Annotated in this window: 43 protein-coding genes and 1 pseudogene (1 of these 44 running past the window's edge); 21 read left to right on the top strand and 23 right to left on the bottom strand. The window is 71.6% G+C overall.

What is annotated here, in order from left to right; genetic code table 11:
* Window positions 1-473, bottom strand: the 5' portion of a protein-coding gene (locus ACH4YP_RS00220; RefSeq protein ID WP_398488639.1) for a hypothetical protein. 100 nt of this gene lie to the left of the window's left edge; 473 of the gene's 573 nt are visible here — the first part of the coding sequence; it begins with the start codon at window positions 471-473; its stop codon lies off the left edge, out of view.
* Window positions 474-780: 307 nt separating this feature from the next.
* Here ACH4YP_RS00220 and ACH4YP_RS00215 point away from each other — a divergent pair, with 307 nt between their 5' ends.
* A complete protein-coding gene (locus ACH4YP_RS00215; RefSeq protein ID WP_398488638.1) occupies window positions 781-1,212 on the top strand; it encodes a protease inhibitor in 432 nt (143 codons plus the stop codon).
* Window positions 1,213-1,405: 193 nt separating this feature from the next.
* Here ACH4YP_RS00215 and ACH4YP_RS00210 read toward each other — a convergent pair whose 3' ends face one another.
* Window positions 1,406-1,597 carry a hypothetical protein gene (locus ACH4YP_RS00210; RefSeq protein WP_200394314.1) on the bottom strand — a complete coding sequence of 64 codons (192 nt, stop codon included), beginning with the start codon at window positions 1,595-1,597 and terminating at the stop codon, window positions 1,406-1,408.
* Between the two features lie 166 nt (window positions 1,598-1,763).
* On the opposite strand from ACH4YP_RS00210, the gene ACH4YP_RS00205 reads away from it, so the two are divergent.
* The 6 genes from ACH4YP_RS00205 (at window position 1,764) to ACH4YP_RS00180 (ending at window position 9,322) form a co-directional block, all read left to right on the top strand.
* A complete protein-coding gene (locus ACH4YP_RS00205; RefSeq protein WP_398488637.1) occupies window positions 1,764-2,480 on the top strand; it encodes a MerR family transcriptional regulator in 717 nt (238 codons plus the stop codon).
* A 267-nt stretch (window positions 2,481-2,747) separates the two neighbouring features.
* A complete protein-coding gene (locus tag ACH4YP_RS00200) occupies window positions 2,748-3,602 on the top strand; it encodes an ABC transporter permease subunit (RefSeq protein WP_361065948.1) in 855 nt (284 codons plus the stop codon).
* Window positions 3,599-4,486, top strand: coding sequence for a carbohydrate ABC transporter permease (locus tag ACH4YP_RS00195; protein WP_361065945.1), 888 nt, complete (start codon window positions 3,599-3,601; stop codon window positions 4,484-4,486). The genes ACH4YP_RS00200 and ACH4YP_RS00195 overlap by 4 nt, the downstream gene beginning before the upstream one ends.
* Window positions 4,487-4,519: 33 nt before the next feature.
* Window positions 4,520-6,178 (top strand): extracellular solute-binding protein, encoded by a 1,659-nt coding sequence (locus ACH4YP_RS00190; RefSeq protein WP_361065942.1) that lies wholly within the window; start codon window positions 4,520-4,522, stop codon window positions 6,176-6,178.
* A 39-nt stretch (window positions 6,179-6,217) separates the two neighbouring features.
* Window positions 6,218-7,327: a LacI family DNA-binding transcriptional regulator gene (locus ACH4YP_RS00185; protein WP_398488636.1), complete on the top strand. Its 1,110-nt coding sequence runs from the start codon at window positions 6,218-6,220 to the stop codon at window positions 7,325-7,327.
* Between the two features lie 18 nt (window positions 7,328-7,345).
* Window positions 7,346-9,322 (top strand): DUF2264 domain-containing protein, encoded by a 1,977-nt coding sequence (locus ACH4YP_RS00180; RefSeq protein ID WP_398488634.1) that lies wholly within the window; start codon window positions 7,346-7,348, stop codon window positions 9,320-9,322.
* Here the strand turns inward: ACH4YP_RS00180 and ACH4YP_RS00175 are convergent.
* Window positions 9,243-9,680 (bottom strand): STAS domain-containing protein, encoded by a 438-nt coding sequence (locus tag ACH4YP_RS00175; protein ID WP_361065935.1) that lies wholly within the window; start codon window positions 9,678-9,680, stop codon window positions 9,243-9,245. The genes ACH4YP_RS00180 and ACH4YP_RS00175 overlap by 80 nt on opposite strands.
* Before the next feature lie 302 nt (window positions 9,681-9,982).
* Here ACH4YP_RS00175 and ACH4YP_RS00170 point away from each other — a divergent pair, with 302 nt between their 5' ends.
* From ACH4YP_RS00170 to ACH4YP_RS00150, 5 genes are all read left to right on the top strand, one after another.
* Complete coding sequence (locus ACH4YP_RS00170; protein ID WP_361065932.1) at window positions 9,983-10,480, top strand: hypothetical protein; 498 nt, start codon at window positions 9,983-9,985, stop codon at window positions 10,478-10,480.
* A gap of 16 nt (window positions 10,481-10,496) precedes the next feature.
* Window positions 10,497-11,030, top strand: a complete 534-nt coding sequence (locus tag ACH4YP_RS00165; protein ID WP_398488633.1) for a GNAT family N-acetyltransferase — start codon at window positions 10,497-10,499, stop codon at window positions 11,028-11,030.
* 162 nt (window positions 11,031-11,192) lie between these two features.
* The gene (locus ACH4YP_RS00160; protein WP_398488632.1) at window positions 11,193-12,689 is read left to right on the top strand and encodes an ABC transporter substrate-binding protein; all 1,497 of its coding nucleotides are present in this window, start codon (window positions 11,193-11,195) and stop codon (window positions 12,687-12,689) included.
* Between the two features lie 30 nt (window positions 12,690-12,719).
* Entirely contained in the window at window positions 12,720-14,666 is a 1,947-nt protein-coding gene (locus ACH4YP_RS00155) for an ABC transporter permease subunit (RefSeq protein ID WP_398489419.1), read from the top strand.
* The gene (locus ACH4YP_RS00150) at window positions 14,666-15,970 is read left to right on the top strand and encodes an MFS transporter (RefSeq protein WP_361065924.1); all 1,305 of its coding nucleotides are present in this window, start codon (window positions 14,666-14,668) and stop codon (window positions 15,968-15,970) included. Before ACH4YP_RS00155 ends, ACH4YP_RS00150 begins: the two co-directional genes overlap by 1 nt.
* Window positions 15,971-16,046: 76 nt before the next feature.
* On the opposite strand, the gene ACH4YP_RS00145 is transcribed toward ACH4YP_RS00150, so the two are convergent.
* Window positions 16,047-17,555 carry an MFS transporter gene (locus ACH4YP_RS00145; RefSeq protein ID WP_361065922.1) on the bottom strand — a complete coding sequence of 503 codons (1,509 nt, stop codon included), beginning with the start codon at window positions 17,553-17,555 and terminating at the stop codon, window positions 16,047-16,049.
* Window positions 17,556-17,680: 125 nt separating this feature from the next.
* Here ACH4YP_RS00145 and ACH4YP_RS00140 point away from each other — a divergent pair, with 125 nt between their 5' ends.
* On the top strand, window positions 17,681-18,514 hold the full coding sequence (locus ACH4YP_RS00140; protein WP_398488631.1) for an alpha/beta hydrolase: 834 nt from the start codon (window positions 17,681-17,683) through the stop codon (window positions 18,512-18,514).
* A 221-nt stretch (window positions 18,515-18,735) separates the two neighbouring features.
* On the opposite strand, the gene ACH4YP_RS00135 is transcribed toward ACH4YP_RS00140, so the two are convergent.
* The 5 genes from ACH4YP_RS00135 to ACH4YP_RS00115 form a co-directional block, all read right to left on the bottom strand.
* Window positions 18,736-21,504: an NHLP bacteriocin export ABC transporter permease/ATPase subunit gene (locus tag ACH4YP_RS00135; RefSeq protein ID WP_398489418.1), complete on the bottom strand. Its 2,769-nt coding sequence runs from the start codon at window positions 21,502-21,504 to the stop codon at window positions 18,736-18,738.
* Window positions 21,505-21,625: 121 nt separating this feature from the next.
* Window positions 21,626-23,842 carry an NHLP family bacteriocin export ABC transporter peptidase/permease/ATPase subunit gene (locus tag ACH4YP_RS00130; protein ID WP_398489417.1) on the bottom strand — a complete coding sequence of 739 codons (2,217 nt, stop codon included), beginning with the start codon at window positions 23,840-23,842 and terminating at the stop codon, window positions 21,626-21,628.
* Window positions 23,843-23,886: 44 nt separating this feature from the next.
* Complete coding sequence (locus ACH4YP_RS00125) at window positions 23,887-24,693, bottom strand: HlyD family efflux transporter periplasmic adaptor subunit (protein WP_398488630.1); 807 nt, start codon at window positions 24,691-24,693, stop codon at window positions 23,887-23,889.
* A gap of 108 nt (window positions 24,694-24,801) precedes the next feature.
* Window positions 24,802-25,017: a type A2 lantipeptide gene (locus tag ACH4YP_RS00120; protein ID WP_361065913.1), complete on the bottom strand. Its 216-nt coding sequence runs from the start codon at window positions 25,015-25,017 to the stop codon at window positions 24,802-24,804.
* Between the two features lie 504 nt (window positions 25,018-25,521).
* A complete protein-coding gene (locus ACH4YP_RS00115; protein WP_361065910.1) occupies window positions 25,522-26,217 on the bottom strand; it encodes a type 1 glutamine amidotransferase domain-containing protein in 696 nt (231 codons plus the stop codon).
* A 527-nt stretch (window positions 26,218-26,744) separates the two neighbouring features.
* On the opposite strand from ACH4YP_RS00115, the gene ACH4YP_RS00110 reads away from it, so the two are divergent.
* Window positions 26,745-28,091: a S1 family peptidase gene (locus ACH4YP_RS00110; RefSeq protein ID WP_398488629.1), complete on the top strand. Its 1,347-nt coding sequence runs from the start codon at window positions 26,745-26,747 to the stop codon at window positions 28,089-28,091.
* Between the two features lie 154 nt (window positions 28,092-28,245).
* On the opposite strand, the gene ACH4YP_RS00105 is transcribed toward ACH4YP_RS00110, so the two are convergent.
* A complete protein-coding gene (locus ACH4YP_RS00105) occupies window positions 28,246-30,417 on the bottom strand; it encodes a SpoIIE family protein phosphatase (protein WP_398488628.1) in 2,172 nt (723 codons plus the stop codon).
* A 385-nt stretch (window positions 30,418-30,802) separates the two neighbouring features.
* On the opposite strand from ACH4YP_RS00105, the pseudogene ACH4YP_RS00100 reads away from it, so the two are divergent.
* A pseudogene (locus tag ACH4YP_RS00100) lies at window positions 30,803-31,141 on the top strand (LuxR C-terminal-related transcriptional regulator); the annotation flags it as partial.
* Here ACH4YP_RS00100 and ACH4YP_RS00095 read toward each other — a convergent pair.
* The 4 genes from ACH4YP_RS00095 to lanKC form a co-directional block, all read right to left on the bottom strand.
* Window positions 31,067-33,064 carry an ATP-binding cassette domain-containing protein gene (locus ACH4YP_RS00095; protein WP_398488627.1) on the bottom strand — a complete coding sequence of 666 codons (1,998 nt, stop codon included), beginning with the start codon at window positions 33,062-33,064 and terminating at the stop codon, window positions 31,067-31,069. The pseudogene ACH4YP_RS00100 and the gene ACH4YP_RS00095 overlap by 75 nt on opposite strands.
* Window positions 33,061-34,890, bottom strand: coding sequence for an ABC transporter ATP-binding protein (locus tag ACH4YP_RS00090; RefSeq protein WP_398489416.1), 1,830 nt, complete (start codon window positions 34,888-34,890; stop codon window positions 33,061-33,063). Before ACH4YP_RS00090 ends, ACH4YP_RS00095 begins: the two co-directional genes overlap by 4 nt.
* Window positions 34,887-35,003 carry a SapB/AmfS family lanthipeptide gene (locus ACH4YP_RS00085; RefSeq protein WP_055617622.1) on the bottom strand — a complete coding sequence of 39 codons (117 nt, stop codon included), beginning with the start codon at window positions 35,001-35,003 and terminating at the stop codon, window positions 34,887-34,889. Before ACH4YP_RS00085 ends, ACH4YP_RS00090 begins: the two co-directional genes overlap by 4 nt.
* An 83-nt stretch (window positions 35,004-35,086) precedes the next feature.
* Window positions 35,087-37,771 carry a class III lanthionine synthetase LanKC gene (gene lanKC / locus ACH4YP_RS00080; protein ID WP_398489415.1) on the bottom strand — a complete coding sequence of 895 codons (2,685 nt, stop codon included), beginning with the start codon at window positions 37,769-37,771 and terminating at the stop codon, window positions 35,087-35,089.
* 386 nt (window positions 37,772-38,157) lie between these two features.
* Between lanKC and ACH4YP_RS00075 the strand changes: the two genes are divergently transcribed.
* From ACH4YP_RS00075 to ACH4YP_RS00065, 3 genes are all read left to right on the top strand, one after another.
* The gene (locus tag ACH4YP_RS00075; protein ID WP_398488626.1) at window positions 38,158-40,659 is read left to right on the top strand and encodes a SpoIIE family protein phosphatase; all 2,502 of its coding nucleotides are present in this window, start codon (window positions 38,158-38,160) and stop codon (window positions 40,657-40,659) included.
* Window positions 40,660-40,663: 4 nt separating this feature from the next.
* On the top strand, window positions 40,664-41,179 hold the full coding sequence (locus ACH4YP_RS00070) for a metallophosphoesterase family protein (protein WP_398488625.1): 516 nt from the start codon (window positions 40,664-40,666) through the stop codon (window positions 41,177-41,179).
* 101 nt (window positions 41,180-41,280) lie between these two features.
* The gene (locus ACH4YP_RS00065) at window positions 41,281-42,219 is read left to right on the top strand and encodes an aminoglycoside phosphotransferase family protein (protein ID WP_398488624.1); all 939 of its coding nucleotides are present in this window, start codon (window positions 41,281-41,283) and stop codon (window positions 42,217-42,219) included.
* Window positions 42,220-42,286: 67 nt separating this feature from the next.
* Here the strand turns inward: ACH4YP_RS00065 and ACH4YP_RS00060 are convergent, their stop codons facing one another.
* The 6 genes from ACH4YP_RS00060 to ACH4YP_RS00035 all read right to left on the bottom strand — a co-directional run bounded on the left by ACH4YP_RS00060 (window position 42,287) and on the right by ACH4YP_RS00035 (window position 49,492).
* Entirely contained in the window at window positions 42,287-43,390 is a 1,104-nt protein-coding gene (locus tag ACH4YP_RS00060) for an XdhC family protein (RefSeq protein WP_361072975.1), read from the bottom strand.
* Complete coding sequence (locus ACH4YP_RS00055) at window positions 43,383-44,561, bottom strand: VWA domain-containing protein (RefSeq protein WP_398488623.1); 1,179 nt, start codon at window positions 44,559-44,561, stop codon at window positions 43,383-43,385. The genes ACH4YP_RS00060 and ACH4YP_RS00055 overlap by 8 nt, the downstream gene beginning before the upstream one ends.
* Window positions 44,562-44,603: 42 nt before the next feature.
* Window positions 44,604-45,536, bottom strand: coding sequence for an AAA family ATPase (locus tag ACH4YP_RS00050; protein WP_398488621.1), 933 nt, complete (start codon window positions 45,534-45,536; stop codon window positions 44,604-44,606).
* Window positions 45,537-45,732: 196 nt separating this feature from the next.
* The gene (locus ACH4YP_RS00045) at window positions 45,733-46,593 is read right to left on the bottom strand and encodes a xanthine dehydrogenase family protein subunit M (protein WP_361072207.1); all 861 of its coding nucleotides are present in this window, start codon (window positions 46,591-46,593) and stop codon (window positions 45,733-45,735) included.
* A complete protein-coding gene (locus tag ACH4YP_RS00040) occupies window positions 46,590-48,971 on the bottom strand; it encodes a xanthine dehydrogenase family protein molybdopterin-binding subunit (RefSeq protein WP_398488619.1) in 2,382 nt (793 codons plus the stop codon). Before ACH4YP_RS00040 ends, ACH4YP_RS00045 begins: the two co-directional genes overlap by 4 nt.
* The gene (locus ACH4YP_RS00035; protein WP_398488618.1) at window positions 48,968-49,492 is read right to left on the bottom strand and encodes a (2Fe-2S)-binding protein; all 525 of its coding nucleotides are present in this window, start codon (window positions 49,490-49,492) and stop codon (window positions 48,968-48,970) included. The genes ACH4YP_RS00040 and ACH4YP_RS00035 overlap by 4 nt, the downstream gene beginning before the upstream one ends.
* Before the next feature lie 259 nt (window positions 49,493-49,751).
* Between ACH4YP_RS00035 and ACH4YP_RS00030 the strand changes: the two genes are divergently transcribed.
* The 3 genes from ACH4YP_RS00030 to ACH4YP_RS00020 all read left to right on the top strand — a co-directional run bounded on the left by ACH4YP_RS00030 (window position 49,752) and on the right by ACH4YP_RS00020 (window position 55,338).
* Window positions 49,752-51,719, top strand: coding sequence for a GTP-binding protein (locus ACH4YP_RS00030; protein WP_398488616.1), 1,968 nt, complete (start codon window positions 49,752-49,754; stop codon window positions 51,717-51,719).
* A gap of 98 nt (window positions 51,720-51,817) precedes the next feature.
* Window positions 51,818-53,677, top strand: a complete 1,860-nt coding sequence (locus ACH4YP_RS00025; protein WP_361072218.1) for a cellulase family glycosylhydrolase — start codon at window positions 51,818-51,820, stop codon at window positions 53,675-53,677.
* 221 nt (window positions 53,678-53,898) lie between these two features.
* Window positions 53,899-55,338, top strand: a complete 1,440-nt coding sequence (locus tag ACH4YP_RS00020) for a M6 family metalloprotease domain-containing protein (RefSeq protein ID WP_398488614.1) — start codon at window positions 53,899-53,901, stop codon at window positions 55,336-55,338.
* 71 nt (window positions 55,339-55,409) lie between these two features.
* Here ACH4YP_RS00020 and ACH4YP_RS00015 read toward each other — a convergent pair whose 3' ends face one another.
* The 3 genes from ACH4YP_RS00015 to ACH4YP_RS00005 form a co-directional block, all read right to left on the bottom strand.
* On the bottom strand, window positions 55,410-56,645 hold the full coding sequence (locus tag ACH4YP_RS00015) for a glycosyltransferase (RefSeq protein ID WP_398489414.1): 1,236 nt from the start codon (window positions 56,643-56,645) through the stop codon (window positions 55,410-55,412).
* Window positions 56,646-56,883: 238 nt separating this feature from the next.
* A complete protein-coding gene (locus ACH4YP_RS00010) occupies window positions 56,884-57,231 on the bottom strand; it encodes a hypothetical protein (protein ID WP_398488612.1) in 348 nt (115 codons plus the stop codon).
* A 5-nt stretch (window positions 57,232-57,236) separates the two neighbouring features.
* On the bottom strand, window positions 57,237-57,671 hold a 435-nt coding region (locus ACH4YP_RS00005), incomplete at its 5' end, for a cbb3-type cytochrome c oxidase subunit I (RefSeq protein ID WP_398488610.1).

Below are 57,671 nucleotides of genomic sequence, written 5' to 3'. Positions count from 1 at the left end.
TCCCGCAACTCCGTGAGCCAGTCGTCCGCGTGGCGTTCGACGAGGCGGACACACCAGGCGAGCGCGTCGCTGCGGCTGCGGGCGACCCCGGCGGCGATCAGGGTGTCGAGGACCTGCCGCTGGGGCTGCCGCAGGCGGGTCATCACGGGCGCCGCGACATGCGTGAACAGGGCTCGCTCACCGCCGCACTCCACACCCCACGAGACCTTCTTGCCGAAACGGTGCTCGGCCTCGCGGGCCACGGCGACCCGGGCGTCGCGGGTGCGCTCGCGGAACTCCTGGATCCGGGAGCCGACGGCCGCCTCCCGCTCGGCGTCCGAGGCGCTCTCGGTGAGCCGGGGTTCGGGGACGCGGCCGATGACGGTGATCTCCTCGCGGTCGACCGTGACCTCGCCGAGGCTCTCGAAGAGGTCGTCGGGCAGACGGCCGGCGAACCAGCCGCGCAGTTTCTCGTGCTCTTCGGTTGTAATCATGTAATGAGAATTACCCGCTTGCTGCGCGGGCGCAAGGGTTCGGCGCTCGGCTGGAAGCGGAATGTTTCAGGCCTATTGCTGAGCAGTACATATCCGGCCAGCGTGTCCACTCGGTGACGCGGGGTCCGCTCAACTCCGGGGTCTGCGCGTTCGAATTCCGTAACTTCGCGCCACTGATTCAATACGCAAGGTTACTGAAACGCGTGGGGTCGACGTGTGTTTCCGTCGCGGACTCGGCAGACTCGCGCTCGCCGCACCGGCACTCGACCGAGCCGGCGGCAGCCAACCGAGCGGAAGGATGCACACAATGCCGAACACCGCGCGCTGGGCCGCGACGATCACGCTGACGGCCACCGCCGTATGCGGACCCCTCACCGGGACCGCGCTCGCCGCCACCCCCTCGCCGAACTCCCTCTATGCCCCCTCCTCCCTGGTGCTCACGATGGGCCACGGCGAGATCAAGGCCGACGCCGCCCCCGAACGCGCGGTCACCCTGACCTGTGCGCCGACCGCTTCGGGAACCCACCCGGCGGCGGCGTCGGCCTGCGCCGAACTCCGGGCGTCCGGAGGGGACTTCAGCACCCTGCCAGGAAGAACCGAAGCCATGTGCACCCGCGAATACGATCCCGTCGTCGTCACGGTCGACGGCGTCTGGCAGGGCAAGCGGGTGTCCTACGAACGCACCTTCTCCAACGAGTGCGTGAAGAACGCCTACGGGTCGACCGTCTTCACGTTCTGAAAGGACCGGGGTCGCGCGGTTCGCCGATGTGCGACGACGGAGGCCCGCGGATGCGGATGGGGAGCGCGGGTCCCCTCGCGGAGTGCCACGCGATCTCGCAACAGGGGCCGGCGGAGACGGAGTGGGGCCGTCTCCGCCGGCCCCGGCGTCATGCCGGGACGGCTTCGGCGTCATGCCTGAGCCGATCTCGGCGTCACGCCGAAGCGGTGATGCTCCAGGAACCCACCTCGCGGTACTCGGAGTCGGAGACGGCCGCACCGTCGCCCGGCTTCAGCTCGTAGTGCTGGAGGTTCCCTCCCCAGTAGCGCAGGATCCGCCCCAGCTCCCGCGCGGCGTTCCCCTCCCAGGCGGTGTCACCCATGTCGACTTCGAGAACGAACTTCATGGCGGGGCTCTCCTCTTCCTGATTCCCGGCCTTGTTCCGGCCTGCTCTCCTTCAATCGTTTCATTGAAGTGCTTCTTGAGACTTGATCCGAGTTGGTGCCGGTCCAGGCCCACGGCCTACTCTGTAACCCTCAAATCATGGTGAGGCGGCAGGCCGAGGAGGCGGAGTGGGCGACCGACTGCGGGCCGTCGACCTCGCGCGTGAGGCCGGCATCTCGACGCAGCAGGTCCGCAACTACGTGGAGACGGGCATCCTGCCGCCCGTCGAGCGCACGGACGGCGGTTACCGCTTGTTCACGGCCGCACACGCCGAAGCGCTGAGGGCCGGCCGCGCGCTGGCCGTCGGGCACGGCTGGCCGACGACCGGCGCGATCATGCGTGCCGTGCACGGCGGCGACCTGGAGACGGCACTCGCCGTACTCGACGAGAGCCACGCCGAGCTCCACCGGGAGCGCACCGAACTCGCCGAGGTCATCCGGGTGCTGGACACGCTGATCACCCACGAGGTCGAGCCGCCGGACCGGGACCGTGGCGGGATGCGCATCGGTGAGGTGGCCGACGCCATCGGAGTGCAGACGCCCGTACTGCGCCTGTGGGAGACGCGCGGCCTGCTGCGGCCGACGCGGGAGAGGGGCACCGGATACCGTCTCTACTCCGCGTCGGAGGCGCGACTGGCCCAGATCGTGGCGCTGCTGAGGCGCGGTCACCACCCGTTCTCCATCATCGAGTCGGTCCTGGCCGAACTCCGCACCACCGGCAGCCCCGAGCGCGTACGGGCCGAACTGGCGGGCAGGGAGCGCGAGTTGCACCAGCGGAGTCGGAGCCGGCTGAAGGGCTCGGCGGCTCTCCACGCGTACCTCCAGGAGCTCACGAAAACGTTTTAAGAGGTCTCCGCAGGTCGGTGGGCTTCCCGTACCGCGCCCAACTGCCGGTCTGTGTCAGAAGTGTTGACGCTGGATTGGAAACGTTTTAATTTCCCCTCACCCAACAGCCAGAGGCGAGGAGGCTCCGTGGCCGCGGTGGTGCGGGAGCGTGCAGGTACGGAGGCGGTGAACCCATCCCGCCGTCGTCCGACCGGTGCGTTCAGAAGGAGAAAAGGTTTTCAGAGCCGCAGGAGCGGGAGCCGGAGAAACCGGGCGCTGTTCCTGCTGATGCTCCCCGGGCTCGGCTACTTCCTGCTGTTCCACTACGGCGCCCTGGCCGGCAACGTCATCGCGTTCAAGGACTACGTGCCCTTCGACGGCATCTGGGGCAGTCCATGGGTGGGCCTCGACAACTTCCAACGGATGTTCCAGGACACCGAGTTCTGGGACGCGGTCCTCAACACCCTCTGGATCGCGGTCCTCCAGATCGTCTTCTACTTCCCCGTACCGCTCGCCCTCGCCCTGCTCCTGCACACCCTGACCTGGACCACCGTCCGCCGCTTCGTGCAGTCGGTGGCGTATCTCCCGCACTTCATCTCGTGGGTGATCGTGGTCGCCCTGTTCCAGCAGGTCCTCGGCGACACGGGGCTGGTGAACGGCTACCTCGGCGACGCGGGCCTGAGCACCGTCGACATCATCGGCAACCCCGACGCCTTCAGACCGCTCACCGTCGCTCAGGTGATCTGGAAGGACGCCGGCTGGGGCACGATCATCTTCCTCGCCGCGCTCTCCCAGGTCGACGAGCAGCAGTACGAGGCCGCCGCCATCGACGGTGCCGGACCCTGGCGGCGCTTCTGGCACGTCACCCTGCCCGCGATCCGGCCGGTGATCGTGCTGCTGCTCATCATGCGGCTCGGCGACATCCTCTCCGTCGGGTTCGAGCAGATGCTGCTCCAGCGCGACGCGGTCGGCCCGGAGGCCGCCGAGATCATCGACACCTTCGTCTACTACCAGGGCATCGTCGGCGGCGACTACGGATTCGCCGCCGCCGCGGGCCTGTTCAAGGGCGTGATCGGCGCCCTGCTCGTCTACGCGGCCAACAAGGTCGCCCATCGCCTCGGCGAACAGGGGGTCTACAAGTGAGCGCCCATGCCCGTCCCGCCTGGATGGAGAAACCCCGGCCCCTGACCCAGGCGGCGAAGGCCGTCGCGCTCGTGGCCGTCGTCCTCCTGGTCTGTGTGCCGTTCCTGGTGATCCTCTCGACGTCCCTCGCCTCGCCCGAGGAGGTCGTCGCCAACGGCGGCTGGGTGCTGTGGCCCACCGAGCCGACCCTCAAGGCGTACCGAGACATCCTCGACGGCGGCATCGTCACCCATGCCCTCGGCGTCAGCGCGGGCGTCACCGTCGTCGGCACCCTGTTCAGCCTCTTCTGCACGATCACACTCGCCTACGCCCTGTCGCGCCCCGGCGTCTTCGGCGGCCGTCCCGTGCTGCTCCTCGTGCTGTTCACGTTCCTCTTCCCGCCCGGCATGATCCCCAGCTTCCTGCTGGTCAAGGAACTGGGCCTGCTGGACTCGTACGGGTCGCTGGTCTTCCCCGTGCTGATCAACGTGTTCAACCTCGTGGTGCTGCGCGGCTTCTTCCAGTCGATACCCGACGAGCTGTACGAGGCGGCGCGGCTGGACGGGGCGGGCGACTGGCGGGTGCTGTGGTCCGTCGTGCTCCCGCTGTCCAAGGCCGCGCTCGCCGTCGTCGGGCTCTTCTACGCGGTGGCGTACTGGAACTCCTGGTTCTACGCCTCGCTGTATCTGGAGAGCGACCACTGGCCGCTTCAACAGGTACTGCGTACCTATGTGGTCGCCGGGTCGGGGCTCACGGACGCCGCGACCAGTGAGGGCACCGTCAACGCTCCGCAGACCGTGCAGATGGCCGTGCTGGTGATCGCCACGGTGCCGATTCTCCTGATCTACCCGTTCCTGCAGAAGTACTTCACCAAGGGTGTGCTCACAGGAGCCATCAAGAGTTGAGCGCCTTTCCTCCAGAGCTGGGAGAGAACACCTATGTCCAGTACACCGCTGTCCCGTCGTGCCCTGATGCGTACCGCCGCCGTGGGTGCCGTCGCGATTGCCGCTCCGGTCGGCCTGACCGGTTGTTCCACGGAGTCGGGGGGTGACGGGGTGTCCAACGCCGGTAAGAAGCTTGCCCCTTGGCCCGCCTACAAGGCCTTCGCGGGGCCGAAGCCGGATCTCGCGCCCACCGCGGAGGGGGTTCAGCCCGGTTACACCTCCTACCCGGCCGACCTGGCGCGGTCGGTCTCCCGCACACCCGGTGACGGATCCACCGTCAAGGTGATGTCGGTGTCCTTCGGTACGCCGCCGAAGCCCGCCTCGTCCAACAAGTTCTGGCAGGCCGTGGAGAAGGCACTCGGCGTGAAGATCGAGTACACGGTCATCTCGCAGACCGACTACCAGAAGAAGATGGCCACCGTGATGGCGGGCGACCCGGGTGAACTCCCGGACATCATCAACATCTTCTCCGGGTTCGCGCTGCCCCGCGAGGCCCAGTTCGTGCAGCGGCGTGCCGAGGACCTCACGCCGTTCCTCTCCGGGGACGCGGTCGAGGACTATCCGAACCTGGCGAACATCCCGACGCACGCGTGGCGCGACATGGGCCGGATCGGCGGCCGCGTCTACGGCATTCCCCTGGAGCGCCCGCTGCCCGGCTCCACCCTCTGGCTCAACCAGGAGTACTTCGAGGACGCAGGGATGAAGGAGGGCTGGACCGACCAGGAGTTCGCGGCGGCCGCCAAGAAGGGGACCGGCGGTAAGAAGTACGCCCTGGGAGCCGCGGTCGGATCCGTGTTCGGGGACGGGTTCCACTCGGCGGCGCACGGTGTGCACGCCCGGGGCTGGTCAGTGAAGGACGACGGCACGTTCCTGCCGGTCGTGGCCGACGAGCGGTACAAACAGATGCTCGACTTCCAGCTCGGACTGCGCAAGGCGGGCTCCTACCACCCGGACGCCACGTCCATCTCGCAGATCGACATGATCGCCCTCTACTACAACGGGACGGTCGGCTCACTGCAGGACGGATTCGGCGGCTACCTCCCCAAGTTCCTTGAGAAGGGCCGCGAGTACACCCCCGCGCCCGCTCTTCCGTACAGCGTGGGCGGTACGCCCGGCGGGATCGTCGGGGCACGCCGCTCGTTCGGCTACACCGTCGTCAAGAAGGCCAAGAAGGAGCGCGTGCAGTTGCTGCTGCGCATCCTCGACTACCTCGCGGCTCCGTTCGGCAGCAAGGAGTGGGAACTCGTCCACTACGGCGTGGAGGGCACCCACTTCACCCGGGCCGCGGACGGCTCGCCCGAGCCCAACGCACTCGGCCAGGTCGAGAACAACACCAACCTGCCGCTGAAGTACCTCGCCGAGGGACCGCAGGCGCTGTTCGTGCCCGGCATGCCCGACGCGGTGAAGGCGCTGCACGCCTGGCAGGTGAAGACCGTTCCGCACGCGGTCCGCAATGCCTCGTACGGGCTCCAGTCCCGGACGTACACCGCCCAGGGCACCACCCTCGAAACGCTCCTCAAGGACACCGCCACCGGGATCATCGCGGGACGCACACCGCTGTCCGAATGGGACGCCACCGTCAAGACCTGGCGGCAGCGGGGTGGCGACAGAATGGCCGAGGAGTTCGCCAAGGACCACGCCGCCAACAACTGACGCGGCAGGCCGGGCGGTTGTGAGGGGAGACACGGGGAGATGGGCAACGACATGGCAGAGGCGGAGCCGACGGCGAAGCGACGCGTCACCATTCGCGAGGTCGCCGAGCGGGCAGGCGTGTCCATGGCCACCGTCTCGCGTGTGCTCAGCGGCAACCACCCCGTGCCCGCGTCGACCCGGGCCCGTGTGCTGCGCGCCTCCCGCGACCTCGACTACGTGGCCAACGCGCACGCCCGTGCCCTGGTCGGCGGTGGCCGCAAGATGGTCGCCGTCGTCCTGCGCCAGGTCACCAGCCCCTTCTACGCGCAGGTCGCCGAGGGCGTCGAGGCCGAGGCGGCCTCCCGCGGCTGGCTGTGTCTGGTCGGCACCACCGGCGGGGACCCCCAACGCGAGCTGGAATTCGTGCAGTTGATGCGCGAGGAGGGCGCCCGGCTGGTCATCCTCGTCGGCGGGGTCGTCGAGGACGACGCCTACCGGGAGCGCGTCGCGCACTACGCGCACGCCCTCGACTCGGCCGGCGCACGCCTCGTACTGTGCGGGCGGCCCGCGCCCGACCCGGACATCCCCGCGCTCGTCGTCGAGTTCGACAACGAGGCCGGCGCCCACGCCATCACCGGCCATCTCCTCTCGGCGGGCCACCGCGGGATCGTGTTCCTCGGCGGACTGCCCGGCAACACGGCCCTCGACGCGCGCGTCGCCGGCTACCGAGCGGCGCTCGCCGAGCACGGCCTGCCGCCCGAGGCCGCCCACGTCGTCGACTGCGGCCTCGGCCGGGCGGCGGGCCACCGCGCGATGACCCAACTCCTCAAGGAGACGGCTACGGCCCAACTCCGCACGGAGACACCGGACTTCACGGCCGTCTTCGCCGGGGACGACATGGTCGCCGCCGGAGCCCTGCGGGCCATCACCGAAGCCGGGCTGCGCGTGCCCCACGACATCTCCGTCGTCGGCTACAACGACATCCCGCTCGCCGAGGACTTCAACCCACCGCTCACCACCGTGCGCACCCCCGCCGAGGAACTCGGCCGGGCCGCCGTACGCATCGCCCTGCGCGACCCCGAGCACGCGGCGGGCGCCCACCATCTGCTAGGCACCCACATCGTCGTACGAGACAGCGTCCAGCCGCCCCCACCGGGGCGCCCCCACTGACGGAGGACCCACCCCCGTATGACCGCGCCGCACGTGTCGCTCACCGACCCGACGCACCCGTCCTTCCTACCGCCCCCCGACCCCGTACGCTCACCTGTCACCGGCTGGACCCGCGCACACTGGGAGGCGATGGCCGACCAGCTCCTGGACGGCCTGCTCCCTTACGCGTCAAGGAAGTTGGCCCAGTACCGGCTGCCCGGCCGGCCCGGCCACGCCGGATCCTGGTCCGACGGCCTGGAGGGGTACGCCAGGTCGTTCCTGCTCGCCGCCTGCCGCATCGCGGGCTCCGGCGGGCGCGTACCGCAGGGGCTGATCGAGCGGTACGCGGCGGGACTGACGGCCGGTACCGACCCGGAGGGCGCCGAGCGGTGGCCGCCCATCGCCGACCGGGCCCAGCCCATGGTCGAGGCCGCCTCGATCGCGATCGCCCTGCACGAGACCAGACCGTGGATCTGGGACCGGCTCGACGACGCGGTACGCCAGCGGGTGGCCGCGTGGCTCGGCGGCTTCGTCGGCGCCCGGGCCAACGACTCCAACTGGCGGCTCTTCCAGGTCGTCACCGAGGAGTTCCTCGCCTCCGTGGGCGCTCCGCACAGCCGCGCCGAGATCGACGGCGGCCTGGCGCGGCTGGAGGACTGGTACCGGGGCGACGGCTGGTACACCGACGGCGACGGCCGCAAGTTCGACTACTACAACGGCTGGGCCCTGCACCTGTACCCGATCCTCTGGGCCCGCATCGCAGGCCCCCGTGCGGACCCCGCACTGACGGAGATCCACCGGGCCCGTCTGCGCGCGTTCCTGGGCACGCACCAGTACTTCTTCGGCTCGGACGGCGCACCCGTCCACCAGGGCCGCTCCCTCACCTACCGCTACGCGACGGCCGCCCCGCTGTGGGCCGGAGCGCTCGCCGACGCGACCCCGCTGCCGCCCGGACGCACCCGCCGTCTGGCGTCCGGCGCCCTCAAGCACTTCACCGAGCACGGGGTGCCCGACGAACGGGGACTGCTGAGCCTGGGCTGGTACCGGCCCTTCCTCCCCGTCACCCAGCGGTACTCGGGTCCCGCCTCCCCGTACTGGGCGAGCAAGGCGTTCCTCGGCCTGCTGCTCCCCGCCGAGCATCCCGTCTGGACGGCTCCCGAGGAACCGGGCCCGGTGGACACGGCGGACGCGTGTCTGGCGCTGCCCGCTCCCGGCTGGCTCCTCCACTCGACGGCCGCCGACGGGATCGTACGACTCGTCAACCACGGCAGCGACCGCCTGCCACCGCCGCCGGCCGAGGCCGAGGACAGCCCGCACTACGCGAAGTTCGCCTATTCCACCGCCACGGCGCCCGACACCCCGGCGGACGGTCCCGCGACCGGGCCCGACAGCCACATCGCCCTGCTCACGGCGGACGGGACGGCGGCCTCCAGTCGCGGCCGGATCCATCCCCTTGGCACGGAGAGCCGTCGTGCGGCGTCCTGGCACCGGGCGGTCCTGCCGGGCTCCGGCGAGGGGCACCGCATCGAGACGACCAGCGTGGTCCACGGCCCCTGGGAGGTGCGGGTCCACCGCGTCGAGGGGCCGCCGGGAGCCGTCGTACGCGAAGGGGGGTGGGCCCTGGCCGACGGCAGCGGGCCGTTGACCGGGGCCGCGGGGCCCGGCTGGGCGCTGGCACGCCGCGAGGCGGACGGTCTCACGAGCGCGGTCGTGGCGCTGTACGGGTGGGAGGGGCCAGGGGCCGACGGGTTGTCGCCGGGCGCCGTCGCACAGGTCCGTGGCGCCAACGCCTACGGCGAGTACTCCGCCACCCCCTGCCTGCGGCTGTCCGCCCACCCGGGCCGCCCGCATCTCCTGGTCACGCTGGTCGTACTGGGCGCCGACCCGGCGCGGCCCTGCGACCCCGAGGCGCTGCGGGCACGGGCCGCTACACGTGTCACCCCGGAGGGAGCGGTGGTGGTGCGCTTTCCGGACGGGACGGAGGAGGAAGTGCCGGCAGGGGCGGGAAGCGGCTGAGGAGCCCCGAGGCGCGTAACAGCCGGTGGATGCGGGGCTGGTCGGAGACGAGCCGGAGGGAACCGCCCCGCTCCTTCGCCCGGCGGTCCGCCCGGCAGAGCACGCGCAGCCCTGAGCAGTCGAAGAAGGCGACCCGGCGGAGGTCGACCAGGACCTGGGGCGCCGGGCCGGCGGTCACGGCGTCCAGATGCTCGACCAGGGCGCCGGCCGTCGCCATGTCGATCTCGCCCAGCACCTCGACGACGGTGAACCCGCCGCTCGCGTAGCTGTGGGCGTAGGGACTCGCCGTGGGGACTTCGGGCTCCGCCGGGCCGCACTCGGGCAGCCCGGGGGCCTGGTCATGGGATTCCGGCGACATGTCGGCTCCGCCTCTGCGGGGGAGGGCGTATTTGATCTCGGTAGCTACCCCGACCGCGGCGGAACCATCCATGCCGCACCGCCCGCAAGATCTAGTTCACTCGACCTGGTGAATTTCAGCCGGAACGGTTGACTTTTGGTCTTTGTGTTTACTCAACATGCCCTGTGCAAGGGGATGTCGCGGACGTAGGGTCGCCGTGCTGCCCCGGTACGGGGCCACATCTTTGCCCGTCGTCCGCGCTATCGCTCACGAGCCGTGTTCGTATGACTGACCATGAACTGTCTGACCAGGGAGGGTTGGCGGTGGGAACGCCGGTACGCACTCCGTCGGGCGGGCCGCCACTGCTGACCGAGTGCGGGCTCATGGAACCGGTGCGGGAGATGGAGTTCACCGCCCATTTCTCCCGCGCGGACGGCGAGTTCGCCGCGGAGGAGGCCGCCGTGGCGGTGACGCGGGTGATCGACGCCCCGCTGTCCTTCGTCACCCCGGTCCTCGACGCCGGCCGCTCCGCGAGCAAGTGCCTGCTGGCGCGCAGCGCCGCCGACACCTGCCGGATCGTGCTCACCGCGGACCCCGAGGGCATCACGGTCGCGGCCACGGATGACGTCAAGGTCTCGCTGGACTCCTGCGACCAGGTCGGCGCCAAGAACCTGCCGCTGCTCGCCGTCGTCGACGGACTAAAGGTGCACCACGGGCCGGACGGCCATGTCTGGGTCGTGTGGCGGGGCTCGTGGTGGCGAGTGGACGCCACCTCCGACGGGCATGGCGACCACACCCCGGACGGCCCCGCCCAGCCTTAATGCATATGATGTGCAGGTGCGCGACTACTGCATAAGAACGGCGACCCCCGACGACCTCGACGGCGCGCGGTCCGTGATGCTCGACACCGTCTACCGGGACTTCGGCACCGGGTACGTACCGCGCTGGCACCGCGACATCATCGAGCTGGGCTCCTTCTACCTCGCACCCGACCGGCACACCCTGCTGGTCGCGGTCGACGAGCGGGACGGCACGGTGGCCGCGACCGCCGCGATCGACTCCCGGGGCCCGGTCCATCCGCCCAACCCGCGCCATCTCGCCGAGCGCTACCCCTCCGGGGACACCGCCCAGCTGCGCCGCGTGTACACGCGCGCCGATCACCGGCGACAGGGCCTGGCCCGGCGGCTGGTCGGCGAACTCCTCGACTTCGCGGCGGCGGACGGCGGCTACCGCGCCGTCTATCTGCACACCGACCCGGCGGTACCCGGCGCCGAGGCGTTCTGGCGCTCCCTCGGCAAGGTCGTCCTCGACGAGCGCGAGGAACCCGGCGGCGGGCAACGGATCGTGCACTTCGAAGTCCCGCTGCCCTGACGGACCCGTTGCCCCGACGGACCCGTTGCCCTGACAGCCTCGCTGCTCCGACGGACCTGCTGCGCGGGGTACTGCCCGCACGGCCCGTACCGCGCGAAGAAACCATTCCCCACGCATCACGTCACCACGAGTCACGAATCTCCCCCCACCAAGAAAGAGATCATGCGCTCCCTGCCGCGCCGTCGCCGGTTCGTCGCCGGCCTGCTGCTCGCCCCTCTGCTCACCGGCTGCTTCGCCTCCGAGGGCGGGGAGGAGCCCTCCGGCGGCGGCGGCTCCCGGCTCAAGGTCGCGCTGGCCTTCCCGCCCGCCGAGAACTTCAACCCGTACGGTGCCGACGCCACGCTCCTCAGCCGGCTCGGCGTCACCGAGGGCCTGACCCGCCTCGACGCGAACGGTGCCGCCGCGCCCGCGCTCGCCGAGTCGTGGAGCCGTGAGAACGACCGCAGCTGGCTGTTCACCCTGCGGGACGCGGCCTTCCAGGACGGCAGCGAGGTCACCCCGAAGGCCGTCGCCACGGCCCTCACCCGCGCCGCGGGCGCCGAGCCCGTCACCGCCGCGCTGTCCGGCGTCGAGCTCACCGCCGAGGCCGCGGGCGAGCGACGCGTACGGGTCAGCACCGCCGAGCCCGACCCCGCGCTGCCGTTGCGCCTGTCGAGCCCCGGCCTGGTGGTCCTCTCCTCCAAGGCGTACACGGAGAAGGACGCCGTCAGCCCGGTCGGCACCGCCACAGGACCCTTCGAACTCACCAAGGTCACCGGCACCACCGCGGCCACCCTGGACCGCTTCGACGACTACTGGGGCGGGCGTGCCCAGGCATCCGGCGTCGACGCGAGGTTCATAGCCGACGGCACGGCCCGTACGAACGCGCTGCGCACCGGCGGCGCCGACATCGCCGAGGCCGTGCCGGTCTCGCAGGCGACCTCCCTCGACGAGGTGGCCCGCCGCGAGACCGCCACCACCCGCACCACGAGCCTGCTGCTCAACACCGAGAAGGGTGCCTTCAAGGACCCGAAGGCGCGGGCCGCCGCCCGCGAGGCGGTCGACACCTCCGACCTCGCGAGGGGCGTCTACGAAGGGCACGCCGACCCCGGCGCCGGCATCTACGGACCCGCCCTGACCTGGGCGGCCGACAAGCGAGTCAAGCCGACCGGGAGGGCCGAGGCGGCAGCCCCCGACGGCACGCCGGTCACCGTGGCCACGTACGACAACCGGCCCGAACTGCCGGAGGTCGCCCAGGTGCTCAAGCAGCAGCTGGAGAAGGCAGGCTTCGAGGTGAAACTGGAGGTGCGCGAGTACTCACGGCTCGAAAGCGACGCGCTGGCCGGGAAGTTCGACGCGTTCGTGTCCGCCCGCAACACCATGCTCGACACCGGCGACCCCGTCTCCATCCTCGCCAGCGACTACACCTGCAAGGGCAGTTACAACCTGGCGCTGCTGTGCGACAAGAAGGTCGACAAGGCCGTCGCCGAGGCCGAGACGGTCACCGACACCGCGAAGCGGCAGGACGCGGCGATGACCGCCGAAGCGGCCGTTCTCGGTACGGACGCCGTCGTGCCGCTGGTCCACCAGCGGATCATCACCGGCGTCGGCGCGGCGGTCAGCGGCGTGCTGCTCGACCCGTACGAGCGCGGCCTCGTCGGCGTCGGCACGCGGCGCTGACGGGCGGCGGCGTACGTGCTCAAGGCCGTCGTGCGCGGCGGGGCGCCAGTACTGCTCTGGCGAGCCGCCCTGGTCGCCACCCTGCTGTGCGGTGTGGGGCTGCTGCCCTGGCTGTCCCGCACGGACCCGGCGCTCACCGTGCTCAAGGCACGGTCCGCCGAACGCGCGCCGACGCCTGAGGTGCTGGACGCGATCCGCGCTCAACTCGGCCTGGACGCCGGGCCGTCGAGGCTGCTCGGTGACTGGTTCGGCGGGCTGCTGCACGGTGACGCGGGCCGGTCGTGGATCTCCGGCGCGGAGGTCACCCCGTCGGTGCTCCAGGCGCTCGGGGTCTCGCTCCTGCTGATGGGCGGATCGCTGGCCGTCGCGGTGCTCACGGCGGGGGTGGTGTGCGCGCGGACGCTGCGGCTCGGTGCGGGACACCGGACTCCGCGGATCGCTGTGGGGCGGGGGACGCGACGGTTCGCCGTGGGGCGGCGGCTCGACGGCCGGCGCTCGGCGGGCACCGGATCGGCGCTCCTGTCCACGCTGCCCGACTTCCTGACCGCCTCGGTGCTCGCCGCCGTCGTCGGGGTGCAACTCGGCTGGCTGCCCGCGCTCGGCTGGTACGGGCCCCAGTGGATGGTGCTGCCCGCGCTCTCGCTCGGCCTGCCCGCGGGCGCGCTGCTCGGGCGGATGCTCGACGACCTGCTGCCGGGCGCGTTCGCCGAGCAGTGGGCGCTGGCGGCCGCCGCCCGCGGAGTTCCGGGCCGGAGCATCGCCCGGCAGGCACTGCGCCGCTGCGTGCCCGGACTCCTCCCGAACTTCGGTCTGTTCGTCGTCGGTCTGACCGGCGGCGCGGTCGCCGTGGAGCAGGTCTTCGACATCCCCGGGCTCGGACGGCTGACCCTCCAGGCCGCGGTGGCCCAGGACCTGCCCGTCCTCCAGGCGGGCACCCTCGCCCTCGTCCTGCTGGCGGCGGTCGCCGGAGGCCTCACCCGGCTCACGGCACGGCTCCTGATCGGCCCGGCCCTGCGCGACGGCGCGCTCTCCTCGCTGCACCGACCGACACCGTCCCGGCCCACGACCCTGCCCCTGCTGTACGGCGGGCTGCTCCTTGCGGTCGTCGCACTGGGCCTTGCCCGGGATCCGCTGCGCCTTGACACCACCGCCCGGCTCCAATCCCCTTCCTGGGCACACCCGTTCGGCACGGACGGCCTCGGGCGCGATGTGCTGGCACGGGTCGGCCATGGCGCGCTGAGCACCCTGGCCCTGGCCCTCGCCGTCAGCGCGGCGGCGCTCGTACTCGGCGTTCTGCTGGGCCTGCTCCCACGGTTCTCCGGGCCGCTGGTCGACACGGTCAACGCCGTACCGCCGGTCCTCGCGGCCCTCCTGGTCACGGGCGTCGCGGGCAGCGGCCCCTCGACCCCGGCCCTCGCGGTGACCGCCGTCGCCTGGGCACCGCTCGCGGCCCACACCTCGGCACTGCTCCAACAGGAGCGCGCCACCACGCACTTGACGGCCACCCGGGGCCTGGGCGCGGGCCCGTTCCAACTGCTGCGGCGCGAACTCCTCCCGGCCGTCCTGCCTCCGGTCGTACGCCACGCACTGCTGCGCCTGCCGGGCGTCGCCCTCGCCCTCGCCGCCCTCGGTTTCCTCGGCCTCGGCGCACAGCCGCCGTCCCCGGAGTGGGGCCTGCTCCTCTCCGAGAACCAGCCGTACGCCGAACGGGCCCCGTGGGCGGTACTGGCACCCGCCACCGCCCTCGCCCTGCTGGGAGCGGTGGCCGTCACGGGCGGTGGCGGGGTGCGGTGGCCGGGGCTGCGGCACGTGCGACGCCGAGGCGCCGACGGGATCGAGACGGCGCCCCGACGTGGGGTGCGAGCGGAGGACCGGGAGTCGGCGGGGGTCGACCTGGTGAGTGTGGGGACACGCGAGGCGGGCCTGACCGGATCGGCCGACACCGCGGCCGAGCCGGCCCGGAAGCGTGATGCCTGATGTCTGAGTCATCGCCCCCGCAGGCCGCGCCCGGTAGCAGCACACCCACCGACCGCCCCCGCCGAAGAGTCCTTTCCTCGCTGCGGACCTTCGCCGCGCTCCCTCCGCTGCTCCGGCTCCTCATCCTCACCCAGCTCGCGTTCAACATCGGGTTCTACGCGGTGCTGCCGTTCCTCGCGGAGCACCTGGGCACGGCCATCGGCATGGCGGGCTGGATGGTCGGCCTGGTACTGGGGCTGCGGACCTTCAGCCAGCAGGGGCTGTTCGTGGTGGGCGGGGCGCTGGCGGACCGGTACGGCGTACGGCCGGTGGTGCTCGCCGGGTGTGTGCTGCGGATCGCCGGATTCGGCTGGCTCGGTTTCGCGGAGGAGAGCTGGGCCGTCGTCGGAGCCGTACTCCTGATCGGCTTCGCCGCCGCGCTGTTCTCGCCGGCCGTCGAGTCGGAGGTGGCCCGGCAGGCGGTGTGCCGGGAGGAGGCGGGGCAGGGCCCGCGCACCCACGTACTCGCCCTGTTCACCGTGGCGGGCCAGGCTGGCGCGTTCCTCGGCCCGTTCATCGGCGCGCTGCTGCTGGCCGTTGACTTCCGCGCGGTCTGTATCGCCGGTGCCGGAGTTTTCGTACTCGTCCTGGCCGGGCACGCGCGGCTGCTGCCGCAGCACATCCCCGGCCGGGCCCATGTGCGGAGCCGTGGTGGCGTCCGGCGGCTGGTGCGCAACCGCGGCTTCCTCGCGCTGTGCTGCGCGTACGGCGCCTATCTGCTGGCGTACAACCAGCTGTACCAGCTCCTGCCCGTAGAGGTGGAGCGTGTGGCGGGCTCGCAGGCGCCGCTGGCCTGGCTGTTCGCGCTCTCCTCGCTGCTGGTGGTGACGGCCCAGCTGCCTCTCACGCGCTGGGCGGGGGACCGGCTCGACCTGCGCCGGTCCATGGCCGCGGGGTTGCTGCTCATCGCGGCCGGGTTCGCGGTGGTCGCCGTGGCCAGGCCCGCCGCGTGGACGGGAACCGTGGGGCTCCTGCCCGCCGCCGGTTACGTCGTCCTGCTCACCCTCGGCCAGATGCTCGTCGCGCCCGCCGCCCGGGCCTGGGTGCCCGACCTCGCCGACGACGGCAGGCTCGGCCTCTACACCGGCGCGCTGTCCTCGGTCTCCGGCCTGATCGTCCTGGTCGGCAGCGCGGCCACCGGTTCTCTCCTGGACACGGGACTGCCCCCGGCCGTGCCCTGGCTGGTGCTTGCCGCGCTCCCGGTGGCGGCGGTCGCCCTGCTGCCCCGCCACCACCGCGCCGAGCCGACGGCACGACCGGCCTGAGCCGGTGACCCGAGGGCCGGCATGAAAGAGGGGCCGCCGTCTCCCTGCAGACGGCGGCCCCTCGGCTTTCGGTGGGTCACATGTGGACGACCGGCGCGGCTTCCGCGTCCTGCTCGGGTACCCCACGGTGGTAGAGGAGGAACGCGATCACCGCGCCCACCGCGAAGAAGCCCGCGGACCACCAGAAGGCGGTGGTGTAGCTCTCGATCGTCGACTGGGCCTGAACCAGCTTGTCGGTCGCGTTCTTGCCGGACAGGTAGCCGGTCGCGGCGCTCGCGGCGAGCGTGTTGAGCAGGGCGGTGCCGATGGAACCGCCCACCTGCTGCATCGCGTTGACCGTCGCGGAGGCGACACCGGCGTCCTCCGCCGCGATCCCGCTCGTGGCCAGCGACATCGCGGGCGGCATCACCATGCCGAGTCCCACGCCGATCAGGAGCAGCTGAGGCAGCACGTCGGTCGAGTAGCTGGAGTCGAGCCCGATACCGGTCAGCCAGGCCATGCCGACCGCGGCGATCGCGAAGCCCGCCGGCATGACGACCTTCGGCCCGATGCGCGGCACCAGCATCGTGGTGGAGACCTGGGCCATGACCATCAGGGCCGCCATCATCGGCAGGAAGGCCACACCGGTCCTGGTCGGGCTGAAGCCGAGGTTCAGCTGCAGGTAGTAGGTCAGGAAGAGGAAGACCCCGAACATGCCCGCACCGGTCACGAGCACGGCGAGGAACGAGGCTCCGCGGCTGCGGTCGAGCAGGACGCGCATCGGCAGCAGCGGGTGCGCGGCACGGGTCTGCCACCAGGCGAACACCGTCAGGAGCAGCCCGCCCGCGATCAGGAAGCCCCAGGTCTGGGGCGAACTCCAGTCGTGCGTCTCGGCGTTGGAGAAGCCGTAGACGAGGGCGAAAAGACCGGAGGAGACCAGCAGCGCGCCCGGCAGGTCCAGCTTGGAGCTCGCGGCGTCACGGTGGTTGCTCAGCAGCATCCAGCCGCCGACGAGGGCGACCACGGCGAAGATGATGTTCACGTACAGGGTCCAGCGCCAGTCCAGCGCGTCCGTCAGCACACCACCGAGCATCAGTCCGAGCGCACCGCCCGCACCGGCGATGGCGCCGTACACGCTGAACGCCTTGGCGCGCTCCTTGGCGTCGGTGAACGTCGTGTTCAGGAGCGAGAGCGCGGCGGGCGCGAGGAGTGCGGCGAAGACACCCTGGAGGGCTCGCGCGCTGACCAGCATTCCGAAGCTGTTCGCCGCGCCGCCGAGCACCGAGGCCCCGGCGAATCCCGCGACACCGATGAGGAACACGGGCTTGCGCCCGAAGAGGTCGGCCAGCCGGCCGCCGAGCAGCAGCAGTGAGGCGAAGGCCAGCGCGTACGCGGTGACGATCCACTGGCGGTTGCCGTCGGAGAAGCCGAGGTCCGCCTGGGCCGACGGCAGAGCGATGTTCACGATGGTCGCGTCCAGCACCACCATCAGCTGGGCTATCGCGATGATCGAGAGGATCCACCACCGCTTCGCCGACGACGACGCGCCCACCGTATCTGGTGTGCCCTTACGGGCACCTTCGGAAAGAGTCTCGGTCTGGGACATCGGAGCACCACTCCAGGGAAAGTTCGCTCGACATGACGCGTACGTAAACGAAACTGTTTCGTACGCATTGAGATTAGACCACTTTTATCGAAACGGCAAAGTTTCGCTAGTGAGGGAGGGCTCACATGCGCAGGGGCATGTTCGAGGTCGACAGGGCCGGGCTGTACCACGAGGTGCGCGGCGACGGGCCCGCACTGCTGCTGATCAGCGGCGCGGGGGGTGACGCCGGGTACTTCACGGGGATCGCCGACGAGTTGGCGGACGCCTTCACCGTGATCACGTACGACCGGCGGGGCAACTCCCGCAGTACGGGCCAGGGCGACGCGCCCATGGAACTGGCCCAGCAGGCCGCCGACGCCCGCGCCCTCATCGACGGCCTGGCGGGCGGTCGCGCCCTGGTGTTCGGCAACAGCGGCGGCGCGATCATCGGCCTGACGCTGGCCGCCCGCCACCCGGAAGTGGTCGTCGGGCTGATCGCGCACGAGCCGCCCGCCGTGAACGTCCTGCCCGACGGCGACCCCGCACGCGACTTCTTCGCCGAGGTGGCCGAGGCGTACGCGCGGGGCGGCGCCCCGGCGGCGGGCCGCCTCTTCGGGCGGACCGTGCGCGGCGAGGGTACGTACCTGTGGCCCGAAGACCTCTGGAAGAGGTTCCTCGGCAACGGCGACCACCTCTTCGGCCGGGAGTGGCCGGGCTTCGCCGCCTTCCTGCCGGACGAGGCCGCCCTCTCCGGCGCCCCGTTCCCGATCGTCCTCGGGGCCGGCTCGGCTGACCGCGGTACGTACTACGCGCGGCCCTCGATCGAGATCGCCCGCCGGATCGGGGTGCCGTGGGCGGAGTTCCCCGGCATCCACCTGGAGTTCCTGCCGCGCCCTGCGGGCTTCGCGGCGGCCGTACGGGTCCTGGCGACGCAGATGTGGACGCGGGGCGGTGAGGTGCCCCGGGACTGGCGCGGATGAGGTCGCGACCGCCGACGACGAACTGCGCATCGATCCGGAGGAGTTGGACGAGAAGCGCACCCGGTTCACCCTCACCGACGTCCTGGAGGCCGAGAACACGCCCGCCCGCGGGTGCCGGTGCGCCCTGGCAGGAGGTCTGCCGGGCGTACGCCGCGGCCGGCGTCCCCTCCGGAGCCGCGGTCCCGGGACAGGACGCCTGACGGCGGCCCCTGCCGCGTCCGCTACTGCATCTGCCGTCGCACCAGCTCGTGCAGCCGCCCGCCAGTGTCCGCCAACAGCTGGGCGGGCGGGCCCTGTTGGGCGACCCGGCCGTCCTCCATCACGATGACGCGGTCCGCGTCCATGACGGTGGACAGGCGGTGCGCGATCACGACACGCGTGGCGTTGAGGGCGCGGGTGCTCTCGATGACCGTGCGCTGGGTCTCGTTGTCGAGGGCGCTGGTCGCCTCGTCGAAGAAGAGGATGCGCGGGCGCCGGATCAGGGCCTGGGCGATCATCAGACGCTGGCGCTGGCCGCCGGACACGGCACCGCTGCCCGAGACGATCGTGTGCAGGCCCATCGGCATGCGCTTGATGTCCTCGGCGAGACCGGCCATCTCGGCGGCCGCCATCGCCTCCTCGGGCGTGTAGGGCTCGGTGCCGCAGATGACGTCCAGGATCGACCCGGTGAAGGGCTGCGCGTGCTGGAGCACCACCCCGCACTGACGGCGTACGGCGGACTGGTCGAGGGCCGCCAGGTCCTGGCCGTCGTACAGGACGCTGCCCGAGACCGGTTTGTCGAAGCCGATGAGCAGCCGCAGCAGGGTGGACTTGCCGCAGCCGCTGGGCCCGACGACCGCCACGAACTCGCCCGGCCGGATCGCGAAGGACACGTCGTCCAGGACGAGCGGACCGTCGTCGGTGTACCGGAAGGAGAGCTTCTTCGCCTCCAGAGCTCCGGACAGCTCGGCGGGGCGCGTACTCGCCACCCGCACCTCGGGCGTCGCGTCGAGGACCGGCCTGATCTCCTCGAACATCGGCAGCGCGGACACCATCGACACAAAGGCACCCGTCACCTGGGTGACCGAGGTCAGCAGCATGGTCATCGAGGTGTTGAACGTCAGGAAGGCCGCCGCCGACAGCGAACCGCGCGCGGGACCCGCCAGCAACATGAACATGATGAGTGAGCAGAGCGGCAGATACACCGCGCCCAGCACCGTCGTGAGGTTCTTGATCCGGCCCACGCGCTGCTGGAGCTCACGGCTGCGCGCGAACTCGCCCGCCCAGGCCGCGTACGCGTAGTTCTCCGCCGCCGCGACCCGCAGCTTGGGCAGGCCGCGCAGGGTCTGGAAGGCCTGGTTGTTGAGCTTGTTGCTGAGGACGACCAGTCGGCGCTGCCAGCGCACCTGCCACAGGCCGAGCCCCAGGAAGACCCCGGCGATGACGACGAGCATGCCGATCGCGGCGAGCGCCATCGGGACGCTGAACCAGAGGAGCAGCGCGAGGTTCATCGCACCGACCGTCACCGACTGGACCACCACCGGGCCGACGCCCGCCATCAGCCGGCGGATCGCGCTGATTCCCATGGCCGCGCTGGCCAGTTCACCGGTGGAGCGCGAGGTGAAGAACTTCGTCGGCAGCCGCAACAGCCTGTCCCACACGGCCGGTTGGAGCGTGGCCTCGATACGGCCCTCCAGCCGCAGCATGGTGAGGTTCTGCATCAGCATGAAGGCCGCCGACACCACACTGGCGATCATGATGGCCAGGCAGAACTGGACGATCAGGCTCTCCTGGGCCTTCGGCACGAACTCGCCGAGCACCTTGCCGGTCGCGATCGGCACCAGCGCACCGAGAGCCACCGTCACCAGACCGCTGAGCGCCAGGTTGCGCATGTCCCCGCCGGTGCCCCGGAGACTGAACCGCAGCAGCCGCAGCGGGCTCAGCCTGCGTTCGGGCAGCGGCCGGTAGAACATGACGGCCCGCGGCTCGAACTCCGCCGCGTTGGCCTTCTCGACCGGTGTCTCACGACCGCTCGACGGATGCACCGCCACGTAGCCGCCGCGCCGCCACAGCAGCGCGGCCGGGGCGCCGGACGCGACCCGGTGCCCGACCAGCGGCCCGATGTTGTCGCGCCACCAGCGCCCGTCGAGACGTACGGCACGCACCCGGACCCGGGAGGCGAGCGCGATCTGTTCGACGGGGTCGAGCCGGTCGCTCTCCGCGCCGCCCTGCGACGGATCGGCGAGCGTGATCCCGGCGGCGTGTGCGACGAGCTTGCAGGCGGCGTACGTGGCGTCGGCGTCCGCCGCGCCGGGACCCGAACCCGAGCGCTTGGACATGGAGGCGATGAGCGTCCGGTCGGCCTGCGCGCGGACCGCCTCGCCGGCCTTGATGCCCGCGGCCGTACGGGTCTCGTGCGTGCGCTCCAGCTGCTCGATCCAGCGGTCGAGGGTGGCCAGCAGCCGGTACTGCTGGTCGACCATGGTCTGCCACATCGCGGGGTCGACCAGGAGGTCCGCCGCGGCCTCGGCACCGTACAAGGAGCCGTACTGCACACTGCCCGGCGGCACCTGCATCCACAGCACGTCGTCGTCCGTGAGCGCCGCGTCCCGGTCGGTCGCCAGGGGCGCCTCGAAGAGGATGGCGAGGCCCCGGCCGACGCCGAGCGAGAGGGCGTACTCCAGTGGGCTGGTGGCCGGGGGGACGTACTGGGGGTTGCCGTACGCGTCGTACGTCCAGGTCTCGGTCTGCGGGGGCTGGTACAGCTCGCGCAGCGCGATCCGCCGCAGTACGCACTCGCGCAGCGGTCTGCCGACCAGGGTGTGCTGGGGTCCCGCGACCGGGCCCAGCAGCAGCGAGCCCGCTTCGAGGCGGCCGAGGTGGTGCCAGTGGCCCTGCTGTGCGGCGTCGACCGCGAACAGGTCCATGGCGCCGGACACGACCAGCCACAGCACATGCGGCCCTTCGAGGTCCAGACGGGTGAGGCCGGAGCCGTCGACCGGGGTGCCCATGCCACCGAGCGCGCCGAGCACGTAGTCGCCCTCGGTGGCGGGCTGTTGGGGCTGCTCGTCCGGTTGATACTGCTGTTGTTGTTGTGGGTTCTGTTGGTTCTGCGGGTACGCGGACGTCATCTCATCGCTCCCTGACCAGCTCGGCGTACGCGCCGCCGGCCGCCACCAGGGCGTCGTGACGCCCGCGTTCCACGATCGTGCCGTGCTGGAGGACCACGATCTCGTCGCTGTCGCGCACGGTGCTGAGCCGGTGCGCGATCACCACGCAGGCACAGCCGCGCTTGCGCAGGTTGTCCATGACGAGCTGCTCGGTCTCCGCGTCCAGGGCGCTCGTCACCTCGTCGAGCACGAGGATGCTGGGCCTGCGCACCAACGCCCGTGCGATCTCCAGGCGTTGGCGCTGGCCGCCGGAGAAGTTCCGCCCGTCCTGCTCGACCCGGCTCTGGATACCGCCCGGGCGGCGCATCACCACGTCGTACAGGGCCGCGTCCTCCAGCGCGGTGACCACGGCCTCGTCCGGGACGGAGGGGTCCCACAGAGCGATGTTGTCGCGGACCGAGCCCTCGAAGAGGAAGACGTCCTGGTCGACGAAGGAGACGGAGGCCGCGAGCGCGCCGCGCGGGATGTCCTCCAGACGCTGGTCGTCGATACGGATCACGCCCTCCCAGGGCGCGTACAGCCCCGAAATGAGCCTGGACACCGTCGACTTGCCGCTGCCCGAGCCACCGACCAGGGCGACCTGCTGGCCCGGGCCGACCGTGAGCGAGAAGCCGGACAGCAGGGGCTTGTCGAGCGGGCTGTAGCCGAAGGTGATGTTCTCCAGCTCCACATGGCCGTGCAGCCTGCGCGTGCTGTCGCCCCCACCGCGGCGCGAGTAGAGCGGGTCGGCCGCGAAGTTCTCGACGTCCTTGAGGCGGGCCACGTCGGCCGCGAAGTCCTGGATGCGGCCCGCGACGCCGTTGAGCCGGGTGATCGGCGCGGTGAAGCGGGTCACCAGCGCCTGGAACGCGACCAGCAGACCGACGGATATGTGCCCCTCCACGGCCCGCATACCGCCGATCCACAGGATCAGCGCGCTGTTGAGCGTCGCGAGGGTCGGCGCGACCACCCCCAGCCAGGCACTCGGCACACCGAGCCGCTGCTGCTCCTCCAGCGTGGTGGCGTGCTGCCCGGCCCACTTGCGGAAGTAGCCCTCCTCGCCGCCGGTCGCCTTCATCGTCTCGATCAACTGGAGGCCCGTGTAAGCCGTGTTGGTCAGCCGCGCGCTGTCGGCGCGCAGCTTGGCCGTACGCGTCGCACGGAGCCGGATCACCACCCGCATCGCCACGATGTTGAGCAGCGCGACCCCGATGCCCACGGCCGTGAGCTGCGGGTCGTACGTGTAGAGCAGCACGGCGTAGAGGACGACGACCACCGCGTCCACGCCCGCCGCGGCCAGGTCCCGGGCCAGGGTCTCGGCCACCGCGTCGTTGGACTGGAGGCGCTGCACCAGGTCGGCCGGGCTGCGCTGGGAGAAGAAGGTGACCGGCAGCCGCATCAGATGCCGGAGGAACTTCGCGCTGCTGAGCGTGGACGAGATGATGCGGCCGCGCAGCAGGTTCGTCTGCTGGAGCCAGGTCAGCACGACGGTGAGCAGCACCGTCGCGCCCATCGACGAGAACAGCACCCCGAGCAGCGAGGTCTGCCCGCCGATCAGGAACATGTCGATGTACGTACGGCTGAGCGCGGGCACCGCCGCCCCGACCGCGACCAGCAGCAGGCTCGCCAGGACGGCGGCGGGCATCGTGCCCGACGTGCCGCGCAGCCGGGCCGGCATGGCGCCCATGACGCCGGGCTTGCGGCCGCCCTTCCTGAAGTCCGGGCCCGGCTCCAGGACCAGCACGACACCGGTGAAGCTGGTGTCGAAGTCCTCCATGGGCACGAACCGGCGGCCCTTGCCGGGGTCGTTGATGTGCACGCCGCGCCGGCCGAAGCGGCGCCCCATGCCGTCGTAGACGACGTAGTGGTTGAACTCCCAGAACAGGATCGCCGGAGCGCGCACCTCGGCGAGCGCGACCGTGTCCATCTGCATGCCCTTGGCGGTGAGGCCGTAACTCCGCGCCGCCTTCAGCAGGTTGCTCGCCCGGGAGCCGTCGCGCGAGACACCGCAGGCGATGCGCAGCTCCTCCAGCGGGATGTGCCGTCCGTAGTGCCCGAGCACCATCGCGAGCGAGGCGGCGCCGCACTCCACGGCCTCCATCTGGAGGACGGTGGGCGTACGGACGGTCTTGACCCGGCCCTTGGGGACGGTGCGCTTGGGCGGGGTGGCGCGGCGGCGGCCCCGTACGGGCGGCGGCAGTTGTGACTCCCGGCCGGCCGCGGTGGTGGACTCGTCGGTCGCGCTCACGGCAGCAGCCAATCGATCGGGCGCTGGTCCTCCAGGCGGATCGAGCCGGAGGCCACCGTCATGGAGCCCAGCCGGAACGGCGGCCCGTCCGCCGACGACCACTTGTAGCCGGACTTCGTGCCCGACGAACGGTCGAGCCGGACGAGGACGGCCACCGGCCTGCCCTTCTTCGTGAACTGCTCGCCCAACTGGCTGTCACCGAGGAAGGCGGCGATCTGCTGCTCCGACTGGGCGGCCCGGTCGACGGACTTCACATGGCCGCGCAGCACCCCGTACTGCTGGGTCGGCGCGGACTGGACGGTGAGGTCGACGGCCGCGTCCGAGGGAATCGTGGCGGCGTTCTCGGCGGGCACGTACACCGTCGCGTACAGCGGGTCGTCGGCGTCGGCGACCTTCTCCACGGCGGCCACGTTCGTACCCGTGCTGATGATCGCGCCGATCGTGGCGGCGAGCCCGGTGACCCGGCCCGCGGCGACACCGCGTACCACCGTCTCGCCCTTCGCCGTACGGACCTTGAGTACAGGGGCATTCGCGGCGATCCGCTGTCCCTGCTCGGCGACGACCGCGGTGACCTGGCCGGAGACGGGGCTCTGCAGGAGGTAACTGCCCTGCCCGTGCGTGAGGATGGCGGGCGCGCTCACCGTGGACGCCACGGAGCCCGTCACGGCCCAGACCGACGCGGCCGCCATGACGACCACCGTCACGAACAGCACGAGGCAGCCCTGGGGGCGGGCGAAGCGCACCGGGAGGTCGAGCTCCTCCGGCGACTGCAGCTTGGCGAGGGCCTGTTGGCGGAACTGCACGGTCTTCCCTCACCTGCGAGAAATGAGATCCGAACTACGACATCCGTGAGTCCCGGAACCGGGAAGCGGTTCCGGGACTCACGGCACGCTATGCGATCACAGAGGTGATCAGATGCCGGCGACCAGGCCGGTGACCGGGGCGGTGTTCAGGCCGGTCGCGCCCTCAACGGTGCCCACGGCGGTGTCGACCAGGCCGGAAACCGGGGCGATGCCGTCGACGACGCCCGTGACGGTGCCGAGCGCGTTGACCGAGAGGCCACCGGAGACGTTGTCGAGCTCAGCGTCGGAGATCTCGACGGTGGCGACCTGGGGGGTGGAGTTCATGATGGAACTTCCCTTCCTATTGATATTCACAAGGGGGAGAGCGGCCCCCTCTGGGGACAGATGGACGGCCGCGACCGCGGGCGTCCGGAACCCGGAACCGGGAACCGTCGAACGACCCCCGCGGTGCAATGGATCAAAGCACGGTGCCGCGCCACTCATCCAATCAACGACCCATGTGATCAGGGCATTTGAGTGCCGGATCGACTCAACGGTGCAGGCGTGCGCACCTCGCGGTGGCGACTTCTTCACATGCCCCCGGGGTGATTCACATCTCCGCAACAAAGGGTGTCGGCCCGAATCGGGCACACCTCGCCAAAGACGCGGCACGCGACGATCCACTGTGTGGATTCGCCGCGTGCCGTGACCCGGGTGCGTATTCGATGTGCAGATTTGCTGAAGCCGGGATTCCGCTCCCTCGCTCGAACGGGCTGTTACCGCGCGGTGGCGGAGTGCAAGCCGATGGCCTCTGTTACGGGAGTGGCGTCGGCCGCTACGGGAGTGGTGTCAGCCGAGCTTCTTCAGGAGCTCGGCGGCGAGTGGCGCGGAGGAGGCCGGGTTCTGGCCCGTGACGAGGTTGCGGTCGACGACCACGTACGGCGCCCACGGCTCGCTCTCCTGGAAGTCGGCGCCGATCTCCACCAGCCTGTCCTGGAGCAGCCACTTGGCCTTGTCGGCGAGACCGGCCTGGGTCTCCTCGGTGTTGGTGAAGCCGGTCAGCCGGTAGCCCGCGAAGGAGTTGGAGCCGTCCTCCTTGGTGGCGGCCAGCAGCGCGGCCGGGGCGTGGCACACGACACCGAGCGGCTTGCCGGACTCCAGGGCGAGGGTGAGGAGCCGGCCCGAGTCGGCGTTGACGGCCAGGTCCTCCATGGGGCCGTGGCCGCCGGGGTAGAAGACGGCCGCGTACTCGTCCAGGTCCACGTCCTCCACCCGGACGGGGTGCTGCAGCTCGGTGAACGAGCCGAGCGCGGCGGCGACCTTGGCGGCGCCCTCCTCGCCGCCGTTGAGCTCGGGAGCCAGGCTGCCCTGGTCCACGGTCGGCACGACGCCGCCCGGGGTGGCCACGACGACCTCGTGCCCCGCCGCCTTGAACGCCTCGTACGGGGCGACTGCCTCCTCTGCCCAGAAGCCGGTCGGGTGCTTGGTGCCGTCGGAGAGGGTCCAGAAGTCGGCACCGGTCACTACGAAAAGAATCTTTGCCATGCCTCGAAGGTAGGCCGACGGGACACGGAGATCCAATAGGGGACCCATTGGAGGGCATCGGATTTCCAATGGCATCGCGGTAATAGACCCGAATGGCCGTCGGTACGCCCGAATGTCGTCCTTTCGTCACCCGCAACTGAAATGGGCAACGGATCCCGGCCGGGGAACGGATCAGGGCGGTCGTCGTGCGCTGGAACGTCGTGGACTGCTTGACCGTGGTCAGGGCAGCCGCGGCACCGCCCGACGGAGGCCCAACTCCTCGACCGGCAGACCGAGTTCAAGAACCCGGGGAGCGAAGCTTGCCGAGAGGATCTTGTCCGCATCAGCGGTGGTCAGCGTCCTGCGGGCATTGTTCCCCGGCATCGGCGACGGGTGACCCGGGACAGCTGAATCGCGCTTTCGCAAAGGAAGTTGGGGAAAGACGTTGAACGCCACACGCACCGCTTGCGTACCTACAGCCATCCAGGCGCCCGCAGTCAGCTGCCAGACGGCGGCTCGGACCCCCCAGTCCCCAGGAGGTCAAGAAGTTGAGTCACAAGCGGATACCCAAGCGCAAGGCCGTCATAGCCGCAGGAAGCGTGGTGGCGCTCGGCGCGGCGGCACTCATCCTGCCCAACGCGATGGCGTCCCAGACCGATGCGACGGAAGGTGCCGCCCCCAGAACGGTGAAGGCCGCTGAGGCGTCCGACCTCGCCTCGCAGCTGGCCGAACTGCTCGGTGAAGCCTATGCCGGTGCGTACTACGACTCCGGCAAGCAGCAGCTCATCATCAACGTCGTGGGCGATGACAACAACATCATCGTCCAGGCGGAGGAGGCCGGTGCCGTCGTCCAGCAGGTCGACAACAGCACGAAGGAACTCACCGCGGCCTCGCAGACGCTGAAGGCCGACGCGACCATCCCCGGCACCTCGTGGGCTGTCGACCCCAGGACGAACAAGATCCAGGTCACCGCCGACAGCACCGTCACGGGTGCAAAGTGGGACCAGGTGGAGTCGACCGTGAAGAGCCTCGGCTCGGGCATGGCGACCATCAAGAAGTCCGCCGGTACGTTCAAGACGTTCGTCGAGGGCGGCGACGCCATCTTCGGCGGCGGCGCACGCTGCTCGCTCGGCTTCAACGTCGTCGCCGACGACGGCGCCCCGGCCTTCCTGACCGCGGGCCACTGCGGTGTCGCCGCGGCCGAGTGGTCGGACTCCGAGGCCGGCGCGGCGATCGGCACGGTCGAGGCCGCCACGTTCCCCGGTGACGGCGACTTCGCCCTGGTCAAGTACGACGACCCGGCGACCGTGGCACCCAGCACGGTGAACACCGGCCAGGAGACGGTGGAGATCACCCAGGCCGCGGAGGCCGCGGTCGGCCAGGCCGTCATCCGGATGGGCAGCACCACCGGTCTGAACGACGGTGAGGTCACCGGCCTCAACGCCACCGTGAACTACCCGGAGGGCACGGTCACCGGCCTCATCCAGACCAACGTCTGCGCCGAGCCCGGCGACAGCGGTGGCTCCCTGTTCACCGCGGACGGCAGCGCGATCGGCCTGACCTCGGGTGGCAGCGGCGACTGCACCATCGGCGGCGAGACCTTCTTCCAGCCGGTGACCACCGCGCTGGCCGCGGTCGGCGCGACGCTCGGTGCGGGCGACGCGGGTGCCGGTGCCGGTGCCGGTGCGGGCGAGGAGGCCGGCGCTGGTGAAGAGGCCGGCGCGGGCGAGGAAGCCGGTGCCGGTGAAGAGGCTGGTGCAGGCCAGGAGGCCGGCGCTGGTGAAGAAGCCGGTGCCGGTGGCGACGCGGTCGGCGGCGAGGAGCAGGTCGGCGGCGTCAACGACCAGAACGGTGACGGTGTGGACGACGAGTCGGGTCTCACGAACAACCAGTGACCTGAACGTACGTCGGTAACGGCGCCTTGTTGCTTGGAGCGGCTCGGTTCCCCTCGTGGGGGGACCGGGCCGCTCCGCGTGCGGGCGGTGTGCCGTCTGCGGGCCGTGGGGGCTGGGCACGCAGCTCCCCGCGCCCCTGAACGGTGCGGCCCCTCTATGGAGTGGGGCGGGCGCGGAGCAGGAGCAGCGCCACGTCGTCCACCCTTTGTTCCGCCGTTCCGCTGTGTTCCACGAGGGAGTCGGCCACCTCGTCCAGAGGGCGGTCGCCGATCTCGCTGAGCCGTTGTGCGAGGCCGGCCAGCGCGTCCTCGATGTCGACGCCGGGGGACTCGATCAGCCCGTCGGTGTAGAGGGCGAGCAGTGACCCGGGCGGCAGCGCCACGTCGGTCGTCGGATAGGTGGCGGCCGGGTCGATGCCGAGCAGTGGCCCGCCCGCCAGGTCGAGGACCCGCACCTTCCCGTCCGGCTTTCTCAGCAGGGGCGGCGGATGCCCCGCCCGGGCCATCACGAGCTGCCCGTGCGCCGGGTCCAGACGCAGATAGACACAACTCGCGAAGAGTTCCGTACCCAGGTCGATCAGCAGCCTGTTGGTGCTGCTCATGACCTCCCCGGGCGGCTGACCGACGGTCGTGTAGGCACGTACGGCGGTACGGATCTGCCCCATCAGGCCGGCCGCGGTGACGTTGTGGCCCTGCACGTCACCGATCACCGCCGCGGCCTGGCCGCCCGTCGCGCCCTCGCCGCCCGTCGGCACCAGGTCGTAGAAGTCCCCGCCGATCTCCATGCCCTGCGTCGCGGGCAGATAGCGGGCGGCCGCCTCGATACCGGGCAGCGACGGCAGCGAGTGCGGCAGCAGCGCGGCCTGCAGACCGTGCGCGAGCTGATGCTTGGCGTCGTAGAGGCGGGCCCGTTCCAGCGCCTGCGCGATCAGTCCGCTGAGGCTGGTCAGCACGGCACGCTCGTCGGCCGGGAAGGGATGCGGGTCGGCGTACGCGAGGACACAGGTGCCCACCGGCCGCCCGGAGGCGATGAGCGGCAGGAACGCCCAGGCCGCCATGCCGTCGGGCGTGGAGTTCTGGGCCGGGTATAGGCGCTCCAGCTGCTGCCGGGAGTCGAAGAAGGCGGGCACACCGCTTCTCAGGGCGTGCGCCCCGGGAGTCTGCTCGGTCAGCGGCCTCCCGTCGAAGCGCTCCACGACCTGCGGATCCGGATAGCCGCGGTGCCCGAGGACGTGCAGCCGGCCCGCCTGCGTACCGAGGAGCACCAGCGCCTGGCTGCCGACGGCGGGCGCGATCTCGTCCGCGACCAGCTGCACCACGTCCTGCACACCCACCGCCTCGGTGAGCGCCCCGGCCAGGCTCAGCACCTGCGAGATGGTCACGAGGCGCGTGCCGGTGTCCGCGTGCCGGAACCCCGCGGGGCCCTCCCGCGCCACGGCCCGCGCCCGGGTGATCCGCAGGCTCAGCCCGTTCGTACTGGGATGGAGGCGGAACGACAGCCAGTCCGAAGGCGGCCGGAGCGCCACGAACGACGTCGCCTGCTGGCTGAGCAGCGCGGCCCGGTAGCGGTCCTCGTAGACCGGATCGTTGAGCCACGGCACGGTCGCCCACAGCTGGGTGCCCAGCAGGCCGCTGACCGGCAGGCCGAGCAGATCGGCCGCCGCCGCGTTGGCGAAGCTGATCCGGCCGTGCAGATCGAGCGCGCACAGCCCGTACGGCAGCCGCGCCACCATCCGCACGGCCTCCAACGTGCCCAGTGTTCCGGCCACCGTCGCCACCGACGCCGGGGCGATCAGATCGGGCTCCGGATGGATCGGCCGGCCCTCCTCGACGGCCCGCTCCAGGCGCAGCGCGAGCCGGTCGCAGGCTGCGGTGAGGTGGTCCCGCTCCCGGTCGGACAGCTCCGCGGGGTGCGAGCCCGGCCAGGTCACGAAGACCGCCCCGTACGTGGCACGGTCGGTCGCCACCGGCAGCGCGGCCAGCGCGAACGGGTACGGCAGGACGACGGCGATCCGCGGATAGTGGCGGGCCATCTCCTCCTCGCCGCCCACCCACACGAGCCGCCGGTCGCGCGCCGCCTCCGCCACCGGGATCGGCGCGCTCAGGCCCACCCGTTCCCAGGGCGCCGCGAAGGCCCTGGGCAGCCCGGCCATCACCGCCATCTCAAGGACCGGCTCGCCGGGGGTCAGCAGATACACCGCGCCCGAGTGCGCGTGCACGTCGTCCATGAGCGCGGCGAGCGTCAGCGACAGCAGCGGCCGGCCGACCGGCGGCGGGGCGGCGTCCCGGTCCTGCCCGGACACCTGCCAGTCGGACACGCCGACCACCTCCTCCCACGGACACGCGAAGGAGCCCAGGTGACAAGGCTCCCTCGGGAGGGCGGTTCCCGCACGGCGAGGGGGCCGGGCGCCCCGGTCACCGACCTTGGCCGGTTCTTCACGCCCGGGACAGGAGAGAAGTGGGACACGCCTGTCATGGGGCACACACGCAGAGCACGACGGAATCGGCAGACGGAGGGCGGAAGGGACGGACGTGATCCGGGTACTTCTGGTGCACGACGTGTGTCTGGTGAGGTCGGTCCTGGCGGAGTGGCTGCGCCATGTGACCGACTTGACGGTGTTCGACGCCGAGTGGCGCGGCGCGTCCGGGAGCGCCCGATCGCTGCGGCCCGACGTCTGCGCGGCGGATCTCGATCGCGCGGACTCGTACGAGATGCCGCCGCTCGGCGACCTGCGGGGGCCGGGGACGGCGGAGCCCCGGCTGCTGGTGATGGCCACGGCGCGAAGACCTGGTCTCCTGCGGCGCGCGTTCGACGCCGGGGCGCTCGGCTACGTGGACAAGGAGAGCTCGCCGGAGCGGCTGGTCTCCGCGATACGACGGGTGGCCGCGGGCGAACGCTTCGTCGACGACTCGCTCGGTTTCGGCTTCCTCCGGGCCGCCAGCATGCCGCTGACCAGCAGGGAACTGAGCGTGCTCTCACTGGCCGCCGAGGGTGCCTCCGTCGCCGAGATCGCCGGAAGCCTCCATCTGTCCAACGGGACCGTACGCAACTACATGGCGGCGATCACGCGCAAGACCGGCGCCCGCAACCGCGTCGACGCCATCCGGATCTCGCAGGGGGAGGGCTGGCTGTGACGTCTCCGGCAGGCGGGCGGCGGGGCGGGTCGTGGCTCCGCCGGCCGGCGACCAGGCACCGACCAGCTCGCGGTAGAGCGGGGACCGCTCCATCAGCTCGTCGTGGCTGCCGTACGCGGTCCGCCGGCCGTCCATGACCAGCACCCGGTCCGCGCGGAGGGCGGAACTGATGCGGTGCGCCACGACCACGAGCGTGCCGCCCCGCCGGACGAAGGCGCGCTCCACGCGCTCCTCGGCCGCCGGGTCCAGGTGACAGGTGGCCTCGTCCAGCAGGGCCAGGGGAGCGTGCGCGAGGTAGGCACGGGTCAGCGCGATGAGCTGGCGCTCGCCCGAGGACAGGGCCCCGGGGTCGACCTCGGCCGTCGGCCCGCCCAGCCTGTCGAGCAGCGCGCCCAGCCCGAGGGCCTCGGCCGCGCCCAGCAGCTCCCGCTCGGGCACGAGGGTCGGCCGCAGCTGGCCGAGGTTCTCGGCGAGCGTCCCGGTGAAGACGTACGCCTCCTGCGGGATCAGTACGCGGGCGGGGCGCCCGGGGTGGCAGGGGGCGGGGCGGTCGAGCGCCGGGCGTATGCCGACGGAGCCGCCGGTCGGTGCGAGGAGCCCGGCCATGAGGGCGGTGAGAGTGGACTTGCCGATGCCGCTGGGGCCCACGATCGCCAGATGGGTGCCGTGGGCGATGGACAGGTCGAGGCCGTCGATCACCGGCTCGCTTGTGGGGCCGTAGGCGAAGGTGAGGGAGGAGAGGGTGACGGCGGCAGGGGGTCCGGGCGGCGCGGAGCCCGATGCGGGTGCCGGGTCCGGAGTGAGAGCGGCGAGGGCGTTCGTGGGTGCCGGAGTGTCCGGCGCGAGCCGGCGGAGGACGACCGCCAGCCGGGAGCCGCTCGTGCCCAGGCCGTGGATCAGGTTCTGCAGGGCCGGGAGCAGGGACTGCGTGACATAGGCGAGGGCGCCCACCAGCGCGCCGGGCGTGACCCCGTGGGAGAGGAGCCAGGGTGCGGTCGCGAGCAGCAGGACGATCGGGAGCTGTCCGCCGATCGCCAGGGCCACCACCCGCAGGACACCCCAGCGGGCCAGCGACCGCGCGGCACTCTGCTCAGCCGCGATACATGCCCCCGCCTCGGCGGCGACCTGGTCCTCGGCGCCGGCGGCCGTGATGTCCCTCAACCCCGGGCAGACCGCGCCTAGTTGGGCGGCAAGGTCCTCGTCGGCGACGAGGAACGCCTCCTGGCGGCGGGTCAACGGCCGCAGTGTCAGGGCGAACAGGGCCACACCGGCGGCGAGCGGCGGCGCCACCACGAGCAGCAGCGGCGGTGCGAGCGAGAACAGGCCGATCAGGGCGCCGGCGGCGGTGAACACGAACGAGCGCGACACCATCACGAGTCCCGCGAAGGTGTCCCGGGCGATCTCCACCTGCTGGGTGAGCCGGGACAGCGCGCCCCGGTCCGCGTCCCGCACCCCCCGCTCGACCACGTGCCGTACGAGCCGGTCCCGCAACGGCTCGACCAGCGCGGCCACGGCCCCGTAGACCCGCCCGGTCCCGTACGCCCCGACCAGCACGGCGACAGCAGCCGCAGCGAGCCAGCCGAGCCCCACGTCCACCCGACCGGCCAGGAACCCGGCGTCGAGGGCCCGCGCCAGCGCGTACCCGGTGAGGAAGGTCTGCGCGGTCTCCAGTACGGACCACGCGGCGAGCCGTCCGACCACGCGCCGCCTGGTCCGCAGGAAGCGGAGCCCGCGCCGGTGGACGCTGTTGTGCCTGTCAGCCGTGGTGGTGCCGGAGCGCCGGGCACCGCGGGGCGGCTCACCTCCGGGTCGCCGGTCGCTCGGCCGGGCCCCGCTCACGGACTCCCTCCGTTCCGCTCGGCGCCCGGAGGCGCGTCGCCGGTGTGGACGACGCCGTCGCCCGCGTACCCGGCCGCATCGCCGCCGAAGACGGCCCGGTACTCGGGCTGCGCCCACAACTCCGCGTGCCGACCGACGGCTCGCACGTGCCCTCCCTCCAGCCATGCCACCGAGTCCGCCCGTGCCGCGGTCGACGCCCGGTGGGCGACGACCAGGCGGCCGCACCCCGGTGTGCGCCGGAAGAGCGCCTCCGTGACGTGGTGTTCCGTCACCGTGTCGAGGCTCGACAACGCGTCGTCCAGGACCAGCAGCCGCCCGCCACGGGCGAACGCCCGTGCCAGACCGAGGCGTTGGGCCTCACCGCCGGACAAGGGGGCCGCGGCGCAGGGTGTCGCGTAACCGTGGGGGAGGCGGCGTACGAATTCGTCGGCGCGGGCGGTACGGGCCGCCTCCCGGACCCGGTCCGGGGGCGGTTGCGGGTGGCCGAAGCCGATCGTGTCCTCGACGGTCCCGCCGAGCAGGGCGGGGCGTTCGAAGGCGTATCCGATCGCGCGCCGCAGTGCGTGCCGGTCCAGTTCGCGCAGCGGCACCCCGTCGAGAAGCACCTCTCCGGAGTCCGGATCGGCCAGCCGCCCGGCGAGCGCGGCGAGCAGTGACTTGCCCGCGCCCGAGCGTCCGACCACGGCCAGTGTGGTTCCGCCGGGGACGACGAGGTCGACACCGTCCAGCACGGTACGGCCGCCGCGGTTCCGGGCGGTCACGGCACGCAGCTCCAACTGGCCCTGGCCTTGCGGGAGATGGCGTGTCCCGTACACAGCGTCCGGCTCGTCCAGCACCTCGCCGATGCGGCGTGCCGAAGCCCGGGCCTCGACCAGCCCGCCCAGCCGGCCGACGAGCACGCCGACGCCGGTCGCCAGTACGGCGTAACGGGAGGCGGCGAGCAACTCACCGACGGAGAGCCGATGTCGGGTGAGCAGCAGGCCCGCCGTGGCCAGCACCGCGATCTGCAGCAGCGGTGCCACCCCGACGGCCTGTGCGGCGGCGCGTCCCTGGACGCGCCACATCCGGTGGCCCTCGCGGGACAGTCCGGGCAGTGGCCGCAGGATCCGCGCGACCTCCTTGTCGGCGGTCCAGCCCGCCGCGATGGTGCGCGCGCCGTCGATCGCCTCCGCCAGCGCGCCCGCGATCCGTCCCTGCGCGTCCTGGTAACGGGCCACGCACCGCGAGGAGTTGCGGGCGAAGGCCCGCAGCACCGCCACGACGACCGGGACGCCGCCCAGGAACACGAGTGCCAGCAGGGGGTCGATCAGCCAGAGCGCCACGATCGCCCCGAGCGGAGCGGCCAGGGCGGCGAAGAGGCCGGCCAGCGTGGCGGGGGCCGTTCCGGCCTGCGCGGCGTTGCCGACGAGACGCGCGACGAGTTCACCCGGCCCGAACCGGTGCCCGGCCCGGGGTCCCACGCCCAGCACATGGCCCGTGAGCCGCTCGCGCAGCCACGCGGTGGCCCGGGCGTTCGTGGTCGCGCCCAGTACCGTCTCGCACGCGTCGAGCACGGCGAGCACCAGTACCAGGGCCGTGCAGCAGAGCACCCAGTTCGTGGCCCGGGAGGCGTCCGCCAGCAGGGCGTCGAGCGCCCGGCCCAGCGCGGCCGGCAGCAGCAGGCCCGCCGCCGTCCCGGCCAGGGACAGCAAGGCGAGGGCCGCGCAGCGGACGCCACTGTGCCGGGTCGCCGCACGCAGCAGCGCAACGCCGCGCGAGGCCCCGGGCGGCCCCTCCCCACTGGGGATCGGGTACCGCCCGGAGCCGTGTGAACGCGGTGATGTCAGAGACACAGGGTGACGCTGGCCGCGCTGATGCACGAGAGCAGGCTGAGGGTGCTGTTCGCGCCGCCGTCCGTCTGCTCGTCGGATTCCATCGTCTGCAGGTCGAGAAGTGCCATGGTGATGTCCTTTTCTCTCGGTGAAGTCGCCCTGTGGGGACGGGGTTTGGTGTCACGACTCCGCCGGACGGCGGAACCGCGTTTCAGGGCCGCCGTCGAGGCGGCGGCAGGAACGGCAGCTGGGCGAGGGCCTCACCGTCGAGGGCGGCGCCGAGCGCCAGCAGACACCCTGCCGTTCCGGTGCCCAGGTCCATGGAGAGGCGCATCATCTGGTGCCCGGGGAAGGCCAGTTGGCCCTGGTAGGGCATCGCGAACCAGCCGAGCCCGGCGATCTGCTCGGCGAGCTGCCCGGGGTCCGCGCCGGTGCGGCTCAGGTGGAGGATCATGCCCGCCCGGCCCTGGAACAGCCCGGGCTGCGCGTAGAAGCGTGAGGTGGCGGCGGTCAGGATCCGCGAGCGGGCGCGCTCGAACTCGCCCCGGTCGTCCTCGTCTCCGCTGTACTCGCTCCGGCCGCCGCGGTCGCGCGCGAGGGCGAGGTGGTCGTCGATGACCAGACCGATTCCCGCGCTGCCGTCGCCGAGGTAGGGGAGGGTGCGTCGGCCCTCATCGACCTCCAGGCCGCCGCCCCGCTGGACGACACAGCACTCCAGGTCCCGCCGCAGCGCCTCGGCGGCCGAGGTCAGCAGCTCGGGGTCACCGGTCGACTCGTACCGGCGCAGCAGGAACAGCGCGGGCCCGCTCGCGCCGCGGAGGAGTCCGGCGCGGCGCTTCCTCGGTTCGGGCCGCGGCTCGGCCGCCCGCTCCCGGAGGATCCGTGCCACCTCCGCCGCCCGGAGGTCCAGTTCCGGCTCCCCGGTCGTGCGTGCCAGCCGGTCGAGCACCAAGGCGAGCCCGGCGAGCCCGCCCTTCAGGTCGGAGGACAGCTTCCGCCACTTCTCCTTGAGCACGGTGTCGACGAGGTCCAGTGCCCGCTGCCGGTGTCCGAGCAGGTCGAGGACGTACGCGACGCCCGCGAGACCGTCGTACAGGCCGAGCGGCGTGCCCGTCGGCACCGGGTCGGTGTGGTCGAGCAGCCAGCGCTCGCCCTCCTCGTACCGGTCCGCGCCAGCCTCCGCCAGGGCGTACAGCACGCCCGCGGCCCCGTACGCCAGCCCGAGTCCGCCGCCGTCGGAGAACTGGGCGATGTCGCCGGGGAAGAGCCGGTCGTCGCGCTCCGGTGTGGCCGAGGCGAGGATCGCCTTGACCATCGAGTCACGGCTGTAGGGCCAGTCACCGGGCTCGGCGAGCCCGGCGTACGGCGAGGTGTTCGCGGGCGATGGCGATGCGTTCACGGGCGGCGGCAGGAAGGCCGTCGCGGAGGACGGTGAGGCAGTCGTGCGGGAACCGGGGTCCCGGGTGATCTCGGCGACCGCCTCGGCGAGGAACTCCCGTGGCACGTCAGGGAACTGACCGGTGATGATCTCGGCGAGGTGTGCCGCCTTCGCCCGGTCCACCACGAACAGCGTGGTGACCGGCATGAACATCGCGAGCCGCAGACACGCCAGCGCGTACCGGTCCACGTCCGCGCCCGTCCGGTCCGGCGGTGCGAAGAACCCCGGGTGGGCGACGATCTGGCGGCCGTCCTCCTCGATCGGCGCCGCGGCCTCGAAGTCGAGGAGGGCGACCGACCGTTCGTCGGAGGCGACCATGATGTTGAACATGTGCAGGTCGTTGAAGGCGATGCCACGCGCGTGCACCGCCTCGACCGCCTCCTCGACCAGCCCGTGAACACGCAGCGCCCACGCCGTGTAGTCGGCGACGGCGGCGGGATCCGGGTCGGCGGTGAGCAGTGGATGGCGTTCGGCGAAGAAGGAGTTGAGCGGCCGGCCCTCCAGGAAGTCCATGACGAGGAAGCGGTGTTCGCCGAGCATGAACCAGTCGCGCACCCCGGGCACCACACCGAGACCGGCCAGCCGCTCCAGGGCGTACTTCTCCCGGCCGAGCCGGGCCACGGCGTCCGCCCCGTCGGCGGCGAGCCCCGCGTGCGGCCGGCCCTCCTTGAGGACGACCCTGCTCCCGTCGCGGGTGTCGACGCCCGCGTACACGCCACCGCCGTTGGAGAAGTGCAGCGCCTTCTCGATGCGGTACGGCAGCTCGCCGACCGTCGTCGTGTTGCGCGCGGCGAGCTGCGGTTCCAGGAACGCGGGCAGGGTCACCCACTCCGGCACCTGGAAGGAGGGCGCCCGCCGGTCCGGCACGCGCCGTCCGTCGCCGTCCGTCACCGCGGGCACCAGCGCGCCGCGCTCGTCGACGACGAAGGACCGCGCGAACGCCCCGTAGCGCACATACAGCGGACCGTCGTTCCAGCGCAGGTCGGTGAGGATGTACGGCCCTTCGAGACCCGCCAGCAGTGTGCCCAACTCCTCCAGTACGACCTGGAGTTGGTCCTCGTCCGCGGGATAGACGGTGACGAACTTGCCGCTCGTGTCGCGGGCGGCGTACTTGACGTTCCGCAGCTGCAGCAGCTGCGGACCCGGCACGAACTTGAAGGGGATCAGCCGGGGCACGCAGTAGTCCCACACGGCTGCCGCGATCCGCTCCGCGTTCTCCCGGGTGGCCGAGGCGTGGATCTTCCACCCCTGGACCGGTCCGGACCGTGGCCGGCCCTCCCCGTCGACAGGGGTCATCGTCAGCCAGTCCCCGATCCGGGCCGCCCGCCACCCCTCGGGCACCGCCCGCCGGGCCGTCTCGTAGCCGGGCGCTTCGCCGCGCCCCTCCCCGGTCAGCCGGTCCGGCGTCTCGTAGAAGAACCTGTCGGCCAGCGCGTAGACCTCGTACCGCTCGTCCATCGCATTCCCCTCGACGGCTGCCGAGCCTTCCACCCCACGAAGAGCCCGGACAGTCACGGCTGTCACGAGGTGACCGTGAGGAATGCACGGGTCGGGTCGCGTTCGGTCTCCTTCGGACGGTCCCCGACAGCCGCGCCGGTGTGATGTTCGGCGTCGCGCATACCCCCGGACGGCCGCACCCTGTGCCGAGACGGCCCGAGACGGCCCGAGACGGCCCGAGACGGCCCGAGACACGCCGTGCTCCGGGACATACGGAGACATACGTCCCGCAGTCGCCCGGGGACCCGCCTCCTGGACTCCCGCCCGACCCGGGCCCCGACCGATGACCTGCCTCCGAACGGTCACAGGGGCTGCGCCGCCGTCCCGGAAGCGCTGTAATTGCGGACGTGGTCAGTGAGGGCGCTGCGGAACGCAGAACGAGAACGCTGCGTACCGAACTTGCCCTCAAGGCGCTTCACACGGACCTCGGGACCTCCGAACGACTACGGAGCGTGCTCGAACAGGCACTCGTGTTCGGTGGCGCGACGCTCGCCACCGTGTACGCGCCGGGCGACAGCGGTGACCAACTGTGTCTGATCGAGGCGGCGGGCGTACCCCGGTCCCTTTACGGGCTGCGCGACAGCTACCCGCTCTCCGGTGGCTCGCCCGCGGCGGACGCCTACCGTCTCGGCCGGTCCCTGTGGCTCAGCCCCGAGGAGCTCGCCGTACGCCCCGGCGCCCGCCCCATGCCCGCGGGGGACTTCTGGCTGGCCGCCCTGCCGCTGGCCCCGGACCCGCGCGGCGGAGGCTGTCTGGTCGCCGTGAACGAGAACCCGGGTGGCTTCGACACCGAGGACCGCACCTGCCTCGCACTGCTCGCCGAGGCCGTCTCCTTCCCGCCCTCCACCGGAGCCGGGTCCGAGGACTCCGACGACCTGCCCAGCAGCTCGTTCAGCCTGGCCATGGACACCGGGCGCGTCGAGGTCGACGACGAGATGCTGGAGCTGTTCGGGCTCGCCCCCGACCAGTTCGACGGCAAGGTCGAGACCCTGCTGGGGATGGCCGTGCCGGAGGATCTGCCCTCGCTGATGTCCGTGGTGGAGTCCGACCACATGTCCGTCGGCGAGCGCGAGCTGGAGTTCCGCATCCTCCAGCCCTCGGGCGACCAGAGGTGGCTCAGGCTGCGCGCACGCCTCCTGCCTGCCGCCGACGGGCGCCCGTCCCGGCTGGTGGGCACCGTCGCCGACGCCTCCAAGCTCCGCTCCGGCGGCAACGAGGTCGCCCGCGTCCAGCGCCTCGCCGCGGCCCTCGCCACCGCGGGCACCGTCCACGACGTCAGCCAGGCCGTCGTCACCGCCCTGCGCCGGCCCCTGAAGGCCGACCGGATCGCCCTGGCCGAGCTGGAGGGCGACCGCCTCGTCGTCACCGTCCTGGACCCGCCCGAACCGGAGGCCTGGCCCGAGGTCTGGCGCTCGGAGTGGCGCTCGGAGTGGCCCGACGCACCCGTACGCACCATGCCGACCCTGGCGGCCGCCCTGCGCGACGGCCGCGCGGCCATCTGGCCGGCCGGAACCCCGCTGGAGGCCACGCTCGCCGAGGTCGGCCCCGGCGGCCTCGCCATCCTCCCGCTGCCGGCCGGCAGCGGCAGAATGGCCGGCGCCTGCCTCATCGGCTGGGACACCCCGCACGACTTCGGACCCGACGAGCGTGCCCTGCTCACCGCCTCCGCCGGTCTCGCCGGCCAGGCCCTGATGCGCGCCCACGCCTTCGACGCCGAACACGAACTCGTCGGCATGCTCCAGCGCACCCTCCTCCCGCGCAGACTGCCGCCCCTGCCGGGCGCGGAGGCCGTGGCCCGCTATCTGCCCACCACGGCGGGCCTGGAGGTCGGCGGCGACTGGTACGACGTGATCCCGCTGCCCGACAGCCATGTCGCCCTCGTCATCGGCGACGTCCAGGGGCACAACGCCCAGGCCGCCACGCTCATGGGCCAGATGCGCACCGCGCTACGCGCGTACGCCGTCGAGGGCCACCCGCCGGACGTGGTCGTCTCGCACGCCAACCGGCTGCTCATGGACATGGAGACCGACCTCTTCGCCACCTGCTGCTACGTGGACGTCGACATGGCGGAGGGCACGGCCTGGTGCGTACGCGCCGGACATCTGCCGCCGGTCCTGCGCCACCCGGACGGCACAACCGAGATCGTCGTCACCGAGGGCGGACCACCGCTGGGCGTCATCACCCAGGCCGACTTCCCGATGAGCCCGCTGCCGCTGCGGCCCGGCACCGTCGTGGCCCTCACCACCGACGGCCTCGTCGAGTCCTCCGAGCTCGACATGGAGGACGGCCTGAACCGGCTGTGCGACGAGCTGTCCGCCGCCGACCCCGCCCACCTCGGACTCGTCGCCGACGCCCTGCTCGCGAACGCCAACCGCAGCGACGACGTGGCCCTGCTCCTCATGCGCTACGACGGCCTCGACCTGCGACCGCTGCGCGAGAGCTGGACGGTGTGGCGCGTACCGCAGGCAGTCCGCCACGCCCGCCGCTTCACCCGGCGCACCCTGCGCGCCTGGGGCGTGACGGAGGAGTACGACGCCATCCTCCTGATTGTCTCCGAACTGGTCACCAACGCCCTCGTGCACACCGACGGCCAGGTCCGCTTCGACCTCACCCTCATCAACGACCGCCTGCGCATCGCTGTCGCCGACGCCTCACCACGGACGCCCATCAAGCCCACCAGCATCGGCTGGGAGGCCACCGGCGGCCGCGGCATCCTCCTTGTCGAGGCCCTCTCCGTGACCTGGGGAACAGTCCCGGTCAGCGGTGGCAAACAGGTGTGGGCCGAGATCGCCGTGACCGGACCGCCCGTCACCGAACCACTCCTCGCCGAACCGCCCGTCCTAGGCTGATCGCGTGCGCCTCCTCCTGCTGTCCGACACCCACCTCCCCAAGCGCGCCAAGCAACTCCCCGCGCCACTGCTCGCCGAACTCCCGCGCGCCGACGTCGTGATCCACGCGGGCGACTGGGTGGACACCGCCACCCTCGACCTCCTGGAGAGCCGCTCGAACCGGGTCATCGGCGTGTACGGCAACAACGACGGCCCGGAGCTGAGGGCCCGTCTCCCCGAGATCGCCCTGGCCGACCTGGACGGCCTGCGCGTCGGAGTGGTCCACGAGACCGGCGCCGCTCAGGGCCGGGAGGCGCGGTGCGCCGCCCGCTTCCCGGACCTCGACGTCCTCGTCTTCGGCCACAGCCACATCCCCTGGGACACCACGGCCCCGACCGGCCTGCGCCTCCTCAACCCGGGCTCGCCCACCGACCGCAGGCGCCAGCCGCACTGCACGTACATGACGGCGGCAGTGAAGAACGGCGAGCTCACCGACGTGCAACTGCACCAGCTGCCGCCCCGGAAACCGGCGGGCGGCTGACGGTCCGGGGCTGACGGTCCGACGGAAAACCAGTGGACGATGAGTGTTCCGGCGGATGGGATGGGTCGGCCGCTTCCCGGTCCGCATCCAGGAGTTGACCCTTGTCATCCGGTGACCCGCATGCCCACGACGACGTGACCATCGACGCCCATCTCGTCCGCCGTCTGCTCGCCGCCCAGTTCCCCCAGTGGGCCGAACTCCCGATCTCACCGGTTCCCCGCTCAGGGATGGACAACGCGACCTTCCGGCTGGGCAACGTCCTGTCCGTACGGCTGCCGCGCTACCCGCGCTGGGTCGGACAGGTGGAGCGGGAGCACCGCTGGCTGCCGCTGCTCGCCCCGCAGTTGCCGCTCACGGTGTCCGAACCGCTCGCGGCGGGGGTGCCGGGGGAGGGCTATCCCTTCCCCTGGTCGGTCTACCGGTGGCTGGAGGGCGAGACGGCGACCACCGAGGGGCTCGCGGATCCGGTGCGGGCGGCCGGGCAACTCGCCGAGTTCATCAGGGCGTTGCGGAAGATCGACGCCACCGACGGCCCAGGACCGCACTGGAGCAACGCGTTCCGCGGGGTACCCATGGGCGACGAACGAGACTCGCTGGCAGCCGACGCCGTGGTCCGGCCGAAGATCGCCAAACTGAAGGGCGTGGTGGACACCGACGCGGTGACGGCGGTGTGGGACGCGGCGCTCACGGCACCCGCCTGGGACGGACCGCCGGTCTGGTTCCACGGCGACCTCGCGACCGGCAACCTGCTGTCCGCCGACGGCCACCTCAGCGCGGTCATCGACTTCGGCACGCTGGGCGTCGGCGACCCCGCCGTCGACGTGCTGCCCGCGTGGAAGTTCCTGCCCGACGCGGCGCGCGGCACCTTCCGCGAGGCACTCGGCGACGACGACGCCACCTGGGCGCGCGGACGCGGCTGGGCGCTCGCCGGATCACTTCCCGTGCTCGACGACCCCTTCTTCCAGGAGGACCCGGCCCGAGTGACCACCGCCCTGCGCCACCTCGAAGCGATCATCGCCGACCACCGCGAGGAGACCTGACACGCGCCGACGTCTCAGGCGCAGGACGGCCGTCGTCCAGGTGGGCCGCCGCGAAGGCTGCGCCTCGTCACTGCTCCCGCGGGTGGATCTCCCCGGCCGTCGCCGTCAGCGGGGCGCCGCTGCCGCCCCAGCGCAGCGCGACGATCTCGGCGGCGACGGACACGGCCACCTCCTCGGGCGTACGCGCTCCGAGGTCGAGGCCGACCGGCGAGCGCAGCCGGGCCAGTTCGGCCTCGCCGAGCCCGCCGTCCCGCAGCCGCTTCATCCGGTCGTCGTGCGTACGCCGACTGCCCATGGCCCCGATGTACGCGGCCGGCCGACGCAGCGCCTCCTCCAGGAGCGGCACGTCGAACTTGGGGTCGTGGGTGAGGACGCAGATCACCGTGCGTTCGTCGGTCGGGGTGGCGTGCAGATAGCGGTGCGGCCACTCGACGACGACCTCCACGCCGGCCGGGAAGCGTTTCGGGGTGGCGAAGACGGGCCGGGCGTCGCACACGGTGACCCGGTAGCCGAGGAAGGCCCCGATCCGGGCCACGGCGGCCGCGTAGTCGATCGCCCCGAAGACCAGCATCCGCGGCGGGGGAGCGAAGGAGTTCAGGAAGACGGTCACGGCGTCCTCGCGCCGCTCACCGCGCGGGCCGTAGTGCCGCTGCCCCGTGGCGCCCAGGGCCAGTTCGCCCCGCGCGTCGGCGGTCACCGCCACATCCAGGCCGGTCGTGCCGAGCGTGCCCGACACCTCGTCCTCCCAGACGGCGAGGGTCGCGCCACGCCGAGCCGGGCCGTCGATCACCGTCGCCACGGTCACCGGGCGGCCCGCGGTCACCGACTCCGCGACCGCCCCGAAGGACGGGTCGAGGGCGGCCGTGACGGGCCGTACGAGGAGGGTGATCTCCCCGCCGCAGGTCAGACCGACGGCGAACGCGTCGTCGTCGCTGTACCCGAAGGTTTCGAGCCGTGCCTCGCCGGACTCCACCACCTCCTGGGCCAGCTCGAACACCGCCCCTTCGACACAGCCGCCGGACACGCTGCCCACGACCTCGTCACCGGGGCCGACGGCCATGGAGGCGCCCGGATCCCGCGGCGCGCTCCGGCTGACGGCGACGACCGTGGCGAGACCGAAGGCGGAGCCCTCCGCGTACCACCGGCCGAGCGCCGGGAGGATCTCACGCATCGCCCGCTCCTCTCACCACCGCCGCCAGACGTTCCAGCGCGGCCAGACTGTGCCCCTCTACGAATGAGTCAACGCTCGGCAGCGCCGCCGCCATACCGGCGGCCAGGGGCGCGTAGCCGGGACGGGCCTTGCGCGGATTGGCCCAGATCACCCGGTGCGCCAGCCGGTGCAAGCGTCGCATCTGGGCCGCGAGCAGCTCCGGATCGCCACGCTCCCAGCCGTCCGACAGCACGACGACCACCGCGCCGCGCGCCATACCGCGCTGCCCCCACCGGTCGAGGAAACCCCGCAGCAGCTCGCCGAGCCGTGTGCCGCCGCGCCAGTCCGGCACGGCCGCCGCGACCGCGGCCAGCGCGGTGCCGGGGTCGCGGTGCGTCAGCTCACGGGTCACCCGGGTCAGCCGCGTACCGATCGTGAACACCTCCGTACGCGCCCGCCCGCCGTGCGGGGCGGCATGCGCGGCGGCGTGCGCGAACCGCAGCAGCGCGTCCGCGTACGCGGCCATCGAGCCGCTCACGTCCACCAGCAGCACCACCCGGCGCGGTCGCTCGGCCCGCGCCCGCATCCGGGGCGGCGCGGGCTCGCCGCCCCGCCGCAGCACCTCCCGCACGGTGCGCCGCGGATCGACGACCCCGCGCCTGGCCGGCCGCATCCGGGCGGTACGCCGGAGCTCGCCCCGCAGAGCGAACGCGGCCAGCAGCCGCCGGAGTTGACCCCGCTCGGCGTCGGTGAGCCCGGCGAAGTCCCGGTGCCGCAGCACCTCGGCGGAGCTCGCGAGGGCCGCTGTCGGCACGGCATCCCGTTCGCCCTCGACCCGCGCACGAGGGGCGGGCCCCGCGTCCCGTACGGTCATCCGCAGCCGTGGCGGGGGAGAGGCCCGCATCCCCCGGCCTTCGGACGCCGCGCCCCCGAAGTAGGCGGCGAACACCCGGTCGTACCGCTCCAGATCGTCCCGGCTGCCGCACAGGGTCAGCCGCCCCGACCAGTACACGTCGGACCGCATGCCTGGCCGCAGCACGTCGAGCGCGCCGAGGAAGGCCTGTACGCGATCGGGCCCCGCCTCGACCCCGGCGGCGCGCAGGGCCCGGGCGAAGCCGACGAGGACGGCGGGCACGTCGACGGACGCCCCGGCGCGCTCATCGACGCCGGCCTCGCGCTCCGTCCCGGTCACCTCACGCCCCGCTCCCCGCACGCCTCACGCATCTCACTCGCCTCACGCGCCCCGCACCGCGAGCAGCGCCGCCAGATCGAGCCCCCGGGCCCGCTCCAGGTCCTCCCGGTACTTCAGCACCGACCCCAGCGTGGCCACCGCCAGCTCCGCGTCGACCTCCGTCGCGCCGAGCGCGTCCAGTGCCTCCGCCCAGTCGATCGTCTCGGCGACCCCCGGCGGCTTCACCAGATCGGCCGCGCGCAGCGCCTGTACGAGGCCGGTCACCTGCTCGGCGAGCCGTGCCGTCACACCCGGCAACCGCCCTCGTACGATGGCGAGTTCGCGGGCGAAGCCGGGATGGTCGAACCAGTGGTAGAGGCAGCGCCGCTTCAGCGCGTCGTGCACCTCGCGGGTCCGGTTGGACGTGAGGACCACGACGGGCGGCGACTCGGCGCGCAGGGTGCCGAGTTCGGGGACGGTGACCGTGTACTCGGACAGCAGCTCCAGCAGGAACGCCTCGAACTCGTCGTCGGCCCGGTCGATCTCGTCGATGAGCAGCACGCACGGCTGGGTCTCCAGGGCCCGCAACAGTGGCCGGGCGATCAGGAACCGTCGCCCGTACAGCTCGCCCTCAAGACGGTCCGCGTCGGTGACACCGGCCGCCTCGGCCGCCCGCAGATGCAGCAACTGGCGCGGGAAGTCCCAGTCGTACAGCGCCTGCGAGGCGTCGATACCCTCGTAGCACTGGAGGCGGATGAGCGGAGCGTCCAGCGCGGCGGCGAAGGCCGACGCGAGCGAGGTCTTGCCCACGCCCGCGTCGCCCTCGCAGAAGATCGGCCGACGCAGCTTCAGAGCGAGGAAACACGCGACCGCCAGGCCGTCGTCGACGAGGTACCCGGTCTTTTCGAGCCGCTCCCGCACGTCGCCGGGTCCCGTCGGCCATGCGGCCCCGCCACCGGGCAACCGGCTACCGCCGGACGCCTCGTCGGTGCTCAACCGGCGGCTATCGGACAACGCGCCCGAGCCGGAGTCGGAGTTGGAGCCCGCGCCCGGCCCAGCGCCCGCGCCGGTGTCGGGGTTGGAGTCCGCGCCCGGCCCCGCGCCAGGGCCCGAGACCGCATCCCTCCCCCGCCCCGGCCACGGCGATGACCCCGGCGCGGACCCCGATCCCTCCATCCGTGTGATCGGCTCCTCACCCCATCCCCGCGGCGGTCAGCACCGAGCGCCGTGTGAGCACCCGTGCCAAATGCGCCCGGTACTCGGGCGAGGCGGACGGATCGCCCGTCGGACGGGTTCCCTCCGCCGCCGACCGTGCGGCCCCCGCCACACCGTCCGGACCCACGCCCACCAGCGCCTCCTCGGTCGCCGAGGCCCGCAGGGGAGTGGACCCCATGTTGCTGAGACCGATCCGCGCCTCGGCGATGTGCCCGTTGTCGCGCCGCACGAGCGCCGCGACGCCGACCACGGCCCAGGCCTGTGCCACCCGGCTGAACTTCTCGTAGTGGAAGCCCCAGCCGGCGGCTTTGTCGGTCATCGGGAGCCGCACCTCGACCAGCAACTCGTCCGGCCGCAGCGAGGTCTGGAGGTAGTCGACGAAGAACTCCCGTGCGGGGATGGTGCGTTGGCCGCCGGGCCCCGCCGCGACCAGCTCCGCGTCCAGCGCGAGCGCCACCGCCGGCAGATCACCCGCGGGATCGGCATGGGCGAGCGAGCCGCCGAGGGTGCCCCGATGGCGTATCGCGGGGTCGGCGACCGTCGCCGTGGCCGCCGCGAGAAGGCCCGCGTGACGGCGTACCAGCGGATCCGCGAGGACGTCGTGGTGGGTGGTCAGCGCGCCGATGACGAGCGTGCCGCCGTCCTCGCGCACCCCGCGCAGCCCGGGTATCCGGCCGATGTCCACGACCAGTTCGGGGAAGGTGAGCCGCAACCGAAGCAGCGGAAGCAGGCTCTGCCCGCCCGCCAGTACCTTCGCGTCCTCGCCCGCGTCGCCGAGCGTCCGTACGGCCTCGTCGATGCTCGTGGGCCTGACGTAGTCGAATGCCGGAGGAATCATGACTGGTTCTCCTCGACCGACCGGGCCGACTGAAGGGCCTCCCAGACCCGCCCCGGCGAGCAGGGCATCGCTATGTCCCGGACGCCCAGCGGCCGCAGCGCGTCCACGATCGCGTTGACGACGGCGGGTGTCGAGGCGATCGTGCCGGCCTCGCCAACTCCCTTCACCCCCAGGGGATTCGAGGTGGCGGGCGTCTCCGTACGACCGGTCGTGAACTCGGGCAGGTCCACCGCGGAGGGCACCAGATAGTCGGCCATCGTGCCCGAGACCAGGTTGCCCTCGTCGTCGTACACGGCCTCCTCGTACAGCGCCTGCGCGATGCCCTGGGCGAGCCCGCCGTGCACCTGCCCCTCGACGATCACCGGGTTGATGACCAGGCCGACGTCGTCGACGCAGACGTACGAACGGATCGACGTCCGCCCGGTCTCCGTGTCGACCTCGACCGCGCACAGGTGAGTGCCGTGCGGGTAGGAGAAGTTGTCCGGGTCGAGCAGGTGCTCGGCGTTGATGGTCGGCTCCATGCCGTCGGGCAGATCGTGCGAGGAGAACGTCTCGAAGGCGACCTCCTGGATCGTCTTCCGCGCCTCCGGCGACCCCTTCACGGAGAACGCGCCGTCCGTGAACTCCAGGTCGTGCTCGCTCGCCTCCAGCAGATGCGCGGCCACCTTGCGCGCCTTGTCGACGACCTTCTGGGCCGCGTGATGCACGGCCGAGCCACCGACGACGAGCGACCGCGAGCCGTACGTGTCCATGCCCTGCGGCGCCGACCTGGTGTCGCCGTGCACGACCTCGATGTCCTCGAAGGGCACCCCGAGCACATCGGCGGCGATCTGGCTCCAGCAGGTCTCGTGCCCCTGCCCGTGCGGGCTGGTCCCGGTGATCACCTCGACCTTGCCGGTGGGCAGCATGCGGATGCTCGCCGCCTCCCAGCCGCCGGCCGCGTACCGCAGATCCCGCAGCACCCGGCTCGGCGCGAGCCCGCACATCTCGGTGTACGTGGACACCCCGATCCCGAGCCGCACGGAGTCACCGCTCTCGTTCCGCTTGGCCTGCTCGGCGCGCAGCTCGTCGTACCCGAAGAGGGCGAGCGCCTTGTCGGTGGCGGCCTCGTAGTTGCCGCTGTCGTAGGTCAGCCCGGCGATCGACGTGTACGGGAACTCGTCGTGCCCGATCCAGTTCCGGCGCCGCAACTCCACCGGATCCAGGCCGAGTTCGGCGGCCAGCTCGTCCATGATCCGCTCGATGGCGTACGTCGCCTCCGGGCGCCCGGCACCTCGGTACGCGTCCGTGGGCGTACGCGTCGTGAAGACACCCGTGCACGTGAACGCGTACGCGTCCATCTTGTAGATCGCCGGATACATGAAGGCGCCCAGGACCGGGATGCCCGGCGTGACGAGCATCAGATAGGCGCCCATGTCGGCGAGCAGGTCGACCTTGAGGCCGAGCAGTTTGCCCTCGCGGGTCGCGGCGATCTCGATGTCCTGAATCTGGCCGCGTCCGTGGTGGGTGGCGAGGTAGCCCTCGGAGCGGGACTCGGTCCACTTGACCGGCCGGCCGAGGCGCCGCGCGATGTCGAGGGCGATGACCTCCTCGCCGTACACCTGGAGCTTGGAGCCGAAGCCGCCGCCCACGTCGGGGGCGACCACGCGCAGTTTGTGCTCGGGGACGCCGGTGACCATGGAGAGCATCACGCGCAGGACGTGCGGGACCTGGGTAGCCGAGTACACCGTGTACTCGCCGGACGCGGCGAGCGGGGTGACGACCACCGCGCGCGGTTCCATGGCGTTGGGGATGAGCCGCTGCTGGAGATAGCGGCGGCGCACGACGACGTCGGCGCGCTGTTCGACCGTCTCGTAGTTCTCGCCCGTGGCCAGCGGCCAGACATAGCAGCGGTTGGTTCCCTTGTCCGAGTGGACCAGTGGGGCGTCGTCGGCGAGGGCGGCTTCCATGTCGAGCACAGGGGGCAGCGGCTCGTAGTCGACCTCGATCGCTTCGAGCGCGTCGGCGGCCGCGTACCGGTCGCGGGCCACGACGACGGCCACCGGGTCGCCCGCGTACCGCACCTCGTCGACCGCGACGGACGGGTGGTCCGGCAGCACGATGTCCTCGGTCACCGGCCAGGCGCACGGCAGCGAGGCGGTCCCCTCCGCGAGGTCGCGGCCGGTGAACGCGGCGATGACACCGGGTCGTTCGAGCGCGGGCGTCACGTCGACACGGTCGATACGGGCGTGCGCCATCGGGCTGCGCAGGATGGCCAGATGCAGCAGCCCGTTGACGCTGATGTTGTCGGTCCAGTTCGTCTGGCCGGTGACCAGCCGGGCGTCCTCCTTACGGGGACGGGACCGGCCGACCTCGCGCTCGGTGATCTGCTCGCTCATGTCCTTGCCTCCTGCCCGGAAGCCGCAGAAGCCGCAGATGCTGTGGAGGCCACCGACGGTTCAGCGGCCTCGGAGGCGGCGAGCACCGCGCGCACGATGTTCTGATAGCCCGTGCACCGGCAGAGATTGCCCTCCAGCGCATGCCGTACGTCGTCCGCGCTCGGCTGCGGATTCTCGCGGAGCAGATCACGCGCGGCCATGATCATCCCTGGTGTGCAGTACCCGCACTGCAGGGCGTGGCGCTCGTGGAACGCCTTCTGCAGGGGATGCCACTCCCCGTTCGTGGCGAGCCCCTGGACGGTGGTCACCTCGCTCCCGTCGGCCTGGACCGTGAGTACCGAGCAGCTCTTGACGGTCTCGCCGTCCAGGTCGACCGTGCAGGCCCCGCAGTTGGAGGTGTCGCAGCCGATCGGGGTGCCGGTCAGACCCAGCCGGTCACGCAGATAGTGGATCAGCAGAAGACGGGGTTCCACCTCGTCCTCGTACGTCGTGCCGTCCACCTTCACCGAGATACGGGTCATGTGCCCTCCCAGGGAACCGGGCGAGGGAAATCAGCCACCGGACGTGGTGGGCGTCACTCTAGGACCGCGTCCCGGGAGGGGCGAGGGCCGCGACAGGCTTTGTTGAGCGTTAATCCGTTGCTCGCGGATGCCAGGGCCTGATGGACTGAGATGGATCAGCCGCGAGGCACCGTCGACCGGAATCAAGGAGCAGCAATGCGCGCACCGTTCATGTCCACCCAGGAAGGAATCCCTCTCACTTCAAAGGACATGACAAGCGGTGCACACGCTGAACCTGGGAATTCTGGCGCACGTAGACGCCGGTAAGACAAGCCTGACCGAGCGGCTGCTGCACACCGTCGGGATCATCGACGAGATCGGCAGTGTCGACGACGGCAGCACCCAGACCGACTCCCTCGCGCTGGAACGACAGCGCGGTATCACCATCAAGTCGGCCGTCGTCTCCTTCGAGATCGACGACGTCACGGTCAATCTGATCGACACACCCGGCCACCCGGACTTCATCGCCGAGGTGGAGCGCGTGCTGAGCGTGCTCGACGGCGCGGTGCTCGTGGTCTCGGCCGTGGAGGGCGTCCAGGCGCAGACACGTGTCCTGATGCGGACGCTGCGGCGGCTGCGCGTTCCCACGCTCGTCTTCGTCAACAAGATCGACCGCCGGGGCGCCCGGGACGAGGCCGTGCTGCGGGCCGTCACCGAGCGCCTCACCCCGGCCGTGGTCCCGATGGGCCGGACGGCCGGACAGGGCACGCCCGAGGCACGTTTCGTCCCGGGACTCACCTCGGACGCGCTCGACGTGCTGGCCGACCACGACGACCGGCTGCTCGCCGCGTACATCGAGGGCGGCGTTCCGGACGGCCTGCTCCACGCGGCACTCGCGGACCAGACCGGGCAGGCGCTCGTGCACCCGGTGTTCTTCGGCTCCGCCATGACGGGTGCCGGCGTGGACGAGCTGATCGCCGGCATCAGGGACCTGCTTCCCGTCGGCGAGACCGACACCGAAGGACAGGTCTCCGGCACGGTGTTCAAGGTCGAGCGAGGCCGGGCGGGGGAGCGGGTCGCGTACGCGCGGATGTTCTCGGGCGCCCTCCGGACCCGGGACCGGGTGACCTTCGGAGACGACAAGGAAGGCAAGGTCACCGCGGTCCGTGTCTTCGAACGAGGCTCCGACGTCGGGGACGGCCTGCTCTCCGCAGGCCGGATCGGCAAGCTGTGGGGCCTCGACGGCATCAGGATCGGCGACAGCATCGGCGTCCCGCGCCCGTCGTACGAGCACTTCTTCGCTCCGCCGACCCTCGAAACCGTCGTGGTGCCGAGCCGCCCCGCCGAAAAGGGCGCCCTGCACACCGCACTCACCCAGCTCGCCGAGCAGGACCCGCTGATCAACCTGCGTCTGGACGAGACGCGCCGGGAGATCTCCGTGTCCCTCTACGGCGAGGTGCAGAAGGAGGTCGTCCAGGCGACCCTCGCCGACGAGTTCGGCCTGGACGTCGGCTTCCGCGAGACGACGACGATCTGTGTCGAGCGGCCCGTCGGGAGCGGCGCGGCGGTCGAGTTCATCGACAAGGAACCCAACCCGTTCCTCGCCACGGTCGGACTGCGCGTCGACCCGGCACCGGTCGGCTCCGGTGTGGAGTTCCGGCTGGAGGTCGAGCTGGGTGCGATGCCGTACGCGTTCTTCAAGGCCGTCGAGGACACGGTGCGGGAGACTCTGGGCCAGGGAATCCACGGCTGGCGGGTCCCCGACTGCACGGTCACCATGACGCACTCCGGCTACTGGCCGCGGCAGAGCCACGCGCACCAGGGCTTCGACAAGAGCATGTCGAGCACGGGAGCGGACTTCCGCGGCCTCACCCCGCTCGTCCTGATGGACGCGCTGCGAGAGGCGGGCACCCAGGTGTACGAGCCGATGCACCGATTCCGCCTGGAGGCTCCGGCGGACACGCTGGGCGCCCTGCTCCCGGTCCTCGCCAGCCTGCGGGCGGTCCCCCGGACGACGGGGACGAGGGGCAGGTCATGTGTGCTGGAGGGGGCGATCCCCGCCGCCCAGGTGCACGGCCTTGAGCAACAGCTACCGGGTCTGACCAGCGGAGAGGGTGAGCTGGAGGCCGCGTTCGACCACTACGCGCCGCTCGCGCGCGGCACGGTCCGGGAGCGCCCGCGTACCGATCACAACCCACTCAACCGCAAGGAATACCTGCTGAACGTGATGCGGCGGATCGGTGGGTGAGCGGCCGGTGATCCGCACAACGCCATTCCGGAAAAGGTGACTTACTCTCAAGTCAGGAGTCTTGACGGGCCGAAGAGGCACCCGCGACTGTTGTGCACATGTCGAAGTTGCGTGTGCATCTGCTCGGCGTTCTCGTTCTCCTGACCGGTCTCCTGACGACCACCGGAGCTCAGCCCGCCTCAGCCCTCCCCGACGATCTGTGGTTCGACCAGGCCGCCGCCGCGACCCTCACGGTCCAGAACGGCCGCTTCACCGACGGCCTCGGCCGCGAGGTCGTGCTGCGCGGCTACAACGTCTCCGGCGAGACGAAACTCAAGGAGAACAACGGCCTCCCCTTCGCCTCGGTCGCGGACGCCAAGAAGTCCGCGACCGCGCTCCGGGCGCTCGGCGGCGGCAACTCCGTCCGCTTCCTGCTCTCCTGGGCGTACGCGGAGCCCACGCGCGGCCAGGTGGACTCGGCCTACCTGGCCGCCGCGACCGACCAGATACGCGCGTTCCTGGACGCCGGGATCCGCGTGTACCCCGACTTCCACCAGGACCTCTACTCCCGCTGGCTGTTCGACTCGGACAGCTGGTACACCGGTGACGGCGCCCCCAAGTGGGCCGTCGACCTCGGCGACTACCCCGACGAGTACTGCGGCATCTGCCCGTTCTGGGGCCAGAACATCACCTCCAACGCGGCCGTGACACAGGCGACTTACGACTTCTGGCACAACGAGTACGGCCTCCAGGAGGCCTTCCTCGACACCGCCCAGAAGACGATGGCGTATGTGAAGCAGAACCTCACCGCGACCCAGTTCGCGGGCGTCGTCGGCTTCGACCCGTGGAACGAGCCGCACCCGGGCACCCTCGACTCGGGCCAGACCAGCCGGGCGTGGGAGAAGGACGTCCTGTGGCCGTTCTACGTCAAGTTCCGCGCCCGCATGGACGCGGCGGGCTGGCAGGCCAAGCCGGCCTTCGTCGAGCCGAACCTCTTCTGGAACGCCAACATCGACTTCCAGAAGCAGGAGGGCGGACTGCTCGACGCGACCCTCGGGTCGCGCTACGTCTTCAACACCCACTTCTACGACCAGAAGGCCATCTCCGGCGTCTTCATGTGGGGCAAGGCGGAGGACGGTCAGTACGTCGGTGACTTCGGCACCGTCCGCGACCGGGCCACGGCCACCGGGACGACGGCGATCATCAGCGAGTTCGGGCACCCGCTCGTCGGCTCCGTCTCCGACAAGGCGCCGACGGTCTACAAGGCGATGTACCAGGCCCTCGACTCCCGGGTGAAGGGCGCCAACTGGTGGGCGAATCCGGCGAGTTCGGGTCCCGTTCTGTCCGGCTCCCAGTGGCAGTGGGACATCTACAACGGCCGCCACCACGAGCTGATGAACGACAACCCGAACGAGGTCCAGACCGAGGGTGACGCCTGGAACGACGAGGACCTGTCCGCGGTACGCCTCGACGACTCCGGCAAGGCCGTACTGCGCCAGGACGCGCGGATGCTCGACCGCGTCTACCCCAGCGCCACCGCGGGCCGCTCGCTCGCGTTCACCTTCGAGGACCGCTCGCGGGACGGCTCCACGACGCTGACGTGGAACCCGGTGCCCAGCTCCCTGCCGAACGTCGCGCAGCTGGTGGGCTCCGGTCAGTACGCGCTGCAGGTCTGGCGCTCCGACGGCAGCGCCGAACCGACGGAACTCCACCTCCCGGCGTCCTTCCCCAACGCGTCGACCACGGTGGTCTCCGACCTCGGAACGACGTTCGGTCCGCCGGCGTACACCCGTACCACCCCGATCGCCACGGCTGCCGAGCCGGGCGGCACCGGTAGCCGTCGGCTGCTGCTCACCGCGGCCGACTCGGGTACGTTGCACTACGCCCTGGTCACCAATGGAGCGACCGCCCCGTCCGCCGCGGTGTTGAGCGCGGCGCGTGCGGAACTGTCCTCCTGGATGGCGTCCGAGTTCAACTAGGGGGTCCGCAGGCGGTGTTCCGTCTGCGGGTCTGTCGTGGCTGGTCGCGCACAGGTGGCGGAGCCGCAGGGTGTCAACGTCCCCGCGCCCCTTTGGGGCGCGGGGACGTTGACAGTAATCTCGGCCCCAACTATGAGAAGACGTACGGTCTTCGCATAGCCGGATTTTTCTGGATCTTCCGTGTCCGGCAAGAGGGGTTCGTCCCCTGAAGGGGGTGCCTGATGCGTCATACGCTCAGCCCTGTACGGCCAGTCCACGACTGTTCCGCCGCCTGCCCGGTACCGCTGTCGCCCCAGGCCCTGGCGCAGTTGTACGCCCGCTATCTCGAACTGCTCAAGGAACGCCGCCTGCCCGGGAACATGACGTTCGAGGAGTACTACACCGTCTGGCGCGCGGGACGACGGGGCGAGAACCTCGTCGGCCTCGACGACGGAGCCCTCGACCCGGGCCCCAGCACCGACAAGCAGCTCATCACCCGGCCGTCGTCCCAACTCCGGGGAACCATCCGGACGTTGGTGCTGCTCGTCGACTTTCCCGACCAGCCGCACGAGGTCGACCACGGCCCCGGCCACTACGACAGCATGCTCTTCGGTCTCGACGAGTTCCCGACCGGCAGCATGCGCTCGTTCTACCGCGACGTCAGCGCCTTCGAGACGTCGCCGAGCACCGGCATCGACGTCCAGGGCGCGGTGCACGGCTGGTTCCGGATGCCGCAGCCGCTGTCCTTCTACGCCGACGGAAACTCCGGCATGAACGCCAACTTCCCCCGCAACTCACAGGGGTTGGCGCGTGACGCAGTACTGGCGGCCCGCGACGCCGGAGTCGACTTCACCTCCTTCGACGCGCTCGACGAAGGTGTCGTCACCGCCCTGTTCGTCATCCACGCCGGACGCGGCGCCGAGCAGACGACCCAGCGCGGCGACCTGTGGAGCCTCAAGTGGACGATCCCGGGCGGCGTCGAGGTCGGTCCGGGCCTGTCCGCGCGCACCTTCCTGACCGTCCCCGAGGACAGTGCCGTCGGCGTCTGCGCCCATGAGTGGGGCCACCTCGCGGCGCGCTGGGCCGACTACTACGACACCGGCCAGCAGCAGCTGACCCGCTCGGCCGGGCTCGGCAACTACTGCCTGATGGCGGGCGGTTCATGGGGCAACGGAGGGCTGACCCCGGTCTTCCCGACCGCCATGCTGCGCATGTTCCACGGCTGGATCGAGCCCCAGGTGGTGAACAAGACCACCCGGGACATCACACTGCGGCCCGCCGCCGAGGACGGCGAAGCGGTGTTCATCCAGAACCCCGCCACCATGTCCGACAGCCAGTACATACTCGTCGAGTACCGTCGCCGTCGCGGCCAGGACGCCTTCCTGCCCGACGAGGGGATCGCCGTCTACGTCGTCGACGAATCGATCGACAACGTCAACGACGAACAGAACCTGGCCATCGAGCTGCTCCAGGCGGACGGCCGCGGCGACCTCTCCCGGATGTTCGGCCGGGGCAACCGCGGTGACAGCGACGACCTGTACCCGTTCAAGGACAACACCACAGTCGGCGAGAAGACGGCTCCGGCGCTGAACCTGCCCCAGGGCACCTGGACCGGGGTCACCATCGAGACGGTGGGCACACCCGGGGCCGACGAGATGACGGTGCACGTCACCGTGGCGTAGGAGTAGGAGACGGCCATTGGGGCCGAGTGCCCTGCCCCCCCGGCGGGTCAGGGCACCGCGGCCCGAGGCCGTCAGCCTCCTCCGGCCAGCCGGTCCACGGCGGCGAGGACGGGACCTACCCCGTCCTCGTCCCGGAGCCGGCCGGCCAGCTCCTTCGCGCGGCGCGCGTACACGGGCTCGGTGACGGCACGTGCCACGGCGCCGCCGAGCGTGCCGGCACCGAGCCTGCGCAGCGGAACGGCCCGAGGAGCCACTCCGAGCGCGACGAGCCTGGCGGCCCAGAACGCCTCGTCGAACTGGATCGGTACCGGCACGGCCGGCACACCGGCCCGCAGCGCGGCCGCGGTCGTGCCCGCACCCGCGTGATGGATCACCGCGGCCATCCGCGGGAACAGCGCCGAGTGCGGGACCTCGTCCACGGTGAACATGTCGTCCCCGACGGCCTCCAGCCCGGCCCAGCCCCGCTGCACGACACCGCGCACCCCGGCCGCGCGCAGGGCCCGTACGACCTCCGTGCTCAGCCGCTTTGGATTCGGCACGGTCGCGCTGCCAAGGCCGAAGTAGACCGGAGGAGTCCCGGCGTCCAGGAAGTCCCGCAGTCCGCCCGGGAGTTGGGCTTCGTGGTCGTACGGCCACCAGTACCCGGCGATGCCGAGGCCGGGCCGCCAGTCGCGCGGCCGGGGCACCACCAGCGGGCTGAAACCGTGCTGGACCGGCCAGTTCTGCAGTTCACGGGCACGCCGGGCGGCACGCGAGCCGAGTGGCGGCAGCCCCAGCCGGGATCGCAGCGACCGGGTGGTGTCGGCGAAGACGCGCTCGACGGCGACATTGACGACCCGCCCCGCGAGCCGGTTCCCGGCCGGACCCAGGGAGCGGGTGCCGATCACCGGAGGCGCGAACTCCCCGGTGGGCGCCAGGGGTTGGAGATAGACGCCCATGCTGGGCAGCGCGTGCCCCTCGGCGATGGCATGACCGAGGGGCCCCAGCGAACTCGACAGCAACAGCACATCGGCGGCCCCGGCCGCGGCCACCAGATCGTCGGCCATCTTTCCGACCAGCGACCTGGCCATCTCGACGACCCGGGCCAGCTTTCCGATCCCGGTGACACTGCGATGCAGGGCGAGCCCGCGTACGGACTCCAGTTCGGCCCGCGGATCAACGGGCAGCGGATGAAACCCCACCCCCGCGTCCTTCACCAGCGGTTCGAAGCACGCGTGCGTCACCACGGTGACCTCGTGCCCGCCCCGCGCCAGCCCGTGCCCAAGTCCCGTGTACGGCGCGGCGTCGCCCCGCGACCCCGCCGTCATGATCGCTACTCGCACGAGGGTCAGTATGGCGGCGCGTGCCCCAGGGATCATAGGGCCCGCACCCCGACGCGCCGGGCTGGCCGTCGGCCTGGCGGTGGGGAGCGCCCCTCAATGGGGCACGGGGCTGTGACATTTTGCGACTCCTCCCTCTACTCTCGGCTGCGCTCGATCGGGGCCCCCATGGTGGGCGCGACCAGCCGCAGACGACCCGCACCCATCGAACGACAGGCTCGGTTCGTCACCGCCGGGCGAGCGAGACGGCCACAACGCCGACCGCGCTGAGGAGCCCCATCCCGAACACCCACACCCCGAGCAGCCGCCGGCGCAACACCCGATACGCCTCCTCGTACTCACCCCGCAACTCAGCGCCCCGCTGAACCGTCCGCTGCCAGGAAAGCCGCGCAAGTGACACGTACTCCTCAGTGAACCGCTCCTCGACCTCGGCCCGCTGGCTGTCGGTGAGCCACCCGAACTGCCGGGTGAAACGGTCTGCTTCGGCCCGCCCCTCACCCCACGTGGCCTCGATCAGAAGATGACCCTCCAACTCGTTGATCAACGCCCCCGCGTCGACCGGCCGTTCGTCCATCGCCGTCACCGCAGAACCCTCTCCGTCGCGGGCAACTGGTCGGCCGCGGCGGCGATTTCGGGGTGGTGCAGGTCGAAGGCCGGGGATTCGGAACGGATCCGGGGCAGCGTGAGGAAGTTGTGCCGCGGCGGCGGGCAGGACGTGGCCCACTCCAGTGAACGGCCGTAACCCCACGGGTCGTCGACCTCGACCTTCTCGCCGTACTTCGCCGTCTTCCACACGTTGTAGAGGAACGGCAGGATCGACAGACCGAGCACGAAGGAGAAGATGCTGGACACCGTGTTGAGGACCGTCAGTCCTTCCACGGCCAGATAGTCGGGAATCCGGCGCTGCATCCCGTTCGTGCCCAGCCAGTGCTGGACGAGGAAGGTGCCGTGGAAGCCGATGAACAGCGTCCAGAAGGTGATCTTGCCGAGGCGTTCGTCGAGCATCTTGCCGGT

The organism is Streptomyces sp. NPDC020747 (assembly GCF_044334695.1).
Taxonomy (GTDB): Bacteria; Actinomycetota; Actinomycetes; order Streptomycetales; family Streptomycetaceae; genus Streptomyces.
The sequence above is the reverse complement of the archived record's forward strand: the minus strand, read 5'-3'. Positions and strand labels throughout refer to the sequence as shown.

Excerpts from the sequence above, each read along its gene's own strand:
- ACH4YP_RS00035 (WP_398488618.1), bottom strand. The coding sequence starts at position 49,492 with ATGACCCGTATCTCGGTGAAGGTGGACGGCACGACGTACGAGGACGAG.
- ACH4YP_RS00190 (WP_361065942.1), top strand. The coding sequence starts at position 4,520 with ATGTCCAGTACACCGCTGTCCCGTCGTGCCCTGATGCGTACCGCCGCC.
- ACH4YP_RS00120 (WP_361065913.1), bottom strand. The coding sequence starts at position 25,017 with ATGAACTCCACCCCCCAGGTCGCCACCGTCGAGATCTCCGACGCTGAG.
- ACH4YP_RS00175 (WP_361065935.1), bottom strand. The coding sequence starts at position 9,680 with ATGTCGCCGGAATCCCATGACCAGGCCCCCGGGCTGCCCGAGTGCGGC.
- ACH4YP_RS00160 (WP_398488632.1), top strand. The coding sequence starts at position 11,193 with ATGCGCTCCCTGCCGCGCCGTCGCCGGTTCGTCGCCGGCCTGCTGCTC.
- ACH4YP_RS00150 (WP_361065924.1), top strand. The coding sequence starts at position 14,666 with ATGTCTGAGTCATCGCCCCCGCAGGCCGCGCCCGGTAGCAGCACACCC.
- ACH4YP_RS00180 (WP_398488634.1), top strand. The coding sequence starts at position 7,346 with ATGACCGCGCCGCACGTGTCGCTCACCGACCCGACGCACCCGTCCTTC.
- ACH4YP_RS00015 (WP_398489414.1), bottom strand. The coding sequence starts at position 56,645 with ATGACGGCGGGGTCGCGGGGCGACGCCGCGCCGTACACGGGACTTGGG.
- ACH4YP_RS00185 (WP_398488636.1), top strand. The coding sequence starts at position 6,218 with ATGGGCAACGACATGGCAGAGGCGGAGCCGACGGCGAAGCGACGCGTC.
- ACH4YP_RS00135 (WP_398489418.1), bottom strand. The coding sequence starts at position 21,504 with ATGGGCACCCCGGTCGACGGCTCCGGCCTCACCCGTCTGGACCTCGAA.
- ACH4YP_RS00045 (WP_361072207.1), bottom strand. The coding sequence starts at position 46,593 with ATGATTCCTCCGGCATTCGACTACGTCAGGCCCACGAGCATCGACGAG.
- ACH4YP_RS00145 (WP_361065922.1), bottom strand. The coding sequence starts at position 17,555 with ATGTCCCAGACCGAGACTCTTTCCGAAGGTGCCCGTAAGGGCACACCA.
- ACH4YP_RS00085 (WP_055617622.1), bottom strand. The coding sequence starts at position 35,003 with ATGGCACTTCTCGACCTGCAGACGATGGAATCCGACGAGCAGACGGAC.
- ACH4YP_RS00140 (WP_398488631.1), top strand. The coding sequence starts at position 17,681 with ATGCGCAGGGGCATGTTCGAGGTCGACAGGGCCGGGCTGTACCACGAG.
- ACH4YP_RS00060 (WP_361072975.1), bottom strand. The coding sequence starts at position 43,390 with ATGCGTGAGATCCTCCCGGCGCTCGGCCGGTGGTACGCGGAGGGCTCC.
- ACH4YP_RS00020 (WP_398488614.1), top strand. The coding sequence starts at position 53,899 with ATGCGTCATACGCTCAGCCCTGTACGGCCAGTCCACGACTGTTCCGCC.
- ACH4YP_RS00025 (WP_361072218.1), top strand. The coding sequence starts at position 51,818 with ATGTCGAAGTTGCGTGTGCATCTGCTCGGCGTTCTCGTTCTCCTGACC.
- ACH4YP_RS00200 (WP_361065948.1), top strand. The coding sequence starts at position 2,748 with ATGCTCCCCGGGCTCGGCTACTTCCTGCTGTTCCACTACGGCGCCCTG.
- ACH4YP_RS00040 (WP_398488619.1), bottom strand. The coding sequence starts at position 48,971 with ATGAGCGAGCAGATCACCGAGCGCGAGGTCGGCCGGTCCCGTCCCCGT.
- ACH4YP_RS00215 (WP_398488638.1), top strand. The coding sequence starts at position 781 with ATGCCGAACACCGCGCGCTGGGCCGCGACGATCACGCTGACGGCCACC.
- ACH4YP_RS00115 (WP_361065910.1), bottom strand. The coding sequence starts at position 26,217 with ATGGCAAAGATTCTTTTCGTAGTGACCGGTGCCGACTTCTGGACCCTC.
- lanKC (WP_398489415.1), bottom strand. The coding sequence starts at position 37,771 with ATGGACGAGCGGTACGAGGTCTACGCGCTGGCCGACAGGTTCTTCTAC.
- ACH4YP_RS00210 (WP_200394314.1), bottom strand. The coding sequence starts at position 1,597 with ATGAAGTTCGTTCTCGAAGTCGACATGGGTGACACCGCCTGGGAGGGG.
- ACH4YP_RS00010 (WP_398488612.1), bottom strand. The coding sequence starts at position 57,231 with ATGGACGAACGGCCGGTCGACGCGGGGGCGTTGATCAACGAGTTGGAG.